The sequence below is a fragment of the Spongiibacter taiwanensis genome (genome assembly GCF_023702635.1).
Lineage (GTDB): Bacteria > Pseudomonadota > Gammaproteobacteria > Pseudomonadales > Spongiibacteraceae > Spongiibacter > Spongiibacter taiwanensis.
The window spans coordinates 2,525,931-2,583,601 of sequence record NZ_CP098455.1 but is presented as its reverse complement, the minus strand read 5'-3'; the positions used below and the strand labels follow the sequence as shown (position 1 = coordinate 2,583,601).

Annotated in this window: 47 protein-coding genes (2 of these 47 cut by a window edge); 25 read left to right on the top strand and 22 right to left on the bottom strand. The window is 58.1% G+C overall.

Going from position 1 to position 57,671, the window contains the following annotated elements; translation table 11 throughout:
• The 4 genes from NCG89_RS11870 to NCG89_RS11855 all read left to right on the top strand — a co-directional run.
• Positions 1–375: the 3' portion of a MerR family transcriptional regulator gene (locus tag NCG89_RS11870; RefSeq protein WP_251086754.1), read on the top strand. Its footprint begins 315 nt before the window's first position; 375 of the gene's 690 nt are visible here — the last part of the coding sequence; its start codon lies beyond the left edge, outside the window; its stop codon occupies positions 373–375.
• A 139-nt stretch (positions 376–514) separates the two neighbouring features.
• Positions 515–1,315, top strand: a complete 801-nt coding sequence (locus NCG89_RS11865) for a CbbQ/NirQ/NorQ/GpvN family protein (protein WP_251086753.1) — start codon at positions 515–517, stop codon at positions 1,313–1,315.
• Between the two features lie 10 nt (positions 1,316–1,325).
• Positions 1,326–3,041: a nitric oxide reductase activation protein NorD gene (locus tag NCG89_RS11860; protein ID WP_251086752.1), complete on the top strand. Its 1,716-nt coding sequence runs from the start codon at positions 1,326–1,328 to the stop codon at positions 3,039–3,041.
• 151 nt (positions 3,042–3,192) lie between these two features.
• Positions 3,193–4,326 (top strand): spirocyclase AveC family protein, encoded by a 1,134-nt coding sequence (locus tag NCG89_RS11855; RefSeq protein WP_251086751.1) that lies wholly within the window; start codon positions 3,193–3,195, stop codon positions 4,324–4,326.
• Positions 4,327–4,401: 75 nt separating this feature from the next.
• Here the strand turns inward: NCG89_RS11855 and rloA3 are convergent, their stop codons facing one another.
• From rloA3 to NCG89_RS11830, 5 genes are all read right to left on the bottom strand, one after another.
• Entirely contained in the window at positions 4,402–4,971 is a 570-nt protein-coding gene (rloA3, locus tag NCG89_RS11850; protein WP_251086750.1) for a retropepsin-like aspartic peptidase RloA3, read from the bottom strand.
• A gap of 112 nt (positions 4,972–5,083) precedes the next feature.
• On the bottom strand, positions 5,084–6,481 hold the full coding sequence (locus NCG89_RS11845) for a GGDEF domain-containing protein (RefSeq protein WP_251086749.1): 1,398 nt from the start codon (positions 6,479–6,481) through the stop codon (positions 5,084–5,086).
• A 209-nt stretch (positions 6,482–6,690) separates the two neighbouring features.
• The gene (locus NCG89_RS11840) at positions 6,691–7,467 is read right to left on the bottom strand and encodes a hypothetical protein (protein WP_251086748.1); all 777 of its coding nucleotides are present in this window, start codon (positions 7,465–7,467) and stop codon (positions 6,691–6,693) included.
• A gap of 235 nt (positions 7,468–7,702) precedes the next feature.
• Entirely contained in the window at positions 7,703–8,197 is a 495-nt protein-coding gene (locus NCG89_RS11835) for a hypothetical protein (protein WP_251086747.1), read from the bottom strand.
• A gap of 340 nt (positions 8,198–8,537) precedes the next feature.
• Positions 8,538–9,305, bottom strand: a complete 768-nt coding sequence (locus NCG89_RS11830) for a hypothetical protein (protein ID WP_251086746.1) — start codon at positions 9,303–9,305, stop codon at positions 8,538–8,540.
• A 560-nt stretch (positions 9,306–9,865) separates the two neighbouring features.
• Here NCG89_RS11830 and NCG89_RS11825 point away from each other — a divergent pair.
• The gene (locus NCG89_RS11825; protein WP_251086745.1) at positions 9,866–10,735 is read left to right on the top strand and encodes an EAL domain-containing protein; all 870 of its coding nucleotides are present in this window, start codon (positions 9,866–9,868) and stop codon (positions 10,733–10,735) included.
• Positions 10,736–10,789: 54 nt separating this feature from the next.
• Here the strand turns inward: NCG89_RS11825 and NCG89_RS11820 are convergent, their stop codons facing one another.
• Both NCG89_RS11820 and NCG89_RS11815 read right to left on the bottom strand, forming a co-directional pair.
• Entirely contained in the window at positions 10,790–11,116 is a 327-nt protein-coding gene (locus NCG89_RS11820; protein WP_251086744.1) for a hypothetical protein, read from the bottom strand.
• A complete protein-coding gene (locus NCG89_RS11815; RefSeq protein ID WP_251086743.1) occupies positions 11,116–12,375 on the bottom strand; it encodes an MFS transporter in 1,260 nt (419 codons plus the stop codon). The genes NCG89_RS11820 and NCG89_RS11815 overlap by 1 nt, the downstream gene beginning before the upstream one ends.
• Before the next feature lie 147 nt (positions 12,376–12,522).
• On the opposite strand from NCG89_RS11815, the gene NCG89_RS11810 reads away from it, so the two are divergent.
• A complete protein-coding gene (locus tag NCG89_RS11810) occupies positions 12,523–12,942 on the top strand; it encodes a PaaI family thioesterase (protein ID WP_251086742.1) in 420 nt (139 codons plus the stop codon).
• Between the two features lie 2 nt (positions 12,943–12,944).
• Here NCG89_RS11810 and NCG89_RS11805 read toward each other — a convergent pair whose 3' ends face one another.
• Positions 12,945–13,391 (bottom strand): SRPBCC family protein, encoded by a 447-nt coding sequence (locus tag NCG89_RS11805; protein WP_251086741.1) that lies wholly within the window; start codon positions 13,389–13,391, stop codon positions 12,945–12,947.
• A gap of 372 nt (positions 13,392–13,763) precedes the next feature.
• Between NCG89_RS11805 and NCG89_RS11800 the strand changes: the two genes are divergently transcribed.
• Positions 13,764–15,866 carry a TonB-dependent receptor gene (locus tag NCG89_RS11800; protein ID WP_251086740.1) on the top strand — a complete coding sequence of 701 codons (2,103 nt, stop codon included), beginning with the start codon at positions 13,764–13,766 and terminating at the stop codon, positions 15,864–15,866.
• Between the two features lie 197 nt (positions 15,867–16,063).
• Complete coding sequence (locus tag NCG89_RS11795) at positions 16,064–17,134, top strand: PepSY-associated TM helix domain-containing protein (RefSeq protein ID WP_251086739.1); 1,071 nt, start codon at positions 16,064–16,066, stop codon at positions 17,132–17,134.
• A gap of 336 nt (positions 17,135–17,470) precedes the next feature.
• Here the strand turns inward: NCG89_RS11795 and NCG89_RS11790 are convergent, their stop codons facing one another.
• On the bottom strand, positions 17,471–18,868 hold the full coding sequence (locus NCG89_RS11790) for a wax ester/triacylglycerol synthase family O-acyltransferase (RefSeq protein ID WP_251086738.1): 1,398 nt from the start codon (positions 18,866–18,868) through the stop codon (positions 17,471–17,473).
• Between the two features lie 135 nt (positions 18,869–19,003).
• Positions 19,004–20,452, bottom strand: a complete 1,449-nt coding sequence (locus NCG89_RS11785; RefSeq protein ID WP_251086737.1) for an HAD-IB family hydrolase — start codon at positions 20,450–20,452, stop codon at positions 19,004–19,006.
• Between the two features lie 113 nt (positions 20,453–20,565).
• Between NCG89_RS11785 and NCG89_RS11780 the strand changes: the two genes are divergently transcribed.
• From NCG89_RS11780 to NCG89_RS11765, 4 genes are all read left to right on the top strand, one after another.
• Positions 20,566–21,456, top strand: a complete 891-nt coding sequence (locus NCG89_RS11780; protein WP_251086736.1) for a LysR family transcriptional regulator — start codon at positions 20,566–20,568, stop codon at positions 21,454–21,456.
• Between the two features lie 146 nt (positions 21,457–21,602).
• Entirely contained in the window at positions 21,603–22,292 is a 690-nt protein-coding gene (locus NCG89_RS11775; protein ID WP_251086735.1) for a hypothetical protein, read from the top strand.
• Positions 22,293–22,564: 272 nt separating this feature from the next.
• Positions 22,565–24,805 carry a TonB-dependent receptor gene (locus NCG89_RS11770; RefSeq protein WP_251086734.1) on the top strand — a complete coding sequence of 747 codons (2,241 nt, stop codon included), beginning with the start codon at positions 22,565–22,567 and terminating at the stop codon, positions 24,803–24,805.
• Complete coding sequence (locus NCG89_RS11765; protein ID WP_251086733.1) at positions 24,802–25,554, top strand: START domain-containing protein; 753 nt, start codon at positions 24,802–24,804, stop codon at positions 25,552–25,554. The genes NCG89_RS11770 and NCG89_RS11765 overlap by 4 nt, the downstream gene beginning before the upstream one ends.
• A gap of 400 nt (positions 25,555–25,954) precedes the next feature.
• Here the strand turns inward: NCG89_RS11765 and NCG89_RS11760 are convergent, their stop codons facing one another.
• The gene (locus NCG89_RS11760) at positions 25,955–26,407 is read right to left on the bottom strand and encodes a YaiI/YqxD family protein (RefSeq protein WP_251086732.1); all 453 of its coding nucleotides are present in this window, start codon (positions 26,405–26,407) and stop codon (positions 25,955–25,957) included.
• Positions 26,408–26,560: 153 nt separating this feature from the next.
• On the opposite strand from NCG89_RS11760, the gene NCG89_RS11755 reads away from it, so the two are divergent.
• From NCG89_RS11755 to NCG89_RS11745, 3 genes are all read left to right on the top strand, one after another.
• Positions 26,561–27,286 (top strand): SDR family NAD(P)-dependent oxidoreductase, encoded by a 726-nt coding sequence (locus NCG89_RS11755; protein ID WP_251086731.1) that lies wholly within the window; start codon positions 26,561–26,563, stop codon positions 27,284–27,286.
• Positions 27,287–27,609: 323 nt separating this feature from the next.
• Positions 27,610–31,305 (top strand): ATP-binding protein, encoded by a 3,696-nt coding sequence (locus tag NCG89_RS11750; protein WP_251086730.1) that lies wholly within the window; start codon positions 27,610–27,612, stop codon positions 31,303–31,305.
• Between the two features lie 23 nt (positions 31,306–31,328).
• Complete coding sequence (locus tag NCG89_RS11745; protein ID WP_251086729.1) at positions 31,329–32,582, top strand: methyltransferase; 1,254 nt, start codon at positions 31,329–31,331, stop codon at positions 32,580–32,582.
• A gap of 3 nt (positions 32,583–32,585) precedes the next feature.
• Here the strand turns inward: NCG89_RS11745 and NCG89_RS11740 are convergent, their stop codons facing one another.
• The 3 genes from NCG89_RS11740 to NCG89_RS11730 all read right to left on the bottom strand — a co-directional run bounded on the left by NCG89_RS11740 (position 32,586) and on the right by NCG89_RS11730 (position 33,857).
• Complete coding sequence (locus tag NCG89_RS11740) at positions 32,586–32,981, bottom strand: putative signal transducing protein (RefSeq protein WP_251086728.1); 396 nt, start codon at positions 32,979–32,981, stop codon at positions 32,586–32,588.
• A gap of 116 nt (positions 32,982–33,097) precedes the next feature.
• Positions 33,098–33,385: an encapsulin-associated ferritin-like protein gene (locus tag NCG89_RS11735; RefSeq protein WP_251086727.1), complete on the bottom strand. Its 288-nt coding sequence runs from the start codon at positions 33,383–33,385 to the stop codon at positions 33,098–33,100.
• Between the two features lie 79 nt (positions 33,386–33,464).
• On the bottom strand, positions 33,465–33,857 hold the full coding sequence (locus tag NCG89_RS11730) for a carboxymuconolactone decarboxylase family protein (protein ID WP_251086726.1): 393 nt from the start codon (positions 33,855–33,857) through the stop codon (positions 33,465–33,467).
• Between the two features lie 342 nt (positions 33,858–34,199).
• Here NCG89_RS11730 and NCG89_RS11725 point away from each other — a divergent pair, with 342 nt between their 5' ends.
• Positions 34,200–34,976, top strand: coding sequence for a tetratricopeptide repeat protein (locus tag NCG89_RS11725; RefSeq protein WP_251086725.1), 777 nt, complete (start codon positions 34,200–34,202; stop codon positions 34,974–34,976).
• A 247-nt stretch (positions 34,977–35,223) separates the two neighbouring features.
• Here NCG89_RS11725 and NCG89_RS11720 read toward each other — a convergent pair whose 3' ends face one another.
• The 5 genes from NCG89_RS11720 to NCG89_RS11700 form a co-directional block, all read right to left on the bottom strand.
• Positions 35,224–35,898, bottom strand: a complete 675-nt coding sequence (locus NCG89_RS11720; RefSeq protein ID WP_251086724.1) for a hypothetical protein — start codon at positions 35,896–35,898, stop codon at positions 35,224–35,226.
• A 469-nt stretch (positions 35,899–36,367) separates the two neighbouring features.
• Complete coding sequence (locus tag NCG89_RS11715) at positions 36,368–38,527, bottom strand: hypothetical protein (protein WP_251086723.1); 2,160 nt, start codon at positions 38,525–38,527, stop codon at positions 36,368–36,370.
• Positions 38,524–39,033: a hypothetical protein gene (locus NCG89_RS11710; protein WP_251086722.1), complete on the bottom strand. Its 510-nt coding sequence runs from the start codon at positions 39,031–39,033 to the stop codon at positions 38,524–38,526. Before NCG89_RS11710 ends, NCG89_RS11715 begins: the two co-directional genes overlap by 4 nt.
• 9 nt (positions 39,034–39,042) lie before the next feature.
• A complete protein-coding gene (locus NCG89_RS11705) occupies positions 39,043–42,786 on the bottom strand; it encodes a hypothetical protein (RefSeq protein ID WP_251086721.1) in 3,744 nt (1,247 codons plus the stop codon).
• Positions 42,783–44,102 carry a hypothetical protein gene (locus tag NCG89_RS11700; protein WP_251086720.1) on the bottom strand — a complete coding sequence of 440 codons (1,320 nt, stop codon included), beginning with the start codon at positions 44,100–44,102 and terminating at the stop codon, positions 42,783–42,785. Before NCG89_RS11700 ends, NCG89_RS11705 begins: the two co-directional genes overlap by 4 nt.
• A gap of 461 nt (positions 44,103–44,563) precedes the next feature.
• Between NCG89_RS11700 and NCG89_RS11695 the strand changes: the two genes are divergently transcribed.
• Positions 44,564–45,754 carry a class I SAM-dependent rRNA methyltransferase gene (locus NCG89_RS11695; protein ID WP_251086719.1) on the top strand — a complete coding sequence of 397 codons (1,191 nt, stop codon included), beginning with the start codon at positions 44,564–44,566 and terminating at the stop codon, positions 45,752–45,754.
• Positions 45,755–45,791: 37 nt separating this feature from the next.
• On the opposite strand, the gene NCG89_RS11690 is transcribed toward NCG89_RS11695, so the two are convergent.
• Entirely contained in the window at positions 45,792–47,039 is a 1,248-nt protein-coding gene (locus NCG89_RS11690; protein ID WP_251086718.1) for a PepSY-associated TM helix domain-containing protein, read from the bottom strand.
• Positions 47,040–47,278: 239 nt separating this feature from the next.
• Here NCG89_RS11690 and NCG89_RS11685 point away from each other — a divergent pair, with 239 nt between their 5' ends.
• Positions 47,279–49,396: a TonB-dependent receptor gene (locus NCG89_RS11685; RefSeq protein ID WP_251086717.1), complete on the top strand. Its 2,118-nt coding sequence runs from the start codon at positions 47,279–47,281 to the stop codon at positions 49,394–49,396.
• A 56-nt stretch (positions 49,397–49,452) separates the two neighbouring features.
• Here NCG89_RS11685 and NCG89_RS11680 read toward each other — a convergent pair whose 3' ends face one another.
• Positions 49,453–50,487, bottom strand: a complete 1,035-nt coding sequence (locus tag NCG89_RS11680; protein WP_251086716.1) for an NADP(H)-dependent aldo-keto reductase — start codon at positions 50,485–50,487, stop codon at positions 49,453–49,455.
• A gap of 163 nt (positions 50,488–50,650) precedes the next feature.
• Between NCG89_RS11680 and NCG89_RS11675 the strand changes: the two genes are divergently transcribed.
• The 5 genes from NCG89_RS11675 to arsH all read left to right on the top strand — a co-directional run bounded on the left by NCG89_RS11675 (position 50,651) and on the right by arsH (position 54,866).
• Positions 50,651–51,112 (top strand): hypothetical protein, encoded by a 462-nt coding sequence (locus NCG89_RS11675; protein WP_251086715.1) that lies wholly within the window; start codon positions 50,651–50,653, stop codon positions 51,110–51,112.
• A gap of 665 nt (positions 51,113–51,777) precedes the next feature.
• Positions 51,778–52,113 (top strand): metalloregulator ArsR/SmtB family transcription factor, encoded by a 336-nt coding sequence (locus tag NCG89_RS11670; RefSeq protein WP_285236401.1) that lies wholly within the window; start codon positions 51,778–51,780, stop codon positions 52,111–52,113.
• Between the two features lie 9 nt (positions 52,114–52,122).
• Positions 52,123–52,629 carry an arsenate reductase ArsC gene (locus NCG89_RS11665; protein ID WP_251086713.1) on the top strand — a complete coding sequence of 169 codons (507 nt, stop codon included), beginning with the start codon at positions 52,123–52,125 and terminating at the stop codon, positions 52,627–52,629.
• On the top strand, positions 52,629–53,657 hold the full coding sequence (gene arsB, locus NCG89_RS11660; protein WP_251086712.1) for an ACR3 family arsenite efflux transporter: 1,029 nt from the start codon (positions 52,629–52,631) through the stop codon (positions 53,655–53,657). Before NCG89_RS11665 ends, arsB begins: the two co-directional genes overlap by 1 nt.
• Before the next feature lie 489 nt (positions 53,658–54,146).
• Positions 54,147–54,866, top strand: a complete 720-nt coding sequence (gene arsH / locus NCG89_RS11655; protein ID WP_251086711.1) for an arsenical resistance protein ArsH — start codon at positions 54,147–54,149, stop codon at positions 54,864–54,866.
• Between the two features lie 98 nt (positions 54,867–54,964).
• On the opposite strand, the gene thpD is transcribed toward arsH, so the two are convergent.
• Positions 54,965–55,912: an ectoine hydroxylase gene (thpD, locus tag NCG89_RS11650; protein WP_251086710.1), complete on the bottom strand. Its 948-nt coding sequence runs from the start codon at positions 55,910–55,912 to the stop codon at positions 54,965–54,967.
• A gap of 250 nt (positions 55,913–56,162) precedes the next feature.
• Here thpD and purE point away from each other — a divergent pair, with 250 nt between their 5' ends.
• The gene (gene purE / locus NCG89_RS11645; protein WP_251086709.1) at positions 56,163–56,657 is read left to right on the top strand and encodes a 5-(carboxyamino)imidazole ribonucleotide mutase; all 495 of its coding nucleotides are present in this window, start codon (positions 56,163–56,165) and stop codon (positions 56,655–56,657) included.
• Positions 56,654–57,671: the 5' portion of a 5-(carboxyamino)imidazole ribonucleotide synthase gene (gene purK / locus NCG89_RS11640; protein WP_251086708.1), read on the top strand. It continues 56 nt past the right edge of the window; 1,018 of the gene's 1,074 nt are visible here — the first part of the coding sequence; it begins with the start codon at positions 56,654–56,656; its stop codon lies beyond the right edge, outside the window. The genes purE and purK overlap by 4 nt, the downstream gene beginning before the upstream one ends.

Sequence of the window (57,671 nt, the reverse complement as noted above, 5' to 3'; positions counted from 1 at the left end):
CGCAACCCCAAAGCGGAAAGCGACGCCAAGCTCTTCGAAGCAATGGGCGCCATTGAGCTGCTTAAGCGCAAGGGCAAGACCTACCTCAGCCATGTCGACGCCGAAATTGTCGGCGCCTGGGGCGATATGCGCGCCGCCGGTGCCACAGAGGAGATCGGTATTGAGCCTACGCTGCTGAAACTTCATGTCGAGTTAGCCGAGCGCCTCGCCAACGGCGAAGTAAACTATTTTCTTGACCGCGTCCCGCCTTCTCTCAGTACCGAGAGGAAAGCAGAGATCGCCCACAAAGGCGCAAAAGTTATTCTCGAACTATTCAGCGTACTGCGGATGAAAGCTGCCATAAAAGCCTTCGCCGTGGTCAACGAGGGCAGCTAAAAAATTCGCGCAGCCACAGAGACAAGCAAAAACAGTTCGCAAACGAACATTGACCCAACAGACATTATTGCCCAGCATACGCGAACTGGCGTCGCCACCACGGCAACAATCAAAACACTTTGAGGTATCCCAACTAATCATGAGCGATTCACCAGAACAAACCAGCGCCCCCTTTTATCTGCCGACCAGCAACGAAGTGGAACTGTTCACCGCCGCTTACCGGCAACGCCTGCCAGTAATGCTCAAGGGGCCCACCGGTTGCGGTAAAACACGCTTCGTTGAACACATGGCCCATCGCCTCGGGCTTCCGCTGTTCAGCGTCGCCTGTCACGAAGACATCACGGCAGCAGATCTGGTTGGCCGCTACCTACTCACCGGCGGCGAAACCGTCTGGGTAGACGGCCCGTTAACCCGGGCGGTGCGCCAGGGCGGCATGTGCTACCTCGACGAAATCGTAGAGGCCAGGGCCGACTCCACCGTGGTCATGCACCCGCTGGCAGACCACCGCCGCGAACTCAATATCGAGCGCCTTGGTGAAAGCCTGCGCGCTCCCGACAACTTCATGCTGGTGGTGTCCTACAACCCCGGTTATCAAAGCGTACTCAAGGACCTCAAGCCCTCTACCCGCCAGCGCATGGTCGCCATAGAAATGGAATACCCCGCCTTTGAACAGGAGCTGAGCATTGTGGTTAAAGAGTCCGGTGTCGACGAAGCCAGCGCCGCCAATCTAATCAAGCTGGCCAATGCTGTGCGCAAGCTCGATAGCGGCACCCTGCCCGAGGCCTCCTCAACCCGCACCCTGGTCGCTACCGGCCGCTTGATGCGTGAGGGCTTGAGCGCCCGGGAGGCAGCCAAGGCCGCCATGATCCTACCCCTGACCGATGATGCCGATATTCAACGCGGCCTCGCCGAAGTCATTCACTCCTACCTGCCAGGTTGAGCGGCGCGCCATGATTAACCAGGTAGACCACGCCGACCATCCTCTACGCCTGCTCGCCGAGTCAGTGCTGGGCCGCCAGGTAGCAATCAACTATCTGGTTCAGAACGGTAAGCGCAGCTACTGCGATGGCGAACGCCTCTACCTACCCGCCCACGAAGACCTCGACATCCGCCGCACCGAACTCATTATTCAGTGTGCTCTGCTGGAAGGCGATGCCTTTGACACCGGCAGAATGCAACGTCTGCTCGGCCGCAAAGACCTGGCCGAGCGCTACCTGGTGCTGGAAGTTCAGCGCTGTTGCGACGCCCTGGCCCACCGCCTTCCCAGCACACTGCTCAATGCCATTGCGGCCTATCGCAGCAGCCACCAGCCCGCTGATGGCAATGCCTCTCTCGAATTGGCACTGAGCAACAAATCACTGCCCTCACCGCCAAGCTGGTATGGCGCGATCAAACCCTGGCGGGTGTTGCGCCGCCGCCTGCAAGGCGGCAGCCAACCCCTCACCTCCCAGAAGCTGGCCGAACTCGAACAGAAATTGATGATGATTGCCGAGGACGATGAGGAGGATGACGACAATCTGCAAAAAGCCTCCTTCTGGAAGTGGTTCACCTCGCCGCTGGGCAAAGAATCCCTGTTCTCCAAAATTATGAAAGACATTCTCGACATGCGCTCCTCCCCCGGCCGGGATGGCAGCGATGACGAGGGTAGCGGTTCCAGCCAAATGATCGCCGGTCGCATGGCCAAGAGCCTCAAGGACCTGGCCATGGCGATCCGCTCCGAACTCGATGTCAGCTTGCCCAGCGCCTTCGCCCACAACGAAGCCGGCGCCTATTGCTACCACGAGTGGGACAGCGACAAGCAACGCTTTCGCCCCGATTGGGTCATCGTGGAAGAAACTCAGCCCCACGCCCTGGAAGCCAATTTCGCCGAGGGCACCTTAAGCGGCAGTAACCTCCCCTTTCAACGGGCGCTGGCCGGGCTCTATCTGGGCTTTCAAAACCACCGCGGCCAACCTCAGGGCGAAGACCTAACCCTGGACAAAATGGTCCGTCTCGCCATTGACCTTCAAACCGGCCACAGCGGCGACGAGCGCATTTACTCGGCCAACCTGCGCACCCGCAGAGACCTGGGTGTGCTGGTGCTGCTTGATGCCTCAAGCTCCACCCTTGAGCACAGTGCCAACGGCCAGCGAGTATTTGATCTGCAGGCCAGAGCGGCTTGGCAACTGGGCAGGGCCTTCGCCACGCTGGGCGACCGGGTCGCAATGTATGGCTTCAATTCCTGGGGCCGCAGCCTGGTGCGCTTTCAAACCCTGAAAACATTCGACGAAGCCGCCGGCGCCGGTCTGGAGCAGCGCTTGCGCCATTTGGCCATTGCCGGGTACACCCGTTGCGGCGGCGCGATTCGCCACGCCAGCCATCTGATCGACACCCATGCCGGCACACCCTACAAGTTGCTGGTGTTGATTTCCGATGGCTACCCCTACGACGACCAGTACGAGGGCGAATATGCCGGCGAGGATACCCGCAAGGCCATTGAGGAAGCTGGCGAAAAAGGCATCGCTTGCGTTTGCCTCAGCGTGGGCAGCGACGCCGGCGAAAAGCGCCTGCAGCGCATTTACGGCGCCAGTAATTTTCTGGCGATGAACACCAGCGAACAGCTCGCCCCCCGACTGCACCGATTAGTGGAGTCAGCCATCGCATCGGTGGCCAAAAAAGCAGCATAGATAGCAAGTTAGACCAAACATTGGCCACTTTGTGCGCCAGCGTCAGCCTCTGATCCGGTGAACACAGGCTGGATTAAAAACCAAGGGAGACCGCGAGGGTGTCTCTGCCGATTCACCGGGTTAACCACAACAATCTACATGGGAGAACAAAATGGAGAACGCAACGAACAACAACCCGGGACTCCGGGACGTTGCCGGTTCCGACCCGGCTGCGCCGGTGAAAACCTGGGCCTGCATTGGCGCAGTGTTCCTCGCCTTTATATTCTGGGTCATTTACAACTGGGTCACCGCCCCCTACTTCGGCCCGACCGAGTTGGCACCCGGCGTTGAGGTACCCATCAATTTCAAGATTGGTGTCTGGGCCGTCACCATCGGCATGGGCCTGGTGTGGCTCTACCTGATCTGGTCTCAGATCATCCAGCCGATTCGCAAAACCGGTCAGCCCAATACCCTGGGCCTGCTCGGCATCGCGTTCTTTGTCGCCATCTTCTGGGACCCATCAATGAACTGGATCCAGGTGGGCTGCGTCTACAACCCCTACGCCCCCAACCTGGGCTTCCTGTCGGCTGAAATTCCCGGCTGGCTTAGCCCCAATGGCCACCTCTTGCCCGAGCCCCTGCTCACCTGGGCTGGCGGCTACCCCGGCTTTTTGCTGTGGATGACCTTTGGCGGCCTGGCCACCATGCGCTTTATGAAGGCCCGCTTCCCCGGCATCTCGAACGTTGCCCTGTCCGCCTGCGGCATCTTCGCCGCCATGGTAGTCGACCTGGTCTTGGAAAGCCTGCTGATCCGCTTCTCCGGAATCTACGCTTACCCCGGCTCGATTCGAGCGCTGAGCCTCTGGGGCGGTCACTGGTATCAATTCCCCATCTACGAGTGCCTGTTCGGCGCATGGGTTGGCTGTACCTCGGTACTGGTTTACTTCAAAGACGACAAAGGCCGCACCTGGGTTGAGCGCGGTGTCGAAAAGCTGGAAATGTGCAAAAACTCCAACTTCCGTCAGTCGATCGTGCGCCTGGTTGCCGTTATTGGCTTCTGTAGCGTGGTCGAAGTCATCCTGTACGTATTGCCAATGCCCTTGTTCACCGCCAATGCCGACCCCTTCCCAGACGACTTACCCACCTTCTTTACTACTGGCGCGGGCATGTGTGGCGAAGGTACGGGCATTGCCTGTGCACGCCCAGACCTGCCAGTCATGCGTCGCAACGATCTGGAGAAGTTTTCAGGCTCGCCCCATGTCAGCGAAGAAAACGCCGTTAACGGTGTGACCATCGAGCCAAAATAAGCGACCCCGCTGCACAAAAAAGCCGCCCATATTGGGCGGCTTTTTCATTTCGGCGATGGGATACCCGCGCTACGCTCAGATACCGATGTCTTCATCGTATTCCTTTTTGGCGTATTCAATCACCTCGGAATCCTTATCACACCGGGGCTTGTGCAAAAAGTTGGTGGACACATCAATCAATCCCAGGCTCTGAATCGTGCGACGACCCAGCAGCACCGGATAATTCATTTTCTCCCGGTTACGCAGGCTGAATTGTTCCTCATACACCGTGTCACCCAGGCAGACCTTCATCAACACCACTGGCCGGTGATCCACTCCGCCCGCACCGCGCAATTTCAGATTGCGCTTTATCGGCATCTCAAAGGTTTTAGACACTTCCTTGTCTTTGTATTCATCTTCGACATCGACCGTGAAGCGAACCCACTCTTCGCCATCCTTGATAAATTCCTCGATATTTTCCGCATGCATTGACGAGGTCAGTGCGCCGCTATCGAGCTTGGCCTTCACCGCAACGCCCCAGGGCTCAATGGTGGCCATCTCCAGCCAGCCATAAACCCGCTGTTCTCCGGCCGTCGCCGCGCCAGCACTCAACGCAGCGGCCATTGCCGCCGCCCATCGCCATTGCTTGATCCCGTTGTTCAGCATGGTGTCACTCCCTTCAGACGATTAAATCCACACGCCTATTCTGGACAAGCGTGGTCACGGCAGGTTCAAGGGAATATTCACAGCCGAGGGATTTCAGTGGCGCACCCCCGCATCAGACTGTGACCGTGCCGGTATCCATCGCCTGGCGCCGGGCGCGCTTTCTCGCCTGCTTTTGTTCATACATCAGCTCATCTGCTTCTCTGACCAGCTGCTGAAATGTAGTCTTTGAACCCACCTGATATTCAGCGACCCCAACACTGTAACTCAGTGCATAGGGCCGGCCAGACTGAGAATTGAGCTGCTCGCAGGCCCGCTCAAGACGCTGCAATATGCCGCGACTGCTGGCGAGCGAGCAGGGCATTGCCACCACATATTCGTCACCACCAATCCGGGCGACGATGTCATTGGCCCGGCAGACCCGCTCAAGCAGTGAGGCCATGTCCTTGAGCAGACTGTTGCCAACGTCGTGCCCTAGCGAGTCATTGGTCACTTTCAGGTTATCTAAGTCAAAAAACAGCACTGACACCTGACCCGCCATACGGCGCGCATCGCGCAATGCCTGCTCACCGAGCAGATAGAAACCGCGCCGATTGTACAAGCCCGTCAACTCATCGCTCAGAGACATATCCCGCAGTTCTTTTTCCAGATCATTGATGCGCCACGCCATGACAATGACCAGCCAAAAGAAAAACAGGGCGATAAAGGCCGTGGTCATGGCCGCCGCATAGGCTTGGCTCACCCACTGCGCCGACGCGGCGATTTTAAAAATGTAAGACAAGCCGATGGGCAACGACAGCGCAACTGGTGCCGCCACCCGGGAAATGCGACTACCAATACCCACCCCGATCAGAACGGAGAAGATGCCGTACTCCGCCCGGCGCGATACCACCACAAAGGTCAGCAGCAGCATGCATAGCAGGGTGTGGGGAGAGGTGACGGTATCGGCCGACTGTCCGTAGAGACCGGCTGCGCCGAAGCAATAGCCTGAAAACACAATGATAGCGGCAATAATCAGCGCCATGCTCAAGGCATCGGCCAATCTTGACCAGAGACTCTTGCGCGCTCGCCCTAACAACAACGGAAAACCCAGTAAGAACAGAAAAGACGCCGATTGGGCCGACATCAGCCCCGGCCGGGACGAGCCGACATCAGGCACCACCAGCGACTCAATCCCCAGTCCGGCACCCAGGCTGTGTTCCAGTAACGCCGATCCGGCGATCACCAGTACCCCCATTGCTGATAACGCGCCCGCCCGCAAGGCCCGCGCACTTCGTCGCTCCTGGGTCAAGCTCAGGCTCAACGCAGCCAGCAGCAGCGCCAGAGCCGTATTGAACTTCATCAGCGCCCAACCCGAGGGAAGCGTCGCGCTGGCCATATCCGGCAAACACCAGCCGAACATCACTACCGCCCCTACCGCAACCACCAGCATCAGCGCCCAACGCTGAAAGCGGTGCAGCCGCGCCAGAATATCCAGGTCCGGCTGGCTTGAAGATAACGATTCAGGCTTCATGGGCAAGGTTCCTTATTTCGTCGACATCACAAACATAACCACTACATCGGCCAAACCCAAGCACGAGAAATAAGCGGAAGCATTATTTGTGACACATGCCGCCCTTGAAATGGGCTCACACCCTTGATGGAAACGGGCAAAAAAAGGGGCTGGCTGTGAGCATCGAATCACAGACCAGCCCAAGGGGGATATTGACGTTAGCTCACCACTTAGAAGTTGGCAGCAACGCTGGTATTCGCCCGTGCAGACCCAGAGAAGGAGAACGTCGGGCTAGCCGGCTCGCGCTCCATTGCCTCAGGTTCGGCTTCTTCGCTGGACTCGTCAGCGGCGGGCTCGTCAGCAGGTTCATCTGCAGCCTGCTCCGCAGGAACAGCGCTGGCGAGATTAGCGGCACCGGTCACAGCAGCCGTCAGCGAGCTGACAATGCCAAGGCCGGCGTCACCACCGAGGCTGCCAGTCAAAGTGGCAACCAGATCCGCGGCAACAGAGGCGTCAGCGGTTGGCAACAGACCCGTTAACGAGGGCAAAGCAGGCAGGGCCGGCACACCGCTGGCAGTCAGGCTGCCCACCACCGATGTCGCAGCAGACACATCAGCCACTGAAGTCAGACCGCTCAGGCCAGACAGGGCAGAGGCGTCGGCAGAGCCCATTGCACTAGCAACAATGTCAGTGGCGGCAGACAAGCCACCCAGTGCGCCCAGCGCAGAACCGGCAGAGGCCAGGCTGGCAGCACCGCTGGCATTACCCACTACGCTGCTGGCAATAGAGCCAATACCGGCATCACCCATCACGTTGGCAGAGGCCAGAACGTCGGCAGACAGTGCGCTGTCCAGCGCCAGGCCACCGAGACCAGAGGTAACAGAAGTCACTGCATTGGCAGACAGCGCACCGGTCAGATTCAGAGGAATCTGAGCATGGGCAGCAGCGCCAGCCATCAACATGGCAGTGAAAAGACAAGTACGATTAATTTGAGTTGAGCGTTTCATAGTAGCGTTCTCCTGATGCATTAAGTGCTGATCTTTGTCAGCGGTTTTAAGAAAGATCTAAAAGGCTCCTCAACCTTTTATTTCTTCCGAATATTGCGGGCCGGCCATCAAAAGACTTACCTAACCCGCAAATTCAGTTAAACAATATGATCTTATTAATTCCACACTTCTTTTAATAAAACATTAATCATTTTGATAAATTGCAAAATCAAAAAATGAATTAATAAGATAAAAATTAAAACGAATATTCAAAAACAAATCCCAAACCTATTTCACCACCAACACTTCCGGTCAGATTATTTAAAGCATCAATCACCGGCGTAGCGTCCGAAGTAGGAACCAGCCCCGGAAAATATGGCAGCGTTCGATAATTGGAATCAGGACCCACGACAGACTGATACACTCCTTCAATCGTCAACTCAGTCGGAGAATCAAGCCGACTCTCAATTCCACTGAGAATGGCGGAATCGACCTGCAACAAAGCATTCACCGCATTTTCATCTGCAGCCTCCAGGTCGGAGACCAACTCTAGCAATACACGCTGACCCGCCAGCTCCTCAGCATCTCCGCCAACGCGAAAGCCGAAGTTTTGTAAGCCGACAGACAAGGACTGAACACTGCCAGGCAAAACCGTCACCGATTGCAAAAAGCCCTGCGCCAGGACCTCGCTCTCTGGAAGAGTGAGGACCCAAACAAAAAACCCTTGAGTTAATAGCGCCGACAACTTCACGACCCCACCTCATAACAGAGCAATGCGATACATATCCGAAATTTAACCCCAACAACAAACCATTAAACATTAGGAAAAATAAGCCGGACATGATCTAAAAAAACGACTTCAAAATTCATCGCCATCCAATAAATACATATACCTGAAACAAGCTTTAACATTTCCATTGCAGCCTCCCGACGCCCAGAACAGGTCAGGCATTCAAGGTCTTTAAAGCGATCGCACCCGACTGCATCCCGCCTGCGGCAATACCGCCGCAAGGGGAGCAGGTTAAGGTAAGAAAAATGTCTGACCGGGCACACTACGCCGATCAGACGAGGGGCGAGCTTACATCCCCAACTTAGAAACCAGCGCTCATGCTAGCGTTTGCGCTAGCAGACCCTGAAAACGCAAGGGTTGGGCTGGAAGGTTCAGTTGGCTCAGTTTCGCTCTCCTGGGTGGAGTCTTCAGGTTCTTCAGCAACGGGCTCTTCCGCAGGCTCATCCGCAGGAGCGGCACTGGCGAGATTAGCAGCACCGGTCACAGCAGCAGTCAGCGAGCTAACAATGCCCAGGCCGGTGTCACCACCGAGGCTGCCAGTCAATGTGGCAACCAGATCGGCGGCAACAGAGGCGTCAGCGGTTGGCAACAGACCCGTTAACGAGGGCAAAGCAGGCAGGGCCGGCACACCGCTGGCAGTCAGGCTGCCCACCACCGACGTCGCAGCAGACACGTCAGCCATTGAGGTCAGACCGCTCAGGCCAGACAGGGCAGAGGCGTCGGCAGAGCCCATTGCACTGGCAACAATGTCAGTGGCAGCAGACAAGCCACCCAGTGCGCCCAGCGCAGAACCGGCAGAAGCCAGGCTGGCAGCGCCGCTGGCATTACCCACTACGCTGCTGGCGATAGAGCCAATACCGGCATCACCCATCACGTTGGCAGAGGCCAGAACGTCGGCAGACAGTGCGCTGTCCAGCGCCAGGCCACCGAGACCAGAGGTAACAGAGGTCACTGCATTGGCAGACAGCGCACCGGTCAGATTCAGGGGAATCTGAGCATGGGCAGCAGCGCCGACCATCAACATGGCAGTGAAAAGACAAGTACGATTAATTTGAGTTGAGCGTTTCATAGTAGCGTTCTCCTGATGCATTAAGTGCTGATCTTTGTCAGCGGTTTTGGGAAAGATAAAGTCGGCTCCTCAACCATCTTCACCTTCCAGCTTTTTGCCCAGCACTGTTACTCGTTTCCGAAATAACGTCGCCTTGCAAATGTAGTTATACACTTGCCATAGGTAATATCCACTACCCAATCAACCTAAAAACAGATCATTTGATAATTCGCAAATTACTAATTTTATCGCTCTAACAAATATCAAAATTTTATTTTTGCTTTAAATCAAAATCTGAATTTAACACTTATATAAAAGCATATTTAGACAAACAACTGAGCCTAAATAGACACTCTAACTTTACAAAAATATTATTTTGATTTTTATCATAACAACCCAATTGGTAATTTTGATTTTTATCATAAAGCGCAAGCCACTATGGATACGCGGCGCGCCATAACCATTCAATTTGAGAAAGATCAAAATACCCATTGGATAAAACAACGAGAAATAGACGGGATCTTTTTTAGGCTCTAGCTTTAGCCTCAACACAGCGAGAGATTCGCAGGAGGCACACCAACATGACCACTTATAATCTGGATCAACCCAGCCAGCGCTCGGGCGAAAACTCAGAGACCGCGTTATTGTCTGCCTTCCACAAACGCGAGCTTCAGCTTTGCCTTCAACCCATTGTCGATTTGCAAAGTGGCATCTGCCACCGGTTGGAGGCCCACAGCTTTTGGCGTCCTGTAGGAAGTGCAGGAAGGTATGTAGACAGCGACATGCTTCGACTGCAGGACGCCACTTCTATTCAGCAGTTTGTGTATCGCAACGTTCAGTCAGTGTTTGCCATCCAATGGTCACTTACAGCGCAACAGATCGAACTGCCTATCTCACTAAAGATAAGGGCTGAACACCTTTCAGCTGGCATTCTCGACCTTCTACTGGCCAGCGCCCGGGAATACAACACCTCACTGAGCCGTATCGGCCTGGATATTGTCGATCACCCAGACCAGTTTCTAAGCGAGGCCCTGATGGGGCGCGTTAGCATTCTCAGACACAAGGGAGTGAAGATCGCCATGGACAGCTATCTTCCCACCAGCCACGCAGAGCGGCATTTACATCAATTGCCCTACGACATTATCAAGCTGGAAAAACGCTTGCTGGACTCTCCCAGAGAGGCCACCGTGCTCAGCACAGCAGAGATGGTTAACTATTGGCGCAAGCGCGGCCAAACCATTGTGTTTACTGGTGTCGATCGCTTCGAGGACTGGGTCCGCATCCGCCGACTAACCGGAATCTCGGCCCAGGGGCACATTGTAGCTCGGCCCATGAGCCCCGGCATGCTGGAAGGATGGCTTCGGAATTGGCGTCGCGCGAGCAAGTTATTGTGTGCCCAGTTTGGCCCCGGTCGCGTTGCTCGCACCGGTATGAGTCTGAGAATTCGCTAACCCTGGCATGGAGCTCTCTCTGCTATTGCCACCATTTCACCGGCGCCAGCCTAACTACGGCGCCTGAGTAAGCGCCAACATCGCAAGCAAGCGGCGCTCGTTACTCAGGCAGGCAAAGAGCGTCAAGACAAGCACTCCCAATAACAACAGAACCACCGGCAACATCGCCGCCATTAATATCATCTGGGATTCGGGCAGCGCGTCTGCATTGATTTGATCAAAGACAAACCAAGGGTTAACCAGTTGAGGCACCCGCCAAAATAGAACTGCCGCCAAAGCGATCAATCCCAACAGACAGGCACTACCGACCCACGGCCAGGCGCTTACCAGCGCGCCGCGGCGACGAAGAAAACGCAACTCGGCCTCACTCATTCTGCTCACTAACCACGGCTCCTCTGACCTCGGTGGCTGCCGACAAGATCCTCGTCCGACACCGGGGCAGCTTCAACATCGGCATCGCTCAATCGATCCAAACATTGCAACTTAGGCGACACCTTCCAGCCTACCAGCGTTACGATTACGGCGCATCCAGCCCCGACAACTGCCGCCGGCACCGCTCCCACGGCAGCGGCTACCGCACCTGCGCGAAAATCCCCCAGATCATTGGAGGTTGCAATGAATAGGGAATTCACCGCCCCTACCCGACCGCGCAAACTGTCTGGGGTGGCCAGTTGAATCAGCGTAGAGCGCAAATTCACGCTCACCATATCCGAGGCGCCGTACACAAAAAGGGCCGCCAGACTCAGCCACAATGATGTCGACAGGGCGAATATCAAAATGGAAACAGCAAACACCAGCAAGGCAACAAACAGGCGGCGGCCTACCCGTCGGCCATCCGGCAATCGCGCCATGACCGCCCCGGCAGCCACTGCACCGAGGGCCGGCATTGCCCGCAACAAGCCCAGCGCCTCCGGCCCCAGCCCCAACACATCCGCCGCGAATACCGGCAGTAAGGCCACCACACTGCCGAGCAGCACAATAAACATATCCAACGAGATACTCGGCAGCACATAGGGGTTGCCCAATACAAAGCGCACGCCCTGCAACAGCTCCCGGCTGCCGCGCTGACTGGATTGTTCAACCCGCAACTCAGGCAAGGGTAATAGTAAGGTCAGCGACACCACGGCCAGTCCAACCAACACCCAGTAACTGGCAAAATCCAGTTGCGCCAACAAGAGGCCGCCAACAAAGGGGCCGGCAGTCATCGCACCGTTCCAGACCGTACTAGTGAGTGCGACGGCCCGGGACAAATGTTCCCGGTGCACGATGTTCGGCAGCACCGCCTGCAGCGCGGGACCAAAAAAGGCGCGAGCACAGCCGTTGAGAAACAGCAGGCCGAAAATCACCACCCGATCCACCTCGCCACCTGTCAGGGACACCGCGAGGCCCAGAAATACCAGCAACTGCAAACTCGCACAGGCCAGCAGCACCCATTTCCGCGGAAAGTGGTCCACGACCCAGCCCGTAATAATAAACAGCAGCATGATGGGCAGAATCTGCATTAATCCCACCAGGGCGAGATCGAAGGGATCACCAGTCGCCTGGTACAAATGCCAGCCGATAGCAACCGAGAGCACTGAGGCCGCCAGGCTGAAGGCCACCCGGGCGCCCAAAAAGCAGACAAAAGATTGAGAAAACAACGAGACCGACTCCTGAGTTCCCGCAGCGCGGATGGGGAAGTGAAATGCGGTGGCGACAAGCCCACTGGCATTTTATCTTTCCAGGAAGTTATAATTGTGGGCGCTTTTGCCGCAACACGCCAGTGACTTCACACTCAGGATAAAAAAATGGCAGCCTCCAATCTCCCCGATGACAACAACAGACCGCCCTGTTACGTGTGGCTCGGCCTAGAATCGATTCACCGCTACCCGGACGAAAACCGAGTGCTGCTCAACTTTGCCGCCAATCCCGACCACCTCAACCCCAGCGGGGCCATTATGGGCGGCGCCATCAGCGCAATGATGGACTCCGCCCTGGGCGAAGCGGTGGTCAACGCCCTGGCCAGCGATGAATCGCCGGTAACCCTGGAGCTAAAAACGTCCTATTTGGCCCGGGCCACCCCCGGCAAAATTTTTGCCGAAGGACGCCTGTTGCGCCGTGGCAAGAAGATCGCCTTTAGCGAGGCCACGCTGCGAGACGAAACCGGCGAAATTGTTGCCGCCGGCAGCGGTACCTTCAGCATCTTGCAGATCAAAGACCAAGCCTAGACTCACTCGTCCGGAATATTCGGCTCCACCAATTTCGCCAGAAACTGCAGGGATTCCTGCCAACCCAGATAGCACATGGGTTCGGGAATCATTTCCGGAATACCTTTTTGCTCAATGTGAATTGACGTGCCGCACACCACCTCCGCCAGCACTACCGTGGTCACCATCTCGCCAGGCAGGCCCGGATCGTCAAACACATCGGTATAGACCAGTCGCCGGCCGGGCTCCACTTCAATATATTGCCCGCCAAAATGGTGGGCATTGCCGGTGGTGAAATTACAGAACGACATCCGAAAACGGCCACCCACGCGCACGTCCAATTCTTCAACCCGGGCGGTAAAGCCCTCCGGCGGCAACCATCGGGCCAGAGCATCCGGATCGGTAAAAGCCCGAAAGACCTTGTCCGGGCTTGCTCGCAATACCCGATGTAACGTCACTGTTCCTGTCATTTTCTGTTCTCCACAATTAAGCGTTGGCTCATTCCACCCTGCCGGGGCAGCCCAGGTCATCTGAGCACAGAGTAGTCGAAGGCCAATGCAAGAAATCGACAAGGTCAGACTTTATTTTTCGACCCGCTCAGGCAATTTTTTGCCTCCCGGCAAGGCGTGGCTGCAGTGTGAAAATAACGGCTGGCTCCCGCGCACCTCACCCGCAGGCCGGAACTGGCAGCCAGCTCAAAAGCAGCACCGATACAGAATCAGCAAATGCAATTGAGAACGCTTTTTGTTTAGGTTATTATCCGCGCTCTAAAGCCCTGTTCGGGGTATCGCCCCTTTCAAACAGCACATCACACTTTCATTTCAATTCAGAAGGTCAACTTCATGCGCTCCAGCACACCTCGCCAGCTCCTGGCGCTGTCTTGCACGGCTCTCATTGCTCACCCCGCATTGGCGGAACCGAAACGCGAGGAGATGATCGTTACCGCTAACCGGATCGAACGCCCCCTAAGCACCATTCCCAATACGGTGACCGTAATCAACAAGGCGGATCTTGATCAGCAATTGGCCATTAGCAACGACCTGTCCACCGTGCTCGGCAATCTCATCCCCAGCTTTTCCCCCAGCCGGCAGAAGATGACCAACGCTGGCGAGAGCTTGCGCGGCCGCAAACCGCTGTACATGATTGATGGCGTGCCCCAATCCAACCCCCTGCGTAACGGCGGCCGGGACGGACGCACCATCGACCCGGTGGTGATTGAGCGAGTGGAAGTGCTGCACGGCGCCAATGCCATTCACGGTTTGGGCGCGGCCGGCGGTATCATCAACCTGATTACCCGGCGCCCTGGCGACGAACTGGAACAGAGCATCCGTTTCGATACCGCCTTTCAAACCGAGGATCTGGGCGAAAGCGCCGACTACGGTGTGACCTACAGCGTTGCCAACCGCATTGGCCAGGCCGACGTGCTGGCCAGCCTCACTTACCGCGAGAGCGGCATCCTCTATGATGCCAATGGCGAGGTAATCGGCGCCGACAACACCCAGGGTGACACCATGGATTCGCGCACCCTGAACGGCTTTTTTAAGGGCGGCTACAGCTGGGGCGAACAGCGGGTCGAGCTGACCGTGAACCGCTTTGATATCAAGGGCAACAACGAATGGGTATCCGTCGCCGGTGACGTGAGCGAGGATATTCCGAGCAGCGCAGAAAAAGGCACGTTACCGGGCGAAGGCGCACGCAACCGGGTGACCACACTCAGCCTGGCTTACAGTCACGATGATTTCTTTAGCCAGCACCTGCGCGTTCAGGCCTTCGACCAGGACTTCGAAGCCACCTACGGCGCCGAAGCCACCCCACTGGCCACCTTCCAGGATCCGGCCTACGGCCCGGACCTGCTGGACCAATCCCAAAACAACTCTGAAAAACGCGGGGTCAAAGTCACCCTGTCCAAAGACGAGGTTGCTGGCCTGCCGGTGAACCTGGTGTATGGCATCGACCTGCTTCGTGACGAGACCTGGCAGGCGCTGATCCAGACCGGTCGCAGCTGGGTACCCGAATCCGAGTACGAAAATATTGCCCCTTACCTGCAGGCCGAGTACACCGGCATCGACAAAGTGGTATTGACCAGTGGCGTGCGCCACGAGCGCTCAACTTTAAGCGTGGATGACTTCACTACCCTGGCCTCCTACGGCAGCCAGTTTGTGGAGGGTGGCGAGCCCGACTTCAGCGAAACCCTGTACAACCTGGGCGGCACCTATCAGGCCACTGAGCAATGGCGGGTCTTTGCCAACTACGCCGAAGCCTTCTCCATGCCCGATGTGGGTCGGGTACTGCGCGGGATCAACACCCCCGATGAGAGCGTTGAAGACTTTCTCGACCTGAAACCCATCCTGACCGAAAACAGCGAGATCGGGGTGGAGTTTCAGAACGAGCAGCTCAGTGCTCAGCTGACCTATTTCACCTCAGACTCCGACTTCGGCCAGCGCCTGCAGCGCGGCGCCGACGGGGTCTACACCGTCAAGCGCGAAAAAACGGAGGTCGATGGCATCGAGTTCCGCCTGGATTGGCAGGCCTCCAACACCGACAGCTTTGGCCTGCGTTACGCCAACACCAAGGGCAAATACGACTCGGACGGCGACAACAAAGTGGATTCAGACCTGGACGGTACCAATATCGCGCCCGACCGTCTCAACCTGAGCTGGAGCCACCAGTGGTCCTACGGCATCCAATCCCGCTTGCAGATCAACCGCCTGTTGGATCGTGAAGTGCGCGACGAAAACAAGCAAGTGACCAACCGCTTCAACGGCTACACCACGATGGATCTCAGCTTGAGTTTGCCGGCCTTTGGCGGCACCATCAGCGCCGGTATTCAGAACCTCACGGACAAGGACTATTACACCTACTATTCCCAGTCCAGCCCGAATGACCTGCGCAACTTTAAGGGCATTGGCCGCAGTTACACACTGTCGTATCAGCGCAGTTTCTAACCGGCCAGATTCTGCACGGACGGCTTGGCCTTTCCTGTTGCGCAACCTGCACGGGAAAGGCCCAAACTAACGCAGCAGCATGACGCCAAGAGCCGTTTGTTCTTCGTTCTGCGTTCTGCGTTCTGCGTTCTGCGTTCTGCGTTCTGCGTTCTGCGTTCTGCGTTCAGTATCAAACCATTAACACCAGGAAGCGCCACTTGAGTCAAACCCGCAACAACCCACCCTTCCCCATCCTGCGCTCACTGCACCGCTGGTGCGGCCTGATTGTTGGCGTGATCCTGCTGGTGGCGGCGCTCAGCGGCAGCGCACTGGCCTTCAAAAAACCGCTGATTCACAGCCTGGTGTGCCCCGACGCCAGCCTGCCTGCGGATTACAGCCCGGCGCACATGCTGGCGCAACTGGAAGCCATTCGCCAGCATGGGGCCTATCAACCTACCACCCTGATCAAGGCGCCAAACGAGAAAGAACCCTTCTGGACCTTGATGGATAGCGGCAACACCGTGTTGCTCCACATCGACACGCTGGAGCCCTACCGCAACAACCTTTGGATCATCGAGACCCTCGCCTTCCTGCACAAACTTCACGTCACCCTGATGGCCGGACTCACGGGAGAAATCCTGTTATTAGTAGCTGGCATTGGCGGCATCGGCCTGTGCGTCACCGGTCTGGTTATCTGGTGGCCGGGGCGCCGGGGATTTCGCTGGCGCTGGGTGTTTCCCAAGTCGATTAAGTCCCCTCTGCTACTGCAATACCATCGCCACAGCGGCGCTGCCAGCGCCCTGCTGACTGTCGTGTTACTACTCACCGGCAGTCTGATGATGTGGCAGATTGTGGTCTCCCCCCTGCTGCCAAAAGACCCACCCACTCGGGTAGCTGCCGCCGTCCCCGCCCGCGATCACGATGCTACCAATGTGCAAGCCATGTTCGCTCAGGCAGTCGCCGAGATGCCCGATGGCTGGCCCACCTACATTCGCTTTGGCGCCAACGAGCGGCCTGACTTCTCTGTGCGCTTTCGCCTGCCTGACGAATGGCACCCCAATGGTCGAACATCGGTGATCATCGAACGGGACAGTGGCGATATGTTGGTTAGCCCTCGCTCCGATGAGGCCAGTACTGCCCGCTGGTTAGTTAACCAGCTCTACCCACTGCACTCGGGTTTCGGCATGGGCACGCTTTATAGCGTTGCGGTGTTCGCGGGTGGACTGTTTATGGCATGGCTGGCGATCTCAGGCGGCTGGGCATATCTGCGGCGCAGGCGCTTGCACTGAAGACGCTAGACGCTAGACGCTAGACGCTAGACGCTAGACGCTAGACGCTAGACGCTAGACGCTAGACGCTAGTATTGTGGTGTTGCGATTTGCGGTCGTCCACCGCTTAACGACAGCACTGCTTCCCTGTCATTCTCGGCGCACTGTTTGTTTCGCCTGTCATTCCGGGCGCACTGTTTGTTTCCCTGTCATTCCCGTCGCGCCGCTTGCTTCTCCGTCATCCGGACGCGCTGTTTGTTTCTCCGTCATTCCGGACGTGCTATTTGTTTCTCTGTCATTCCGGGCGCGCTGTTCAGCGAGCCGGAATCCAGTCAGCTCACACCAAAAACCCGCAGCTTAGGCCTCGAGCAATTCGTCAACTGCCGCCGCCAGACAGGCTTTAAAGTCTTCGATGTCCGGCATGATCTCTTCGGTGGTAATAATATTGAATGACAGTTTGCCATTGTAGCTAGGGGTCGCAATAAACAAGCCCATGCCGTCGGCCAGCGGCGTCATGCCATTGACGTTAACAATCGGATGACCGCACAGATACAAGGGCTGGGTCGGACCCGGCACATTGGACACAAACAGATTGCAGGATTTGGCCACCACCCCCGACGTCACAATTAATTTGCTCATCAGATACTGCTCAGTGGCCGGTAGATGTTTCATCACCGAGGTCATCAGCCGGGACGACAGCCCCAGCTCACCTCGCTTGGCCATTTGCGTTGCCTCGTGAATGGCTGCCAGCCGCTTCAGCGGCTCATGCGTGTCAGTGTAAATGGGCACGCTCATCGCCGAAATATTATTACCGCCTCTGGACTGATTTTCGCCGCCAGCGCTTCGGGCATTCACCGGAATCCAGGCGCTAAGGGGCAGCACCGGTAAATCCTCATGGCTCTCCAGATAACGGCGTAAAGCACCGGCGCAGACCGCCAGCACCACATCATTCAGGGTGGCACCCTCCACCTTGCGGCGAATCTGGCTGAGCAGGGCGATGGGAAAATCGATGGCGTCAAAGACTTTGTTCTCGCTAACCCGTCGGTTAAAACGCGACGGCGGCACCGTAGGCAAAGTATTGCCGCCCTGCCAGCGATCCTTAATGGCCGCCACAATGCTCTTGGATTCCTGGCTGATGCTCTTGGTCAACTGCAACGGCGCCCGCCAGCGATTAACCAGTGCCGTACGGCCTAATTGCCAAATCCCTTTGCGCCCGGTGTCAACCGCCACCTGGGGTGGCAATTCCCCCACCGCCGGTGTCCCGTCGGCATCGATATCGGTCAGCAAACCAATCAGCTGCATTAGCGCTGCACCATCAACCGCAGCGTGGTGCACCCGGCAAATCACCGACACTCCCTTGCCCACCGGGCCATTACAGTTCACATCGGTAAGCACCGTCACATCCCATATTGGCCGGGACATATCCATTGGCGCGGCATGTAGCTGGGCAATCGCCCGCCGCAATTCTGACCAGTCACCGGGGGCAGGCAGGCTCGCCTGATCAAAGTGATATTCGGGCAAGAACTCTGCGTCCTCCACCCAATAGGGAAAGTCCAATTCGGCAGGCAGACGCTTTATTTTCTTGCCGTAAAAGGGCAGCAGCCGGAAGCGGCTCTTGAAGTGTTCAACAATATCCTGATACGCAAGGGGGTCCTTGTCACTGCCATCCAGATGGATCGCCAGGGTGACATGGGAGGGATTACGCGCGGTTTGCATGTAAAGAAATTGGGCATCCTGAGCTTGAAGCTGCTCCATGTTTGTCTCACTGTAGCCATTTAATTGTGATTGTTATTACGCGGGAGACTCGGCCTCCCAGTCCTTGTGATGTTCGTCTGTCCCCTTTGTCTGTGGGGTATACCCGACCACGGGAGCACTTTCGCTCGTAGAAAGTTAGCTGGCCCGGGCGCTGCCGTGGTTGTTATCTAACGTGTTCTGAAACAGCTGTCGTACCGCTTCAATATGCTCCGCCATATTGGCGCGGGTCCACTGACTCACATCGATGGGTGGCAATACGTCCACCTCGACGGTGCCGGGCCGGTAGACAAAATCTCCCTTGGGCGCGACATCCAGAGCGTTGTGAATCACAATGGGCACCATCGGCACTCCCGCCTGCATGGCCAAATGAAAGGGGCCTTTTTTAAAGGGGGCCAGGGTTTTACTCACTGTGCGGGTGCCTTCGGGCGCCACCGCAACCGACAGCCCCTCGTGTTTCATCTTCTCTACCAACGGCGCCATGGTGGCAATGGCACTGGCCGCGTTCTTGCGGTCAATCAACACCACACCGGCCATCTCCATGGCTTTGCCAACCAGGGGCATCTTGCGAATTTCCGCCTTGCCAATGCCGGCAAAATTGCGCCGCAACAGCCGCGCGGTAATCATCACGTCGGCTTTGCTTTGGTGATTAATCAAAAATACCGCCGGTCTCAGCGCCCACAGATTTTCCTCACCGCGCACCACCAGTTTCAGTCCGGTTAAGGCACTGGCTGTATCGGCAAAGAGTGACATGGAAAAGTTGCGCGCCTCCTGGCGGTCGCCAGTCAAGGCCCACACTGGCAGACCCGACATTACCGAGGTCACCACGCTGCCTGTGGCCGCCGCGCTGCGGGCGTAGTCCATCAATGAGGGGCGGCCGCGACTGCTAAAGCGGCGAATTGGCCAGGCCCGACGCTCTGCCACTTCCCGCAGTCGGCGGCTAGGGTTTACAGCCCGTGGCTGTCCCACCCGCTCCAGCAATTCAATGTCGTCATAACTGTCAGAGTAAAAGTAACTTTTGCGCAGGTCGCAGCCCTGGGCTTTGGCCAACTCCTCGGCGGCCTGCACTTTACCGGCCCCAAAGCAAATGCGCTCACCCAGGTTGCCAGTGAAGGCGCCGTTTTCCAGCTCGAGCTCCGAGCACATCACATGTTCAATACCGAGCGCCCGAGCACAGGGCATCACCTGATAAGGGCTTGCTGAAGACACAATGGCCACGGTGTGACCCAGTTCCTGATGGGCCTCGATCAGCGCGCGCATTTCTGGAAACACCCGCCGGGCCAGCTCCTGCTCATAAATCTTTTCAGCCAGATCCCAGTAATCCGATTCCAGCTGCCCGGCCATGGCCTCGGCGCTGATTTTCAACAGGGCGTCAAAGGCCAGCTTGCCCGCGCCGAACTGGGTCAGCGCCTTGCTGATCGCCAGCATCTCCCGGGCGCCAATATGGCGCCGGCGGGCCTGCTCTTTGAGCAGCGAAAACGCCGAATACCCAGCGATAATGGTGCCGTCAAAGTCAAACAACGCGGCAACCTTGGGGCCCGTTGGTGCCCTGGCCAACTCTGCCGTTACCTCGGAATACAGTGCCACGCTAATGCCCTCCCATCGCGACCGGATGTGACTGGTGAGTTAGGCATTTGACCACTTTGCCGCTATTCGGTCTAATGCCATTTCATGCCAAGGTATGCACAAAGCGAATACCAATGAATACCACCAAACTGCGCTATGCCATTGCCATTGATCACTACGGATCAATGAGCGCCGCCGCCCGTCAAGTGCATATCTCCCAGTCCAGCCTGACCAAGAGCATTGCCGAGCTGGAGCAGGAGCTGGGCTTCCCCCTGTTTGTCCGTCACTCCCGGGGCGTAACCGCCACCCCCGAGGGCCGACAGTTTATTGATCGGGCCAGCCGGATCGTGGCCGACTTTGACCGACTGCGCAGCGATGCCAAAGCCCGGCGCAACATTAAGGAATCGCTGTTACGAATTGTGGTTTGTCCGCCGCCGATGGTGACCCTGCTCAACCCAGCCCTCCCGGACACGTTGGCAAAGAACCCCGACGTGGAGGTGGAAGTGCTATCGGCGTCAACCGCCCGCGCGATCACCATGCTCCGGGCCGGCGATGTGGATTTGCTGGTCGGTCCCGAGCGCCCCATTGTTGGCGAGGGCGAATTCAAGGTCATTCCTTTGCCGCCCTTCTCGTCCTTTTTCTTCGCATCCCGCAGCCACCCCCTCAGTCGCAAGCGGCGCATCACTGCCGCTGACTTTAAGCCGTTCCCGCTGGTTCTGGTTGAGCGACAAGGCGCCAGCATCGAATTTGTGGACCGGCTGTTCGGCGGCCACCGTCTGCCACCCGATCAGAAGGTCCACACCGTTGGCCACTTTCCCCTCACCTGCGAGATCGTCGCCAAAACACCAGCCATTGGCCTGGCCGGCGAGGCTTATCGCACCAATAAGGAATTTCTGAAACGCTTTGCGGTGCTGCCCATCTCATTGGGACAGCCCTCCCGTGTTTGCGCCTGCTATCGACAGGGTGACGACCTCTCCGCCGTTGCCCGGGCGCTGATAAAGACAATGGGCGGCGCGCACAGTTAGTCAACACGGAAACAGCGCGAACTGCAGATTGAGGCAATCCACCGATATTAACATCAAGGTAAACCCGCCCAACGACCGGCGCCGTTATACTCACTGACTCATTACTCTGCTGTTGCGCCACCAGCACTCAATAACAGGCCACCTTCATGCGCGTACTTGCGATTGCTTTCACTCTGCTCAGTCTGTCCACACCCGGACTGGCTGACATCAATTTGGGCGCCAGCGTCTCCACCGCGGGTGTCGGCCTGGAACTGGGCTACCGCCATAGCGCTCTGTTCAACACCCGTGTTGGCGGTCTGTTCGGCAAAGTGCAGTTTGACACCGAAGGCGATAATACCAACGGTGTCGACGGCGACGAGCTGGAATATGAAAACGACATCAAATTGAAAAACGCTTATCTCATTGGAGATTGGTATCCCCGGGGTGATCGCTTCCGCCTCAGCATCGGCGCCTTTCTCAACAACAGCGACGCCCGTATCGTAACCCGATGCCGGGCCCTGAGTTTGATCTCCGGCTTTGAGACCTGCGAATTTGGCGACTCGGTATTTCTTCCCCTGGTGCTGGGAGAAATTCGCACCACGGTGGACTTCCAGCCAGTTTCACCCTATCTCGGTGTTGGCTGGGGGACCCGTCCCGAGAAAGGCATCAACTTCACCGCCGACCTGGGTGTGCTCTATCTCGGCGAAGCCGACGTCACCATGCGCTCCACCGGCATTTGCCAGAGTACCGATTTCTGCCGCGCAGAACTGAAAAAAGAAGAGCGGGAAATTCAGAAAGAGCTGGAAGAGTATCGCTTTCTGCCCATTCTGCGTCTTGGGGTCAATTATCAGTTCTGATCACGAGTGCGGCCTGATCAGTAACTTTCCACCGCAGAGGGCGGGCACCCATAAACACAGGAAAAAGCGCGGGGGAAAGCTCGCCCGCGCCGCCAGAATATAACCTCTGAAGTCATATAATGCGGAAGGCCTTGTCTGAAATGTAAGCCCTGATTACTCTCGACCGTGGGGTGGAGTCCACAAATTGAAAACTAACACTTAAGATCAGCCACGAAACTACGCTGGCTAGCGACTCCCAAAAATAAAAACAATCACCGACCTGGAGGGTTCTCATGGTGAAGAAAGGGACTGTACTAGGTATTGCTCTGGCATTGGTAAATGCCGGCCACGCACAAGATCAAACACCAACAAATGAAGCAGCACCCAAAAAACGCAGCAGTATTGTTGAAGAGGTGCTGGTTACCGCCACCAAACGCGAGGCCGACCTGCGCGACATTCCTCTCAGTATCGATGCCTTTACCGGCGACGCTCTGCGGGATATCGGCGCTGACAGTGTAGAGTCCATTGCCCGCTTTTCCTCCGGGGTTTCGGTTAGCCCCGGTCTCGACCCGGAAGCCGCCCAGGTCATTATCAGGGGCGTGTCCACCGATACCTTTTTCACCTTCTTTACCCGAACCTTCGGGCTGTTTTACGAAGATGTTTCCCTCGTTAACCCGTCCATCCTCGGCCCCCAGCCGAACGTGGACCCCTTCGATATGCGCACCGTGGAAATTCTGAAAGGCCCCCAAGGCACCCTGTTTGGTGGCTCCGCCCTGGCCGGCGCCATTCGCTACGTGCCTAACAAGCCCGATATGGAAGACAGCTACGGCAAGATTGCTGCCCAGGTCGGTGATCACGCCCGCAGCGAAAGCCAATCACACCGCTATGACCTGATGTGGAACCAGCCCCTCACCGACAACCTCGGTGTGCGGGTGGTGGGCAGCAAATCTGACCGCCCCGGTTACGTGAAGGATTTGCGCTCGGGAGAGGACGACATCAACTCCAGCGATGCCTCCCAGTTTCGCGGTATTGTGACCTGGGACGCCAGTGACAGTCTGAGCTTTACCCTGAATTACTTCCGCCGGGACACCCACCAGGACGACGGCGCCTTTGCCAACAATGACCAACGCCCGGAGCACAGCGAACGCTACTTTCCCGATGTGGTCGACTCCACCACCGAGATTTTGGTGGCCAGCGCTGACTGGGCCCTGGAGCCCTTCAGCATCAAGGCAATTGTCAGCAATATGGACAAAGAGTATCCCCAGCGCCTGGACTACTCCCAGTTTATTGGCACCTCCACCGCCGGCCTCGGGCTGTACGGCGACACCTTTGTTGAGTCGTCCCAGCCCACTGCCGAACTGCGAGTGGTGTCCAACGCCCCAACCGAATCGGATTGGTGGATTTTCGACGAATGGAGCTATGTCGCCGGTTACTTTTACGTGTTCAGCGACCAATTCCTGGAGCTGAACCTGGGCACCGCCGAGACCGGCAATGTCTTGCAAATTCTGGGCGATGTCGAAGCCACAGAACACGCGCTGTTCTTTGACCTGACCCGAACCCTCGGCGAGCGCTGGGAATTTGGCTTTGGCGGGCGCTACTTTGAGCAGACCACAGAAGCGGTGATGGTTACCGGCATCACCGCGGTAGACTCCCTGGTCACCGGCTCGCCGCTGGATATTCTCGAACCGGTTTTGACCAGCCTGCCGGTGGGCACAGAAGTGGAGCTGAGCCGCCGGGATGGCAAGATCAGTGAAACCGTGTTCAATCCCAAGTTCACCCTGCAGTGGCGCTTCACCGATCAAGTGTCCTTTTTCACCTCAGCAGTGCGGGGCTTCCGCTACGCCGGCGCCAACCAGAACCCAACCCTCGACCCCAACGTGCCGCTGTTCTTTGAATCGGACGATATCTGGAACTACGAGATCGGCACCCGCACAGAGTGGTTTGAGGGCGCTCTGCAGCTGGACCTGACGGCCTTTCTGTTGAAGTGGAAAGACTTGCAGGTGCAACAGCGGGACTACACCGGAGCCTTTGCCTACACCGATAACGTCGGCGGCGCAGAAAACAAGGGGCTGGAGTTCGCGATGAACATGCTGCTGCCCGGCGGCTTTGCGACCAAGCTCAATCTGTCCTACGTGGATGCCCGCACCACCACCTTCTTTGACGACTTCCAGGGCCCCGCGCCGGAGGGCACCGAACTGCCCGGCACCTCGCCCTTCTCAGGTTCGCTGCTACTGTTGTGGATGGGCGAAACCGGCCCGGCCCAAACCACCGCCACCCTGTCTTACACCTACCAGAACCGTAACTACAACAACCTGCCCCACACCTACGAGCACCCCGCACTGGGGCTGCTGGGCGCCAGTGTGAACATGCGTTTTTACAAACTGCCGGGGGAACCGGCGGTCAGCCTGGTAGGCAACAACCTGACCAACGAGTTTGAACCCGGCGTGGTGTTCGATACCCCGAATACCGGAGGGATACTGACCATCTTTAACCCGCCCCGGTCGGTAACCCTGGGTATCGAATTCTCGCTATGAAGCGCGTAGTGAAACCCAGTCGGAAATCACTTCCGCTGTTATACCTACGCTTGGGCGGCGGTTTTTCACCACTGACTACGCGGATCAGACGGGCCTTTTCCGTCGGTGTATTTTCCCTCGCGCTCGCTTCAATCATTACAGCAACACCCGCCTACAGCGCTGACTGGGAGCTGCGCCACGAAGACGACAACGTGCGGGTTTATCGTCGGGATGTGGCCGACACCAACATCGACGCCATCAAGATCGAAAGCCATTTTGATGCCGACATGGCCGCCGTCGCCGACCTGCTCAGCAACCCCGCTCGCCGCCAAAGCTGGGACGAGCTGTGCAAGGTCGCCCGCTGGGTAGTGCCGCCTGCCCAGCAAGGGCCACAACAGGACCTGCTGGGAACGCTCTATCTCTACTACGATATGCCCTGGCCAGTGAAGGACCGGGACATGGTCATGCAAACCCGCATCCAGCGCAGCGCCGAGCAGATTGTGATCCGCGGCGATGCGGTGACATTAGATGCCGAGGCCCCCAAGACCGTGTCCACAGGTGATGCCAAGCGCCTGAAAAACGCCTGGTACGAATGGCGCATCCAGGCCACTGAATCTGGCGGCAGCCAGGTCACCGCCACCATGTTTATGGACCCGGACGGCCCCATCCCCGCCTGGCTACTCAATCATTTATCAGTGACCCAGCCCAGCAAGAATATTGAAACCATGAAAGCGCTGTTAGATGCTTCGAAAAAAGCCCCTGATCAGTGATCAATTAACACTGATTGGATTGCACCTGCTCGCTGGCATTATTGCCCTCAGCCAGTGGACCCTTCCCTAACGGTCAGGGAACGACAAAGTCGATACAAGAGGTCCCCAGTTGGTCTCTGAGCGCAGCGAAGAGCCCACAAACAAAAGCACCGCACTCGATGCCGTACCGGTACCAATAGCGCAGTGCTCCCCGAACGCTGGTACCACCGACAGTGGCCCCTTCCCTGACGGTCAGGGAACGACAAAATGGAACCGTGCCGAGCCACATATACATCGCTGTTCTGCGTTCTGCGTTCTGCGTTCTGCGTTCTGCGTTCTGCGTTCTGCGTTCTGCGTTCTGCGTCTAGCGTCTAGCGTCTAGCGTCTAGCGTCTAGCGTCTAGCGTCCGACCCAAAAACCCTCACCCCTTCGGCAACCGCGCCAAATAACGATCCAGCTGATTGGCAAAAGCCTGCTTCTCGCGCTGGCCGTAGGCGGCGCTGCCGCCAGTGTGAACACCGCTGCTGCGCATGGTGTCCATAAAGTCGCGGATATTCAGTTTACTGCGCACGGTGTCGGCGGTGTAGAGCTCGCCCCGGGGGTTCAGGGCCAGAGCGCCCTTGGCAATCACCTCGGCGGCCAGGGGGATATCACTGGTAATGACCAGGTCGCCCTTTTCGGTGCGCCTGACAATTTCGTTGTCGGCCACATCAAAGCCCGAGCTGACCTGCAGGCTGCGAATATTGGCCACCGGCGGTACACGAACCATCTGGTTGGCCACGAAGGTGAGCGATACCCCGGTACGCTGGGCCGCCTTGAACAGAATCTCCCTTACCACCACCGGACAGGCATCGGCGTCCACCCAAATCTGCATCAACTCACTCTCCATAACACTGCCGCGCCAGCGCAACAGTCATCGTTTCTGGTGTTGGCGACGTACACCGCCGAGGCGGCAAAGTGTAACGCCTTTTAGGCATGGCTTCCCCTTTGCCGACTCCATGACCGCGGTTTCAACAGGAGACAAGCGATGCCTCACCCGCCAACAAATCTGGTTATCGGCGCCAGCGGCGCGATCGGCTCGGCCGTGGCCGCCGCGCTGGCTGCAACCTCACACCCGCTGATCACTGTCAGCCGCCAGCCAACGCTGGCCATACAGTTCGACGGCCCCCATCGGCACCTGCAATGCGATTACAGCAGCGAAGCGATTGCCCGCTGCGCTGCAAGTCTGAATCAGGCGGCACTGAGCCGGGTGGTGATCTGCAACGGTCGCCTGCACGACAACCCTATCTGGCCAGAGAAGCGCCTGGAGGAGCTCACCAGCGAAGCCATGCAAGCGCTGTTCACCAGTAATGCCGTGGTGCCCCTGCAGTGGTTGCAAGCTTTGCTGCCCGCCGCCAAAGGGAAACAGCCCTGTGTGATCGCGGCGCTCAGCGCCCGAATCGGCAGCATCGGCGACAATGGCCTGGGCGGCTGGTACAGCTACCGGATGTCCAAAGCCGCGCTCAATATGGGGTTGCAAACGGCAGCCATCGAATATGGTCGGCGGGCAAAGAATGCCCGACTGCTGGCCTTTCACCCCGGCACCACCGACAGCGCACTCTCTGCCCCCTTCCAGGCCTCGGTGCCTCCGGAGAAATTGTTCAGCCCCGACTTTGTCGCGCAGCAATTACTCCGCGCCATGACCGAGACCGAATCCCAGCCCCCCGGCGCGGCCCGCTTTGTAGACTGGCAGGGCAAAACCATTCCCTGGTGAGCGCGCCACGTGAGGGAGAACGGGTGAAGGCACGGCCACTCCATTCACCGCCCCCATAAAACCCCACCCCGGCGACAAGGCCTGCTTGCTACCTCACAACTCTCATTGCACGGGCAATGCCGATCTACGCCAAACGACGCAGGATCGATTAGGGACTATTACTGATAGTTTCAATAAGGGCCAAAATTTAGTCTGACGGAGCGGCTCCCCTTAAGTGGGCGGCCCCGTTGTGGCACCCACTTCTTGAGTTTCACCGGTTTGCGCCGCCAACCCCAATTTTCTAGAGGAACCCGAATGATCACCCCAAGGCCGTTGCCGACGCCATGAGCAAAGCGAGCAGAATCCACCACAATTTGCACGGTGAGGCCTGTCAACGGCTGGCCAATATCAACCGGGCAGAGAGAGTGGTTCTAGGATTAATTCTGTTTGCGGTGATTGCCGGCAGTATTTTTATCGATCACCTCGTGCGCCAGGACCACGTCAAACAACTTCGGCTCAGTGTCGCCAACGAAGTCAGTGTGCTGCGAGCCCAACTCGCGGGCAACATCCAAAGTAACGTGCATCTGCTGTGGGGCATGATTGGCGCCATCCAGCACGACCCCAACCTGGACCAGGAAGCCTTCGCCAAGCTGGCCGCTCCCCTGTTTACCAGCGAGAACCAACTGCGCAGCATCGGCGGCTCTCGAGATTTGATCCTGCGCTACATTTATCCGGTAAAGGGTAACGAGCGCGCCCTCGGGCTGAATTTTCGCGACAAGCCAGAGCAGCTCGTTGATGTCATGCGCGCCCACCAATCCGGCAGAATTTCCATTTCTCCCCCGCTTAAGTTGGTGCAAGGCGGCACCGGCATGATCGCCCGCATTCCGGTCTATATTAGCGATGACAACGGCAGCACTCTTTGGGGAACACTGTCTGCGGTGCTGGATATCGACAAACTATTTAGCGCCAGCGGCCTGCAGCCCCGGCAATCCGACCTGCAAGTCGCAATACAACGCATCACCGACGAAGGCGACAGCGTGGTCTTTTACGGTGATGCTGCGCTTTTCGATAGCGAGCGCGCGGCCGTCATCGACCAGGTCCGGCTGAGCCATGAAACCTGGAAACTGGCCGCCGTACCCAATGGCGGATGGCACTACGACCCCGCTGCGGTATGGGCCATCCGCCTCACCCTGCTCGCCGCCAGCCTGCTAATTGTGGTTCCGGTAGTGATGGTCGCCAGGCTGACCCGCCGGCAACGGGAAGAAGACCTGCTGCACAAAGGCTTGTTTGAAAACGCGCCCATCGGCATCGTATTGACCAAACTGGAGACGGGCAAGCCCTACCGCTGGAACAAGTCGGCGGAGGCCATGACCGGCTACAGCACCGAGGAGCTGGCCAGTCTCACCACCGATGACCTCATTCCCCGCGACCGCGTTGCCGAAATTGCCACCATCAACCGGATGATAAAAGATGCCGGGCATTTCGGCCCAATCGAGTATGAGCTGCTGCGTAAGGGCGGCAAGCACCTACCCATTGTGGTCAGCGGCGTACTCGTTCAAGACAACCAGGGCAGCTTGTACTCCTGCTCGATGATAGAGGACATCAGCGCCCGCAAAGCAGCAGAAAAGGCCCTGCTCGATCAGCAAAACATGCTGGAGGCCATGAGCGAGCAGGCCCGTATCGGTGCCTGGGAATATACCCCGGCCACCGACACCCTGTATTGGTCGAGCATGGCCAGAAAAATCTTTGACGAAGCGCCATCGGTAATGCCTTCCCTCGAGGTGGGCTTTAGCCATTTTCAGCACCTGGAGGACCGGCAAAAAATTCAGGCAATGTTGGAGCGCTCCATCGAAAACGGCACCCCCTTTCATGCCGAGGCGTTAATCCGGACCGCTCAGGGACGTGATCTCTGGGTGAAAGTCACCGGCCGGGCAGAGTTCGTTGACGGCACTTGCCGACGGGTTTATGGCTCACTCCAAGACATCGACGCCCGCAAACGCAGCGACCGTGAGCTGCTCTGGGCCAAGGAACAGGCCGAGGCGGCCACCCGCGCCAAAGGCGACTTCCTGGCGACCATGAGTCATGAAATCCGTACCCCCATGAACGGCCTGCTGGGGATGCTCGGCATGCTGGAAAAAGCCCCCCTGCGCCAGGAGCATGCCCACCAACTCAAAATCGCCAAATCGAGTGCCAACAGCCTGCTCAGCCTGATCAACGACATTTTGGATTTCTCCCGGGTGGATGCTGGCAAGCTGGAGCTGGAGCAACGCGACTTTGACTTGCGCCGGGCACTGGATGAGCGCTGTGAGGCAATGGCGATCATGGCCCAGGACAAGGGCCTGGACCTGGTCACCGACTTTCACGCCATCGATGTCGACCTGGTACACGGCGACGTCAATCGGGTACTACAAGTGGTGAGCAACCTGCTGACCAATGCCATCAAATTCACCCACGAAGGCGAAATTCTTATTCAGGGAAGCCTGGTAGACGACAGCAAACACCATATTTTTACCTGCTCGGTTACCGACTCCGGCCCCGGCGTCCCCGCCGATAAAATCAGCCAACTCTTCCAGCCCTTTACCCAGGTGGACGCCAGCACCACCCGTCGTTACGGCGGCACGGGCCTCGGCCTGGCCATCTGCAAAAACCTGTGCCGGGTGATGGGCGGCGATATTCGCGCCAATAGCGTGGTCGGCAAGGGCAGCTGTTTCAGCTTCCACCTGCGCCTGCAAAAATCGGAGAAAGCCCAGCCTCTGATGCCCACCCTGGCCGGGCCACCCCTGAGCGTGGTGATGGCCTGTCGCGGCCAGGCCCAGCACATCGCCGCCAAACACCAGCTGCACGATTGGGGTGTCGATTTTCAGGCAATGGAGCTGCGCGAACTGGAGTTTCGCCTGCGCGAATTACAACGAGACAAATCCGCGCCCGCCTGCCACCTGTTGATCATGGATTTTGTCGGCGAAAATCAGCAGCGCAACATCGCCGATATTCGCCACACCGGTGCCCTGCGCAATATACCCATTGTTGCCCTGACCGATATCCGCAGTAATGCGCGGGCGTCGTGCATGAATACCGGCTTTGACCTGGTGATGTCGCGCCCGCTGACCGGTGACAACTGGAGCACACTGCTCGCACTGGCCGAAGAATTTGCCAACGATCCCAACCAGCGCTGCTCATTGCCCAGCCAGGAGCTGCGCGCGCTGGAGCAGCCCACCGACGTCACCGTCTGGCCAAGTCACGCCCGGGTGCTGGTTGCCGAAGACAACGCCGTCAACCAGGAAGTCATGACCTGCTTACTGCAGGACATGGGGCTGGCCGTAGATATTGTCAGCGATGGCCGCCAGGCAATTCGGGCTCTGGAGAAGGCATCTAACGAGCAACCTTACTCGCTAATTCTGATGGATTGCCAAATGCCAGTGATGGACGGTTACCGGGCCAGTGCGGCCATTCGACACGGCTTGGCCGGCGAGCGTTATCGGGATATTCCCATCATCGCGGTTACCGCCAATGCCATGCAGAGTGACCCCGAGAAATGCGTTCAGGCGGGTATGACCGATTACATCAGCAAGCCCGTCGACCCCAAGGAATTGCGCAGCCGTCTGCAGCAATGGCTGACCCATGAGACCGAAGAGCAGGAGCCCAGCCAACGCCCGGCCGCCGAGGATGGCATTAACACCGTGTGGAAACGCGATGTGGCCCTGGAGAATGTGCTCGGCCAGGAAGCCACCCTGCGCAAACTGGTAGACCTGCTGCTCCAGCGGCTGCCAGACCTGGAGGATAAACTGATGCAGGCCTTTGCCGATGGCGACCGGGAACAGGTTCAGTTTTTTGCCCACTCTATCAAGGGCAGCGCGGGGCAGTTGCACTGCCCCAAACTCTTCGAGGCCGCTGCCGATATCGAACAAATGGCCGGAAAAAACAAACTCGATGCCGCCGCCGACCTGCAGGACTATCTGAGCGATTGCTGCCATGAACTGCTCGAGGTGTTACGCAAGGAAGTGGCCAGCGGCAACGCCGAGAGCGACAGCAAAACCGGGTGAGCCCGTCAGGCGCCCGCGCTACAATGCCGCATCGTCAGCGCCTTGCCATCGAGCCAATGCCCTCAATCACCCCCGCCCAAGCTCATCAGATCGACACGTTGCTGCTGCGGCATCAGGCGCTGTGGCGCAGCCATAGCTACGGCATTCACTGCCCGGACTGGTTGCCGGATCACCCAGAACTTACCCATCGGCTCCTGTCCCTGTCAGATCAGGTGGTACAGCAACTGCAAGCCGATGACAGCGCGCTGCTCGCCACCGCGGCCGATTGCTTCGCAGATGCCCAGCAGATCCAGGACATCATTCAGCCCTTTCAATGGCGGGATGCCCCGCTGCCCTCAGAAGAGCCGCCCAGCGGTATTCCCGGCAGAAAATGGCAACAGATTCGGCATTTCCTTGGTCGCGCAAGGTACCTCGAAAAAAACACGGAGCAGAAGTCTAACACCATTATAGAGTGGTGCAGTGGCAAGGCCCATTTGGGGCGCGCCGCGCACTCGCTCACCGGCCAGCCCGTGCTCGGGCTCGAAATCGACCCCGACTTAGTCGCCGCAGCAAACCGGCACTATGAGGGCACTGGCATCACCGTCGCCCAGTGCGATGTTCTCAGCGACGCGGTCCGGCAATACCTGACACCGCCGCCCACCACCATCCTGGCATTACATGCCTGCGGCGGCCTCCACCAACGGCTGCTGACCAGCACCAGCGAGCAGCAATGCCCCCACATTGTCCTTGCGCCTTGTTGTTATCACCGCTTCAACGCCGGTTACCGCGCTTTATCCTGCCCCTTGCGTGACAGCAATCTTCAACTAGAAAACCACGACCTGCGCAGCGCCGTGCGCCAAAGCTGCACTGCCCGGGCGGGCGAAATCCATCAACGACGTGAACTGCAAGCCGGCCAGCTGGCGTTCAGAGTCTTATTACAAGACAACGGCCTTGATCCCGCCATGCCCCTTCCCAGCCTCAAACACCCAGGCCGCTCAAAAGTGCAGGAAGGTGACGATCTGGCAGGGCTGTTTGACACCTACGCGCAGCGCAAAGACATCACCCCCCGTCTGCGGCGCGCCCAGGAAGACTACCGGGCGCTCGGGCAATCGTTACTGGCCCGGGCCGAACGCCTGGAGCTGGCCAGAATGCTGTTTAGACGACTACTGGAATTGCGCTGCGTGTTCGATAGCGCCTTGTATTTGCAGGAGAGGGGTTATCAATGCGCGGTAGAGGCCTTTTGCCCACCCGGTCTCAGCCCCCGAAATTTGCTTATCAGCGCAACAAAAAGCCCTTAACCGCTAGGGCGACTCCAGGTGACCACAGTCGCTGCACTTGCGCGTGTTCTTCACCGGAAACAGCGGAAAATCCAACCCCAGAAATACTAAAAAAGCCCAGCGTCGCCCCCGCTGAAACGGCGCCACATTCTCACTGCCACAGCGGGCACAACGTGCCGGCGCTGTTCCCTGCTCCGCATCCACCTCCGCCGACAAGTCCTCCGCGAGAACCTCGCGGGCCCGGGCTTCATAAGCCGAGGGCACCTGAAGCCGAACCCCGCCCAGCGCATTGGAAAACAGCCACTGCATATTGATGGTCTGTTCATCGGCCACAAACGCGGGAATGCCCTCCGCATCCAGACGCGCCCGGGCGATCTGGGCTTCATAGGGAAATGAAAATCTTGCGACTGTCGTCAACATACCCGCCTCGCCCAACATCACCCAACATCGCCCGGCAGCCCCAACGGCTCCCGGCGCAATACGGCCCGCCCACTTATGGGCGGCAACTGCCGCCCATCACACCGGTTTAGACCGGTTCAATCGTGGGCAATTTTCTTATCGGTAAACAGGTAATCTTTCAGCTCGTCGTTCAAGGTCGGGTCGCGGCGACGAATCCATTCCAGCACCATGGCGGCGTGCTCTTTTTCCTCATCCCGGTTGTGTTTCAGAATCGCTTTCAGCTCTTCATCCTTGCAGGCATCCATGCGCTGGTTGTACCAATCTACCGCTTCTAATTCTTCCATCAGCGACGTAATGGCACGGTGCATATCCCGCGTTTCATCAGTCAACTCGTCAATCGGCTCGTGATAACCCTCGTTTGCCATAATTGCCTCTCCTGTTTTTGTCAGACAGTTTCCTCAGACTACCCCTGCCGCCGAAAGTTTGCACGCCAAGCACTTCAGCCTAGCCCTGTTCTGCCTGCCACTCTTCAATGGCCTCCTTGGCAGAGCGAAAGGCCTCGATCCCCGACGGCATGCCGCAATACACCGTAGAGTGCAGCAGCACCTCCTGAATCTCCTCCACCGAGCAGCCATTGCGCAGCGCGCCGCGCACATGGCCTTTTAACTCCGTTGACGCTTTCAACGCCGCCAGGGTGGCAATGGTGATCAGACTGCGGGTCTGCCGCGACAAGCCATCCCTCACCCAGGTCTCGCCCCAGGCATTGGCCGTCACCATTTCTTGCAAAGGCATGGTGAAATCCGTGGCCGCGTTCAGCGCCTTGTCCACAAAGGCATCGCCCATTACCTCTCGGCGAACTGCCAAACCTTGCTGGTACTTCTGATTGTTACTGCTCATGGTGCCTCCAATTATCGATTACGGTTTATAGGCCCACCGCGCACTAAGCCCGGTGTGCATTTTCCAATGACCTCCGCAAGCACGCCAGCAAGCAGGCTTACCCGGGTCCGACGCGACCTCAGCAGCCAACGCCGATAGCTGAACGCAATTCGCGAATCCATCTGACAAGAGTTGCTTTTATGGTGACCATTCCCAATCATAGCGACGACAATAAAAGGAGAAAAAGGTATGGACACCCCGGCAGGGCATAACATCAGCGCAGGGTTTATGCGCAGATCGAATCGTCGTCAAAGCGTCACAGCACTATGTCTTTTAATCTTGCCTTTGCTGTTGGCGCTACTATTGCCAACGCGGGGACATGCTCAGGAGCCCACCCCGGAGCAGCTTCGGCAAGCCGTTCAATTCCACATGGAGGCGGCCAAGCAAGGCGATGCCAACGCCCAGCTGATGGTCTCCCAGGCTTACTGGAACGGCTGGGGTGTGTCCCAGCACCATGACATTGCCATTCGCTGGCTCAAGAAATCCGCTGACCAAAACTATCCCCCTGCCCTGACCGACTATGGCCATCGCTTACTCACCGGAACCGGGGTCACTACCAATATCAATGAAGGGCTCGCCCTGCTCGACAAAGCCTCGGCTGCCGGTTTCGCTCATGCCAAAGTGGTGCTGGGGGCCTACTACCTCAACCTCACCCTTGACCACCAAGTCGTCGATGCCAGCAAAGGCGAACAATACCTGCGCGAGGCCGTCGCCTTGGGCGACTCCAACGCCATGATGTACCTCGGCGTAATGTACCTGTTGGGGGTAGAGCCGGGCGCCAACCTAAACGCCCCGGTCCAGACGGATAAAGCCCTGCACTGGCTGACCAAATCCGCCGAAGCCCTGAACCTCAATGCCATGCTCACCCTTGGCCGCTTCTACCAGGAACCCGGCTTTCAGCAGCAGAACGCCGAGCGTGCCTACTTCTGGTTTTATCTGGTCAAACAGATTACGGGCAGCGTGGCCGATGGCCTGGTCAGAGCCGAGCTCAGCTTGAGTAAGGCAAAGCGGGCTAAAGTGCTGGATGAGGTTGAGGCTTGGCTTAAGGTGCGGGAGAGTCTGGTTCAGGCGGGTGAATAGGGTCTAAATAACACTAACGTCAGAAATTTCGCGCAAATTGTCATTCCCGCGAAAGCGGGAATCTAGGTTTGTCGGATTTTATCGTTGCTGGATCCCCGCCTTCGCGGGGATGACCCTTTTTGGGCGAGAGCCTGATTTAAGCAAAATATGCTGGATTTTAAGGGAAAATCTACAGCCTCAACGCAGCCAGCAGGGGCCGAAAAACCAGAGCGAAGCGGCGGTTTTTTGGTCCCTCTGGCTGGCTTTGTTATGAGTGCAGGTTAAGAACAATTTTTTTGCACTCGTTAAATAGTGGTTTTGCTTTATCCGGTATTTCTAAGAATGGGCTAAATTTACTGTCCAACGTCCTTATAGGATTGTGCATTTGTCCAACGAGAAAATCCATCTCCATGCACATTAGATATAGAGCGCGTAGCGAATTTTCGAAGTCAGCTTTAAACGCTACATCTCTTTTCTCGAGGCTCTCTGCCAACTTCGGATCTGACGGGCTAAACTCTTTTGACTTATTATGAACCAACTTATTGCGTGCTGAAATAAGCTTCTTAAGAGAGCCAAACGCTGGGCCAGATTTATCAATTGTTTGTCCACATACAAGTTTTGGAATAACCACCCACTTGGAAATCACATCCATACTATGAAGATGCTTCTCGCTATAGCTGTCGCCCAATTGAATTCCAGAGTAATTGTTAATTGCAGCCTCTACACAAAGAGCAGAGAAGATAATTGCTTTAACGGCGTGCTCTGTTGCCTTATAAGACAACTCTGCCTTTTCGCCTTCGTGCATGCCAGAATCATCAATGGCTTCAACTTCTAGGCATTTGACATATTCATCTTGAGCAATATCAAAGTAAACAAAATGCAATCCGCCAATCCTCGAGTGAGAATCCCTCGGATGCTCAACATATATATGTTCACCTTTCAATTGGCACTCCTTTACTCATAACATTCGAATAACAAGCGCGCTCGCTTTCTCGGCGAGCAAACCGTTAGAAATCTGCCTAACACTTTGCTGTTCATAGAATTATTGCTACCACGCAGCTTAGCCGCGTTTCGACAAATCGTGCATGCACGATTTGTGAGATAACGAGATCTCCATATTTATTTCGTCACTGTCCCATGTGATTGATAACGCGGCACTTTGGCACAGTTGCTTTCAGCAAACCGGGCATGCCTGACCGACAAACCGAGCATAGATCGTCAGCCGAAATAAATATACCGCAAAACGAGAGTCACGATGGGGACGAGGCGCCGAGCAAACCGAAGGCCTCGCAAAGTACGGCGGGATGCTCGAAGAGGCTTAGGATAACGGAGGTTGCGCCCGCCACTCGCCCGAATTGAATACACATTTTTACGCGCAAGCTCCGGTCTCGGCGGGCAACCAACCCAAGGCGCTAGCGCAGCGCCTCAAGACTCCACAGGGTATCCTGCACCGGGCCAAAATTTTGCTGCCGCTGCAGTTCCATGCGCACTTGGCCATCGAGGCGGCGGGGAATGCCGAAGCGCAGAGTGCCGGCATCGGTATACCACTCGTCGATGCGGATCAGTTTTTCCTGATTGATATCCGTGATGAAGCTGTTGTCGAAGCGGCCTTCTTCGTAGGTCATATCCGGCTTGCCGTAGCGGCGAATCAGCCGGTCGCGCACTTTATCGTAGCTGCGCCGCGCGCTGTCGGTATTGCCGATATCGTCAAATTCAATCACCAGGGTTGAGCCCAGCAGAGAGTTGCCCTGCTCGTTAAGGGCTAACCGCTGACGCAGGTCGATGCTGTCCAGCCAGCGCAATTCAAACACCCGGAGATTGCCTTGTTTGATGCCGCTTTCCGGCTTGATGCCACTGTTGGTCAGGGCCCGGTAGGCATTGCCCAAAGGCGCCCAGGCTTCCAGGCCAAACACGTCGCTGCGCACCGGACCGGTGGCCACGGCACTGGCGTACTGGGGTTTGCCCGGCAGGCTGTCCTGATCAAAGGAGAATGTCCAGAAAGCCACCACCCGGCTGGCCCGGGTGTCGTCGGCCATAGAAACATTGCGCTCATACCACTGGGCCTCAATGCCAAAGGTGTTGCGGCCGTAACGGTAGCGGTAATCGATGGAGAGGTTTTCTACCACGTTGTCGGCAGCACCCACCACATCAAAATCCTGGCGTTGGTAGCCGTAGTAAAACCCCAGTTCATGAGCCATATTGCGGGCCCGCAATGACAGCGTCGGTCGCCATTGATCACCTTCGTTGACGCCGTTGCTGGTGAGATAACGAACACCGGGGCTGATATAGATCTGCGTGTTTCGCCAGCGCAGGCTGCGGTCGGCGCTGATCTGGTACTGGGAGTCAATCACATCGGCGTCAGCGGCGGTCTGATCGTCGCTGTGGCGATAGAACCACTCCACCCGCCCAAACCACACTGGATTCATCGCACCACTCAGCCTGGCAGTGACAATCTGGTTTTCCAGATCGGTGAGGCCACCATCGACTTCGACGGTTTGCTGATAGGCGTCCACATAGGTGTTGAGTGCTTTGCCCTTCCATTTAAGCGGCCCACTGAGGGTAAGCCCCTGGGTGTTGGTCTCAGTGGTGGTGGCGGAGTCGTAGCCATCCTCATAACGTTGCACCCGGCCCCGCAGCCCGAGGCCGTTACTGAACCGCCACCCCAGATAGCTTTCTGTGCTGCGCTGGTCGCCCGGCACCACGGCGCCGCTGGGCAAATAATCCTTGTCGTATTGCTGGCCCCGGAGGCTGTAGGTCAAGGGCATGGCGGCCAGCTCGCCCAAGACCTCAACAAAGACCCCCATCCCGCTTTTGTTGGTTTCTGGCGCGCTGGTGAAGGAGCCGCTGTGGTCGCCCTCCAGCCAGCCAATTTCGGAGTTCAGGGTCAGGGCTTGGCCCGGCAGGGCAAAGCGACGCTCGGCACTGACCGACAGCACATCCTGACTGATACCGGGGATGCCGGTGGCGGTGTCGGTATCCCGCGTGTTGTGCACATAGTTGACCAGATAGCGGCCACCCTCGCCCAGATCACTCGCCCAGGACACCCCGGTGAAATAGTCTTCACCCAGGCTTAAATCCCGCCAGTTAAATTCGTATTCGCCCGCCAGCATCACCAGCGAGTGCAATGCACCCGGATCATCAAAGCGCGGTTGCAACTCAACCTGCACACCCTTGAGGGAACGCTGCAGCGTCAGGTAGCTGAAGTGAGCCAGAAAATCACCGCCCTGCACCCGGAAGGGAATATCGGCATCGCCCTTGTCGTGGCGCAGATTCATTCGTTCGGGGATAAACCCCTGATCAGCAGCGCGATAGGCCGAGTCATTGGCCACACCGTAAAACTGAAAGCGGGTTTGCTCGTAGGTCGAATGGCGATACTGACCGTGGGCGTTCAGTTGGTAGTACTGCTGATCCCCCTCAATGGGATAGGGACTGGCTGCGGCGGCGCCATCGGTATCGTAGCTTTCCAGAAACACACCGCTGCTGCCTTGATATTGCCATTCACCGGCAACAGCGAGAACCGGGAACGCGGCGAATGCTACCGAGCGTGGCAGCCAGATTCGTTGATTTTTCATGGCGCCAGCTCTTCTGAAATTTCCAGCACAAATTCATTCACCCCGGGCAGGCGGATAAAACCTGACGGGCTCTGGTATTCGAGTTGGGTAGACACCGTGGCCGACACAATACTGACCCGACGGGCGGGCTCGCCGTTTTCGGCCGGGCGCTTGAATTGCTTGAGGGTTTGCACGCCCTGCACCGACAGCAGTCGCAGGGTGGCATCCCGGGGCACCACCACATCCATGCTTTCCATCAACCGCTGACCATCGCGAAAGGACTCCGCCAGATCTTGCTGCATCTCTGGTGTATTCCAGCGAGACAGCAGTCCTTCCACCTGCTGGGTCACCAGCGCGACGGGAACAGGCTGGTAGTCAGGCCCCGAGGCGTGGTCGTGGCCATGGTCGTGATGGTGCACATGGGGTCCGATAATGGCCTCTACCTCGCGGCTGCCGTGCCCTGCATAGGCAGCTGAAGAGGAAAGTACCAGCGCGGCTAAAATCACCTTGAAGGCGTCGTTATTCATGATGGCCTCCTATTGGGCTGACGGGCATTGACTGGCAGGCACATTGAACTCCACACCCACCTCACCAAAGCCGCACTCCGAGGGCCTGGGGTCGAACACCAGCACGTTCTGACAGCTGAACGCGCCGCTGAAGGCATGGTAGTGGTCGCCGGGGCAGGCATCGGGCGGCGAGACCACCAGGCGACTGACCGGAATCAGCTCGCTGCCCAAGCGGACTACCGAGATCATCGGCCCGCCACCACCGGAACCGCCACCGGTCGAGGGCGGCTGGGTAGGGCCCGGCGTAAAGAATCGACTTTGGTTATTGCTGTCGGGTATCAGCGGGTCCCGGGTATTCCAGCCGTTGTTGCCGGTCTGGGGCAGTACAATCAGAATTTTGGTGGTCACTCCACCCTCGCCCGGGGGTAATGAAATGAAGGGGCCGTCGCCAGTTTCTGGGCGGCTGTCCGGCGGCGCCAGGGTAATGAACATGCCGGGCACCGACGGCGGGAAGGGGCCGCCAATACCGATGGCGTATTCGGTGTCTCCCGAGCCGTCTTCACCCGGCGCCATGCCCACACTACCACCCGTTACCGGGCGCCTCGGTCCCGGTGGTAGCCCGGTGGCCGGATCAATGCCTTCGCCAAAGAAATTCAGCGGCGAGGGGCTCTCCAGCCCCGCTGGCGTGGCGCCATTGTTAAAGGCTGCCAGGGCACCTCGCAGCCATTGTTCGGCTGCCTCATCACCGAGTTTTTCCCGGATCATTTCCATAATCCGCAGAAACTTGTAATCCCAGAACAGCATATTCCAGGGCATGTACCCGCCGGGACCATAGATTTCTTTCAGGCCATCCAGCGCATCGGCGTATTCTTGCAATTCATCCAACCGGGCCCGGTTAATACCGCGCTCGGGGCTTAGTACAATGGGGCCATCTCCGCCGGTGACGGGGCGCTTTAATTCAGGTACATCAATAGGCGTAGTGGGCCGGGCAACGCCGGGCACCTCAATGCCGTTCATGGGGTTAAAGGGGAAGGCCGTAGCGCGCTCTGCGTCGGTGGCAGAGCCTCCCAACAAATTCAGGGTCTGATAATTCTTGAGCTTGTCGGGGTCGGTCACACCCTGGTTGAGGATGCGGTTGAGTTCATCCCAATCCACCAGGTCATCGAACAATTCAGCCAGGTTGCCGTGATGCACGCCGCGGCTATGCATGTTGTTGCCGCCCCAGGATTCGGGCGTAAATTTTGACGGTAAGCCCATTTCGTCAGCCAGCCGCTGGGGGTCATCAATCGCGTTTTGCATGCGCCGGGCCGCGTCGGCGTCCATGCCTTTCATGGGCACAATGCCACCTGGGTCAACCACCACCAGGCGCAGGCTGCCATCGGGATTTTCGGCAAAGGTGTAGTTGTCGGCTTTGTTGTCGAGCCAGACATAACCCTTGGAATTCAGCGCTTCCATGCCCTTGTGGTAGGCATCGAGCTGGGCCGGTGTCATGCCGCCATCGGGACCGTGTAACTCGGGGCTGTCCCGATAGGAACGGGGCGCTTCATCTACCACCCGCACTCCGCCGCCTTTCAGGTCTTCAAATTTAGGGTCAGCGGCATCGCCAAAGTTATAGACAGTGTCGCTGTTGATGGTCTGGCGGCTGTGCAGGCTCGGCACTTCAATCACTTTGCCGTCGGGGTCGATATTGCGAATGACGTCATAACCGAAATCGTCCAGCGCACCCTCGCCACCCTTGGTGACTTTCAGCACCCGGCCATCGGGCAGTTTGTAGGCGGCGGAGCTGGAGCCGGCGCCCAGCTTATTGTCGAGCACTGTGGTATTGCCGTTGGCATCAACCAGCGTTAACTGGGAGCCGTCAGCATTACTGCGCACCGACACCGGCGTCCCAAAGTCTGGCGCCATATTGTCGAGCTGGGTCGGTGCAAACCCTGGCGTCGCGGCGCCACCGGGTACCACGGAGCTGCCCGGTGGCAGGTCGAGAAACTCATCCCAGCCCCGGGACATGCCGGGATTCAGGTCATCGAGCCGGTTAATGGCCTGGGCCAGTTCATCGCCCTTCAGAAAATCCTTGGCAAAGCCAAATACCCCGCCCAGCAATTTATCGGTGGGGTCGAGAATGGTAATGGCGCCGTAGCCGGTGTACTCCATGGCGCGGTTGTTGTCGCCCCGGCCTGCTAACTTCTCGGCGCCCCGCTCGAGCTGTCCTGCTGCGGTATTGATGCCCGTCAGCAGCTTGTCGGCCATGGCCACCGTGCCGATGCCCTCATCAAAATAAATGGCATCGGCGACGGCCAGGCCTTCGTGCAGTGCATCAACACGACTGGTGCCGAGCACGGTGGGTTTGGTGGCAGTCCAATATCCGGTCGCGAGCTGGGTGGCTTCAGCCAGCGTGATGCCCGCTTCCTTGGCAAACACCGCCAGGTCGACCACCGCATCTTTGCCGCCGCGCGCCACCCCTTTCAGGTAGGAGCCAAACCGGGTGACCATTGCCTGGCGGTCTGCCAGCGCAGAGAAGTCCCCCGTGGTTATGCCGGTGTAGAAATCCCGGGCATTACCGGCAATATCGGTGGCCTTGGCGATATCCTGGGCATTACCCACCACTACATCGGTGCCAAACTCGAGGTAGGCCGAACCGCTGAGGGGGTCGGTAAAGATGCTCACGTGCTGGGTGTTGTTGCCGGCACCGGCCGCCACCGCATCCGCCGATTGGGCTGCACTGCTGACCGCCGCCTGATCGACGTAACTGACTTGATCCGGATCGCGACCTTCGCTGCGCGCCCGACGACGTAGATCAAACTCCAGATCGTAGGTGCTGGTGGGGCCAATGCCATCCTGGCGATTCTGCTCGTACACCCGCTCCAGATCGCGGCGATAGCCACCGAGCTCGGTCTCCATGCCCCGCTTCCACATATTGTGGGTTTCCAGCAGCTGGGTCTGCTGGCCTTCGAGCAGGTCGACCAGATCACTGTTGCCCTGCTGTTCGGCGGTCTGAATCTGCTGGGTCAGGTCAGCATTGGCCTGGCGAAACTTGGCCTGACCGGCATTGAACTGGGCCTGCTGGGTTTCATACTGCTGATACACCGGCGTAAGGGCGTCCAGACGCTGGCCTTCGGCGGCCTCCAGACGCTCTGGCGTGACCTTGGCAATCTGCACCTGCAGGGCGTGGGCGTTGCCTTCTGCCGAAGCGATGCTGGTGGTCAGGGCGGTGCGACTGGCATCAAAATTAGTTCTGGCCTGGGCAAGCTGCCGTTCGGCGGCGGCGATCTCCGCCTCTTTCACTGTTTCGAGATTGGATTGAACAAAAAACCGCTCCACCGGGTTGCGGCTGGCGTTGTAGGTTTCCAGGTCTTTCTTGGCCCGCTCCAACCGGGCAGCGGCATTCTGTACTGCCTGCTGATTGGTTTGCAGTTGGGCGGAATAGGTTTCCACCTGCGTCTTATAGAACTCGTTGGACTCTCGCAGGCGGCCGATCAGCGCCCGGGTTTCACTGTCGACGCGCTGTTGCTCTGCTGCTCGCTCGGCAGCAACCCGCTGAGCCCTTGCACTGGGCTGACGCGCCGGCTCTGGTGCAGGCCGGGGAATGGCTAATTCGGGTGGCGCCCGGTCTGGCACGCCAACGGGTTTATCGCTAAGAGCGGCACGGGACGCCGCCTCTAATTCGGCCTGAGTAAGCTGTGCCTGCGCGGGTAGCGCCAGGGCAATTAGGCCAATACCAAACAACCAGGGTGAGACGCAAGCCAACGGCTTGCGGGCGACACGATGCAGGATCATTTGGCAGCCCTCCCCTTGAGCTCATCCACTTGGCGTTTGATCATCAACAGCTCATTGCTGCCCATGGACTGGATTGTTTCTTTGGAGGGCATCCAGCTCAGCGCCTTCGGGTGGGTCGCTACCAGTGGGGCGATCTCTTCGCGCCATTGGCCGGCGGTTTGTTGAATAGCCTGCCGACAGCCCGTGGCCATGTCTTTTTCCAAAAAGGTGGGCTTCTGCCAAGCGCGGCCACAATCGCCCCCAGCCGGGGGCGGGGGCACCGGTGCACTGCGAGCGGCGAGCTGGCCGCGCAGCGCGTCTTTGCGCTGCGCCAGTTCTGGGCCTGTCAGACGGCGAATCTGCGCGGCAGCCTGCTCATCCTCACCGGCCTGGCGAGCCAGTGACAATGTCGCCTCCCGCAGGGGCTCAACGCAGGCTGGCGTCGGGCCGGCCAGACCTGCACTACCCTCCCAGAAGGCGGCGCAGGGATTGGCCGCAGGCGTGTGACTTTCCCAGCGCGCGGCGTATTCACCGCTTGTGTTGTCGCCGGAGCCGGGGTTGCCCGTCTGGGCGCTGGCCCGGGCCTTCATCAGCAAAAGCTGGTCAATCGACGCCGAGGGAATATCAATCGCCGAGAGCCACAGCCAGCCTTGGGGATCGTTCTGGGTGTAGGGGGCGAGAATTCGCTTCACAAACTCGTCGGCGTAACCGCGCATTTTCAAAGTGCAATCTTCATCCCCCAGATTGGCGGGAGGCTCGCCAATGTTCCAATACACCCGGCAGACATCGGTCCGGTGAATTTCTTCGGGCCCGCTGTCCGGTTCGGGGGGGCGAAAGTGCATATGACCGCTGGCCACATACTCAACCCGGCTGGCCGAGCAGGTTTCGTGGCCCGCAAAGGTCAACACCACTGAACCGCTCACCGAGCCGAAATTGGGCTGGTGAATGGTGGGCGGAGGCATCTGCCCCGGCGGTACAAAAAAGGGCGGCACCGGCACATGCCCCCAACCGGGCTCCCCGGGCAATCCGGTCATCAGCGGCGGTGGCGGCTCAGGCGGCAACTGCACCATCCCGCTGACCAGAACCTTGTCTTCCGCCGGGACATTAACGCTGTTCTGAATGGTCAGGTAAGGCAGGTCGACGACCTGGATCTGGATGGTTTCTGCGCTTTTGCAGGTGTTGTGGGCTTCGAGATAGACCGGGAATTTCGCCCCGTAGAATTGTTCGCCCCAGGGCCAGGGATCCGCGACGACGACTGCCGCCGACGAGCTAATCCCTAAGCCAAAGATCAGGCGCGGCAAAATGCGACGCCAAGGGCGGAGTGCTCCCCCTTGCATGCTGATACCCTCGTACGGTCCGTGGTCAGCGCCCAGGCGACGCCGTTTCAACAAATCCTGTGATTTGTTTATTACTCAGTTTTGCTGGTAATACCGCGTCCAACAGTGCCGCTATTCTGCGGTCTTTTTATGCAAGGCACCTCTGATTGATTCGGCGATAGCTCAGGCGTCGTACCGCTCATCAAGGAGAGTCACCCTTGACCTTCGCGCTGCTCCTTGCCAGTGCGCGCCAAAGGCTCCGCTGAACCATTGCCGAATCAATCAGAGGTGCCTTAATACAAGTTAATTAAACACCACTAAATCACAGTGTCAAACCAAAAGCCGACTGCCAAGCCGCCGCCATTCCCAGCAAACCACGCCGAGACTGAGCAACCACGCGGGCTGGCTCCCAGTAGATTTGCCCCGGCCAAATCGCGGATAATGCCGCCCTCACTCCCCCCGCGATAGTTCTGGACTCCACTATGTCACTCCCCATTCTCCGGCTGGCCAAAAATGAAGAACGGCGCTTGCGCAGCGGCCACCTGTGGATCTACAGCAATGAGGTCGACAAACAGGCCTCGCCGCTCAAATCCTTTACCCCGGGCGAGCAGGTACTGGTGGAATCCAGCCAGGGCAAAACCATGGGGGTGGCCTATGTAAACCCCCAGTCGCTCATCTGCGCTCGCCTGTTATCGTCGGGCAGTGCCGAGTTTGACCGGCCCCAGCTGATTGCTCGTATCCGCAATGCACTGGCGCTGCGCGAACAGTTGTTTGCCCACCCCTGCTATCGATTGATCTACGGTGAAAGCGATCTGCTGCCCGGGCTGGTGGTAGACCGCTTTGGCGATCATCTTTCGGTGCAGCTCAACACGGCGGGCATGGAGGCCATGAAAGACAGGGTGATTGAGGCGCTCATCAAAGTGCTGTCCCCCAAGTCTATTTTGCTGCGCAATGATGCTGGAGTTCGCCAGCTGGAGGGCTTGCCCTCGGAGGTGCTCAACGCCTATGGCGAGGTGCCCGAGACCGTTGAGCTGATTGAGAACGGCGTGCGCTTTCTCGCCCCGCTGGCCAGCGGTCAGAAAACGGGTTGGTTTTATGACCAGCGCCCCAATCGGGAATGGCTGCGGCCCTTAGTGCCCGGCAAGCGGGTGCTGGACGTGTTCAGTTATGTCGGCAGCTTTGGTGTGCAGGCGGCCAGCTTCGGCGCCGCCGATGTGGTGTGCAGCGATATCTCCGCCAAGGCCCTGGATATGGTCCACGAAAACGCCACCCTCAACGGCGTTGCCGACAAGGTCAGCAGCATTGAAGGGGATGCCTTCACCGCGATGAAATCATTGAAAGAAGCCGACGAGCGCTTTGATGTGATCATTGTTGACCCACCCGCCTTTATAAAACGCAAAAAAGATCAGAAAGAAGGCATCCTCGCCTACCGGCGCATTTACGAACTGGCAATGCGTTTGCTGAACAACGGCGGGTATTTGATTTCAGGCTCGTGCTCCATGCATATGCCCCGGGAGGAGCTGCTGGAAGTAATTCGCGCCGGCTCCCGACACATTGATCGCCACGCCCAGATTCTGGCCGAGGGCATGCAGGGGGCCGATCACCCGGTGCACCCCGCCATTCCCGAGACCCGCTACCTCAAGGCCGTGCTGAGTCGCATCAGCCACAGCTAGCCATTGCCAGTCGTTTGGCGCGGTGAGCACCCTGCGGTCAGGTTGATGAACGGAATCGCCTGGCCAGCCAAACACCCAATGCAACCGCCAAAAAACTGATGCAAAACAGCGGCATGGCCACCGCCAACAGCAGCAGGCTAGCGTAAAAAAACCAGCCCAGTCGCGGCACTTCGCGCAGTCGGGGCAAGCCCAGCTCACCGGGGCGACGCCGCAGCCACCACATGCCAATACCACTGCCCACCAGACCGGCGAGCCCAAGGGCGACAAGCATGGCCAACACCTGCGTCGGCCACCCCAGTATCAAGCCCGTATGCAGGGGGAAGAACAGCAGCAAGGCCTTTGCCCCCGGCGCCAGGCCGTCCCACTTTAGCTCCGCCAAACGCTCGCCGGAGTAGTGGTTGTAATAAACAATGCGGGTGTTCCAGGGCAGCGCTTCTCGAACGCTAATCACGGTTGGATCGCCAGGCTCATGGGGAAAGCTGATAAACCAGTCCGCCGCCGGAGCGTCCTCGAGAAAGTCTGTCGTCAGATCATCGATGCCAAGCGGCGTTTGGTCGGGCTGGGCCTCCACCTTAGGGGGCGACATAAACGCGTCGGGAATCTGCCCCGCCAACGCCATTTCCGCCAGCAGGGCCTTGCCTGCCACCGGTGAAAACAGCAATCCGGTATAGACAATCACCAGCGCCACCGGAAGGAGGTAAAAGCCGCCGACGGCATGCAGGTCCCGCCAAAATCGGCGCCCCTGGCTGCGGACTCGGGGCACCCAGCCGCCGGCCTTTTTAGCCCGCCGGGGCCACCACAGCAGCAAGCCCATCAACAGGGTGACAAAGACCCAGCTGGTCGCCAGCTCGATCAACCAACGGCCCGGCTCCCCGGCCAGCAAGCGGGTATGCAGATGAAACACCGTGGCAAAAAACCCGCTGGTTTCCAGACGGCTGCCCAGTACCTCAAGCGTATAAGGATTCACCCACACCATGCGATGCTCGTCGCTGGCGGCATCTTTCAGAAACACGACGGCACTGCGGGAAGGGTCTCGGTAGCGCCCGTAGTGCTCTAGCTCCAGACCAGGATATTGGGCCTGGGCCGCAGCAATCTGCGCAGATACCGCGCTGGCCTGACAATCAGCACAAGGCGCGAGGCGTTGCCACTCGGCTTCCAGCACTGGCTCAAGCTGGGACTGAAAAGCATACAGTGCGCCAGTAATACTGAGGGTCAGCAAAAACGGCGCGCACAGCAAACCCACAACAAAGTGCCAGCGCCAGAGAAGAGGATAAAGGCGTTCCATTGATTACGGCATTCCTAGATTTCAGCGTTCCTGGATATCAGTGTTCCTGGATTTCAGCGTTCTTTTGGGGGAGGCGGTAGACGGGCATCCAACAGGTGCGGCCGTTGGCCCCCAGCCAAAATAATTGCGACTCAATCTCATTTGCATTATAGCTGGCGACTGCTTAACATTCGAACACTATCGCGCCCACCACCAATTAACCCGCGCTGCAGACCAGCGCATACACCGGTAACCCTGTGATGTTTTTGCCACCCCGCCCCTTTGCCACCGCACTTGCTACCCTGCTACCCCCCCTTGCCAGCACTGTGGTCTATGCCAATGAGCCTCCTCACAAGATCGAAGAAGTCGTCGTTACCGGCGATTTGCTGCAGCGTCAAACGCTGGAGACCGTCTCCAGCATCAGCGTGGTTAGCGAGCAACAAATTGCCGCCCGCAATATTCGGGATCTCTATGACCTGCTGCTGCGCACGCCAAACGTCAATGCCGCCAAAGAGGACAAGTTCTCGGTGAGAGGCATATCCAACGAAGGTATTGGTCCCGGCGGCACCGGCCGCCCCACGGTGAGCGTGTTTATCGATGGCGCCCGGCAACCAGGACGAGGCGTCGGCAACACCTGGGATATTGAGCAGGTCGCGTTTTATCGTGGCCCTCAATCCACCGCGTTTGGCCCCGGCTCACTGGCCGGGGCCATCGTACTGAAGTCCAAGGACCCGTCCCACGAGGAGTACAGCGGCCACCTAAAAGTTGGGGCCGCCAATGACTACGGGCGGGAGGTTGGCGTCGCGGTGGGCGGCCCCTTGGTCGGCGGCTTTGCCTTCCGCTATGCCGCGGAAACCAATCAGACCGATGGCGAAGTCACTAACACCACCCTCAATGATGACCAATGGCAGGCCAGAGACCGGTATTTGCAGCGTGCCAAACTGGCCTGGGAGGGCGTCGAATGGTACAGCGCCATGCTCACCTACCAGCAGACCAAGCTGCGGGAGGGCAACGAGTACCTGCCACCCGAGCGCGCTGAAAGCCGCCAATCCACTGACAATGTGGATGGCTTTTACAACGACAACAGTGAGTTGCTGCTGTTGAAGCAAAATATTCGCTTCAGCGACCAGCTCGATCTGGAAATACTGACGAGCCGCAGCGAATCCGATAATGCCCGTAAGGGCGACTATGACATCTCCGAGGAAGACCGCGGTCAATTTGTCAATGTCACCAAAATCGAAAATCGCACATTGGAAATGCGGCTGCATATGAGGCCGGATTGGGGGCGTGGCGTGCTGGGCGCTTATTTTAGTGAAGATGAGCTGACAGGCAGTTCGGTCAATACCGGCGTGCCCTACAGCCTCAGTGGCGCCGAAGTCAAAGCCGATGCAGACCTGCTGGCGGCCCGCAGTGCCGACACTAAAGCCCTGTACGGCGAAGCAGACATTGACCTGACCCAACGCCTGACGCTCACTGTAGGCGCTCGCCACGAGCAAAACGACGCCAGCAACCGGAGCGCGTTCATTGTCACCGGGGCGCAACTTATTGACCCGGTTACTGGCAGCCCGGTGCCCGGCGACGTCAGCCCACTCCTAAAACCACTGCTCGACAGCGACGCCACCGCGCCCAGCGATGACACGGTATTTCTGCCCAAACTGGCCCTGAGCTATCAATTCACCGACTCGCTAAGCAGCTTTATCACTGCCGTTCGCGGCTACCGAGCCGGTTCAGTGGATTTTGTCAGCGATGGCGAATCCCCCACCTACGGCCCGGAATACACCACCAACATCGACCTCGGCGTAAAAATGGCCTGGCAAACCTGGTATGCCCAGGCAAGCCTGTTTCGAGTCGATTACGACGACATGCAAGTCGGCACCAGAGTGGATGCCTCCACCTTCAGAACCGACAACGCGGGCGAAGCGCGGGCGCAAGGTGTTGAACTGGAGTTTTCCGGGGAGCTGGGCGCAGGCTTCAGCCTCTTTGGCGGCATTGGCTACACCGACACCAAGTTTGTTGACTACCAGGATGACGACGTCGACTTTAGTGGCAACGAATTTCCGAATGCGCCACAGCTTACCGCCAATCTCACCCTGCAATATCAGCATCATCTTGGCTGGTTCGCCGATCTCAGCTGGGCCCGCACCGATGGCAGTTTCACTGACAGGGAGAACACCCCCTTCATGATGGCCGACGCCCGGGATCTGCTGGGTGCGCGATTTGGCTGGGAAGGGGAACACGTGACCCTGGAAGTTTACGGCCAAAACCTGACCGATGAGTTCTACATTACCGACCGTTTTGCCAGCAGCTCGCTGGGCATTAACGCCGTCTTTGTCGGTGACCCCAAAGAATACGGCGCGCGCCTGCGCTACCGATTCTAACGATGCGGATCAGATCAGCGCATCTGCGACGGAAACACTGATCTGACACCGTACTGTTAGGGCGCGGGGTTTGGCTGGGCTTGATGAATCGTATTGATTTCCGCTAACACTTCATCGCTTAGCACCAGGTCGGCACTATCAATGTTGGCTTTCAGCTGGTCCATGGTGGTGGCACCGATAATATTGCTGGTCACAAAGGGCTGACGGGTGACAAAGGCCAAGGCCAGTTGCGCCGGGTCTAACTGGTGGCGCTCCGCCAACTGGCAGTATTGCTCGGTGGCCGCCACCGCCTCCGGCTTGGCATAGCGCTGAAACCGCTCGAACAGAGTAATGCGGCCATCGGCCGGGCGCTGCCCATGCCGGTACTTGCCGCTGAGCACACCAAAGGCCATGGGCGAATAGGCAAGCAGGCCCACTTTTTCGCGAATCGCCATTTCTGCCAGACCGATTTCAAAGGTCCGATTCAACAGGTTGTAAGGATTTTGAATGCTGGCGACCCGGGGCAGATCATACTGGGCGGCAAGTCGCAGATAGGTCATCAGGCCCCAGGGCGTCTCGTTGCTGATGCCCACTTGGTTAACCACACCCTGGGCAACCAGCTCGGCCAGGGCGCCGAGAATGTCGTGAAGCTCTGCCTCCGCATCGCCTCCATCTGCGTGGGTATATCCCAGCTGACCAAAAAAATTGGCGCTGCGATTGGGCCAGTGAATTTGATACAGGTCGATATGATCGGTTTGCAGACGCGCCAGATTCCCCTCAATGGCGCGCAGTACCGCGTCTCGGTTCAGCCCTTTGCCATCGCGAATATGGGCGTGACCGGGACCCGCAGCCTTGGTCGCCAACACCACATCAGCGCGCCGGCCGCACTGGCGAAACCACTCGCCCAATATGATTTCAGTCTGCCCCTGGGTGCTGGCCTTAGGAGGAACAGGATACATTTCTGCCGTATCAATAAAGTTAATCCCCCGAGACAGGGCATAATCCAGCTGCTCGAAGGCCTGCTCCTGGGTGTTCTGTTCGCCCCAGGTCATGGTACCCAGACACAGCTCGCTGACACTGATCTGGCTCGTTCCCAATGTTCGGTACTTCATTCACTTTCTCTCCGACATGATTGCTACCGCAGTGGCCCATTCTGGCCAAGGGCATCGACACAGACAAGGAATGCACACCGCTGAGCTGACAGGAATGCAACGAAGATGGGATACTCTGCTGCGCCGGGGAGTCAGCCGTCTCCCGCTCTAGATTGGAACGTCCATGCGATTCAGCGCCAAGCACCCCCTCATTATCGCCGCCATCTGCCTCGCTGCCGCTGCCGCCCTGTATCTGATCGGGCGGGAAATCTGGATTTATCGCAGCGCCGTTGGGCAGATCGAGACGGAGCTATTAGCCAGAGCCAATACCGCGACGGCATCGGCCACCGACCCCACCCTGCGCGACGACTTTCTAGAGGAACTGGCCGACTGCACCGACCAGGGCATGCGCGGCACCATGCAGGAAGTTGGCCGCTATCTGGGCGGCGTCAACCGCGCCGTGAAAACCGGCAATGATCAAGTCTTGATGGAAGTGGCCACCGTGCTGCTATACAAGTGTATTCAGAACTACGTGTTGACTGCCGAAACCGTGGCAGACATGGCCGCACGCAATGCCCTGTTTGGGGATCAGGCCGTGTTCCCGGTGGATTCCCAGCAATGGGCGAAGGATTGGATGGCGAGGTAAGGGACGCTAGACGCTAGACGCTAGACGCTAGACGCTAGACGCTAGACGCTAGACGCTAGACGCTAGACGCTAGACGCTAGACGCTAGACGCTAGACGCTAGACGCTAGACGCTAGACGCTAGAAAAGCATGATTTGGCACCGGCGCACGTCAAGCATTTATCGCGCTCTTTTACTTCAATACCAATCACTATTCAGCGTCGCCCCGGCCTCCGAGCCGGGGCCCAGTTACGCCCGTGTTCAAACCCCACTGGATTCCGGATCGCAAACAGCGCGTCCGGAATGACAGATGCTCGGAATCCTCCGGAGGCACCGCGTCAGACGTCCGACGTCAGTCCCACTCAGCGTTTCGTCGCCCCGGCCCCCGAGCCGGGGCCCAGTTGCTCCCATGCTCAAAACTCCTGGATTCCGGATCGCAAAAACGCGTCCGGAATGACGGATACTTGGAACCCTCCGAAGGCGCCGCGTCAGACGTCCGACGTCAGACCCACTTCGCGCTTCGTCGCCCCGGCGCCCGGCCATTCCCCCCCAATCTACCCAGCCCGCCTCTTTCCTCTCCCGTCTCCCGTCTCCCGTCTCCCGTCTCCCGTCAAACAAACATATGCATATACATATATACAAACTTCCGATAAACTCCACCTGTCACTCATCACCAGCACAACCCATGATCAGTTCAACTCAGTTTTTTAAATGCCTCTCCGACGAGACGCGGCTGCTGTCCACCCTCCTTATTTTTCAGCAGGGCGAGCTTTGCGTTTGCGAGTTGATGGAGGCCCTTGAGGAAAGTCAGCCGAAAATCTCCCGGCACCTGGCGCAGCTGCGCAGTTGCGGGATTCTCTCTGACCGCCGTGACAAGCAATGGGTGTATTACGCCTTGAGCCCGAGCCTGCCGGAGTGGACCCAGCAAGTGCTGGGCGCTGCTGTCGATGCCAACCAGACCCAGCTGAAGGCCTGCAGTGATCGGCTCCACCGCATGTCCTGCCGCCCACAACGTTGCCCATAGGGACCACCGATGAAAATTCTCTTTATCTGCACCCATAACCGCTGCCGCAGTATTCTCAGCGAAGCCATCTGCAATCATGTGGGCGGCGCCGAACTGCAAGGGGTCAGCGCCGGCAGCCAACCTGTGGGGGAGGTGCACCCCCTGTCCCTCAAGTTCCTGGCGGAGCGCGGTGTCAGCACCGCGGGGCTGCGCAGCAAATCCTGGCAGGATTTTGCCGACGACCAACCCGATCTGGCCATCACCGTGTGTGACAGCGCTGCCGGCGAGAGCTGCCCTCTGTGGATGGGCAACTGCCCGAAAGTACATTGGGGGCTGCCAGACCCGTCGAGGCTGGAAGGGGATGAAAACACCTTGCGCGAGGCGTTCTTTGCAGTCATGGATTGCATTGAGGCGCGCCTTAAGGCGCTGCTGGCCACCGACCTTAGCAACGGGGATGCAGCCTCAATCAAGGCCGTGATGGCCAGCATTGCCGAGCAAATTCCCGCGCCCCAATTCACCACCGGAGAATCGCACTGATGGGACTTTTTGAACGTTATCTTAGTGTCTGGGTCGGGCTGTGTATTCTGGCTGGCCTGTTGCTGGGGCAACTCTTCCCCGGGCTGTTTCAGCTGATTGCCTCACTGGAAGTAGCCCATGTGAACCTGCCCGTGGCGCTGTTTATCTGGGTGATGATTTTCCCGATGATGGTGCAGGTGGATTTCTCCGCCATCAAAGACATTGGTGCCAAACCCAAGGGCCTGCTGCTGACATTGGTGATTAACTGGCTGATCAAGCCCTTTACTATGGCGGCATTGGGCTGGCTGTTCTTTCGGGTGTTGTTTGCCGACCTGGTCGACCCCGCCACCGCCAGCGAATACATTGCCGGCATGATCCTGCTCGGTGTGGCGCCCTGCACGGCAATGGTGTTTGTCTGGAGCCAACTTACCAAAGGTGATCCCAATTACACCCTGGTACAAGTGTCGGTAAACGACATAATTATGATCTTTGCCTTTGCACCCATTGCGGCCTTTTTGCTCGGTGTCAGCGATGTCAGTGTGCCCTGGGATACCCTGCTGTTATCGGTTGTGCTGTATGTGGTGATACCACTGGTGGCCGGGGTATTAACTCGCCGGGCGCTGGACAGCGCCAATGACCACCAGCGCCTGAACCGATTTTTGGCCACAGTAAAACCCGTATCCATTTCAGGCCTGCTGGCCACAGTGGTGCTGCTGTTTGGCTTTCAGGCAGAGACGATTATCAGCAAGCCGGTGGCCATTGTCTTGATTGCCATCCCCCTGCTGATTCAGAGCTACGGCATTTTTGCCATCGCCTACCTCGGCGCAAAAAGTCTGAAGCTACCCCACAATATCGCCGCCCCCGCTTGCATGATTGGCACCTCTAACTTTTTTGAGCTGGCGGTGGCGGTGGCCATTTCGCTGTTCGGCCTCAATTCCGGCGCCGCACTCGCAACAGTAGTGGGTGTGTTAGTAGAGGTGCCAGTCATGTTGTCACTGGTCGCCCTGGCCAACCGGACCCGGCATTGGTTTGACGAGCCGGGGCGTTGAACGGGGTGCCGGGGGCGAGACTTGATTTAGCAATGTCTGAATGCACGACCAGCCAGAGGGCTTGCCGAAATTTCGTCGTACCCGCGAACGCGCGGTATCCAGTTATTGCTAACGTAGCTGGGTTTTCTGGATGCCCGCATTCGCTAGCATGACGACAGAAAAATAATTCCGGACAGCAGTACACCTGGGTGGGAAAGACGATGAACTCACCGAGCAAAGGCCGGGAGAAGCCGCATTTCGCATCATGATCAATCGAGATGAAAACCAAGGCGGTACGCCGTCGACCCGGACCAGGGTGATGAATCACCACTCAAAGGGGAGGTTCGGAAGGACAGACTGCGCAGCGCACATATCCGCTATGCCCGCGCAAGCGGGAATCCAGAAAATGACCACTTGGGCGACCAGCATCGCAGCGACACACAACAGACATGTTCAGATTTATTTTTCTCGAACTGTTTTGAATAAAGTAAGCGGCAACCGGAAATCACAATGACCGACCTAACCAACACTGATCTACCAAACATAGACACCCACCTGATCCACCCTGTCGACACGGGCAAGTTGTATCGGCCCCTCTCTCATCCGCCACGCATTCTGCTGCTCTACGGCTCACTGCGCCAACGCTCCTTCAGCCGGCTGGCCAGCGAGGAAGCCGCCCGCATTCTGCAATTTTTCGGCGCGGAGACCAAAACCTTCAATCCCTCTGGACTGCCGCTGCCCGACGACAGCGACCCGGACCACCCCAAGGTCAAAGAGCTGCGCGAACTGGCGGCCTGGGCCGAAGGCATGGTGTGGTGCTCACCCGAGCGGCACGGCGCAATGACCGGCATTATGAAATCACAGATCGACTGGATTCCCTTGAACATGGGCGGTGTGCGCCCCACCCAGGGCAAGACGCTGGCGGTGATGCAGGTCTGCGGCGGCTCCCAGAGTTTTAATGCCGTCAACCAGATGCGGGTACTGGGCCGCTGGATGCGGATGGTGACCATCCCTAATCAGTCGTCGGTGGCCAAGGCCTGGTTGGAATTTGACGACAACGATCGCATGAAACCGTCGTCATACTACGACCGCATTGTCGACGTCATGGAGGAACTGGTGAAATTCACCCTGCTCACCCGGGGCAGCAAAGACTATTTTGTCGATCGCTATTCCGAGCGCAAAGAAAGCCAGGAAGCCTTCAACGCAAGGATCAACCAGCGCAGCCTATGATCGGCAAGCCCGCTCCCCCGTCCATTTTGCGACGGGGAAGCGCTACGGGATGAAACAGAGAGTGGCAGGAAATAAATGCCACTAACACCAACGCGCAATTAATGTCCCGACCAACTCCCGTCAGCCCGATGGGCCAAGAACTCCGGCCGGGGCCGACTGGCCGCGAAGGGCTGAACGCAGGCGTTATCCCGGCGATTGTAGACAAAAAAGATATTGGAGCGCGGGTCCGGCGACATATTGGCATTGGAGCCGTGCAAGGTATTGCAGTCAAATAGAATCAGCCCGCCAGCACGACCGGTCGGCGCCTGAATTCCCCGGCGCCGAACCAATTCGGTTAATACCGCCTCGGGCGGCGTACCAATGCGCTGGGATTTAAGCGACTGTTTGTAATTGTCCTCAGGGGTCGGCCCCACGCAGGGCAAGAACTGCTGATGGGACCCGGGAATCAGCATTAGCGGCCCGTTAAAGGTGTGATTCTCGGTGAGGATGATGGATGCGCTCACGGCGCGCATGCCGGGCATGCCATCTTCCGCGTGCCAGGTTTCAAAGTCCGAGTGCCAGTTAAAGCCTTTGCCGGCAAATCCGGGTTTGTAATTGATCCGCGATTGATGGACATAGGTCTGGCCACCCAGCAGCTGCTCCACCCGGGCCAGCAAGGCTGGCGACTGTGCCAGCCGGCCAAAAACATCAGACAGAAAGTGCACCGCAAACAGCGAGCGAATGGCGTCACTGTCGGGTTCGGTCACCGCGTAGTCGGCCTGGTGAAATTCGGAAGACTCCAGCAAACCGCGCAGCTCGCGCTGTAGACTGGCCACGTCGGCATCGTTTAAAAAATCCGGCTCGTACAGAAAACCGTCGCGGGCAAAGTTCGCCACTTGCTGGGCATTGAGCGGCCCGTCATCGGTCGCCTCCTCTGCGGGAGGCTCCAAGCGGGGTAGCATCGTATTTGTTGGGCTGGCAGCCAGCCGGGTTGGATAGGGATCTGTGGCCTGCGGCCCCAGATTTAGGCTGTGATCGCGATAACGCAGCGACGCCTCTAGATACATCGTTTCCTCCTGTTACTGTTTGTTAAGCTCCTCAATGAAGTGAAATATGATCAAAATGTGTGGACCCACCAGGGCAATTTCAAGAGCGCTCGGGCCGCCAAAAATGCGGCGCGAGTATAGGCAGACACCCCGTTGGTGAAAAATTCACTCCGATTTCACTCGAAACCGGCGATTTGACGCCATAAGGACTCGGCCCGAGGCGGATAATTCCTTTATAATTGGCGGTTTTTCATCCGCTGAGGCAGCGACAATGACTGGAAAAGTGGCCCTGATCATGGGCTCCAAAAGTGACTGGGATACCATGCGCCCCGCCACCGAGATCATGACCGAGCTGGGTGTAGCCCATCACGTAGAAGTGGTGTCCGCCCACCGCACCCCGGACAAGCTGATGAGTTTTGCCGCATCGGCTGCCGACCAGGGCTTTGAAGTCATCATTGCCGGGGCTGGTGGCGCCGCCCACTTGCCCGGCATGGTCGCCGCCAAAACCCGCCTGCCCGTGTTGGGTGTGCCGGTTCAGAGCAAAGCCCTGAACGGCCTGGACAGCCTGCTGTCTATCGTCCAGATGCCGAAAGGAATCGCCGTCGGCACCCTGGCCATTGGCGTGGCGGGCGCATTTAACGCCGGTTTGCTGGCCTGCCAGATTCTGGCACTGCATGACGGCGACCTGGCAAAACGCCTGGAGGCCTTCCGGGCCAAGCAGACCCAGGATGTATTGGACAATCCCGATCCGAGGAACGCGGGATGACCAAGGTGTGGGTTCTCGGCGCCGGCCAATTGGGCGCCATGTTGCAACAGGCGGCTTATCCGCTGGCGCTGGATGTGCACCCGCTGGCACCGGAAGATGAAACCCTCCCCGAGATCAGCGCCGCCGACATTGTTACCGTCGAGCGGGAACAGTGGCCTGACACCGCCCTTACCCGTCACCTCAGCAGCCAACCCGGCTTTATCAATGCCGCCATATTTGGCCGGATTGCCGATCGGCTCTACCAGAAAACCATGCTCGACGAACTGGAAATTAACACCGCGCCCTGGCTACCGGTGACCGCCAGCAGCCACGCCGAAGCCCTCCATGCTGAAATTGGCGAGGATATTCTGCTTAAGCGCCGCACCGGCGGGTACGACGGCAAAGGCCAGTTCTGGCTTTACCAGGACCAAGGCGATGAGATTCCCAGCGATTGGCTCGACGCCGCCATTGCCGAACAGAAAATCCCCTTTGAGGAAGAGTTGTCCCTGGTGGGCGCCCGGGATGCCGACGGCAACAAGGTGTTCTACCCCCTGACGCTGAACCTGCACAGCAACGGTATTTTGATGGCCTCCGTTGCCCCCCTGGAGCGGGTCAAGCACCTGCAAAGCCAGGCCGAAGCCATGCTCGGGAAAATCATGGATTCTGCCAACTATATTGGCGTAATGGCCATGGAGTGCTTCCGGGTGAAGGATAAGCTGATCGTTAACGAGCTGGCTCCCCGGGTACACAACAGCGGCCACTGGACCCAGGCCGGCGCCTGCGTCAGCCAGTTTGAGATGCATTTGCGCGCAGTCAGTGGGCTGCCGATTAAGGCACCTGAAGTGCGCGGTCAAAGCGTCATGATCAACCTGATCGGTGTGGCGCGAAACATTGATTGGCTCAACATTCCGTCCAGCCAGTGCTACTGGTATGGCAAGGACGTGCGGCCGGGACGTAAGGTGGGTCATATCAACATTAACCACCCGAACAAAAAGGCCGTTCAAACGGCGCTGGTGAAGTTGCGACCGCTACTGC

Excerpts from the sequence above, each read along its gene's own strand:
- NCG89_RS11865 (WP_251086753.1), top strand. The coding sequence starts at position 515 with ATGAGCGATTCACCAGAACAAACCAGCGCCCCCTTTTATCTGCCGACC.
- NCG89_RS11860 (WP_251086752.1), top strand. The coding sequence starts at position 1,326 with ATGATTAACCAGGTAGACCACGCCGACCATCCTCTACGCCTGCTCGCC.
- NCG89_RS11855 (WP_251086751.1), top strand. The coding sequence starts at position 3,193 with ATGGAGAACGCAACGAACAACAACCCGGGACTCCGGGACGTTGCCGGT.
- rloA3 (WP_251086750.1), bottom strand. The coding sequence starts at position 4,971 with ATGCTGAACAACGGGATCAAGCAATGGCGATGGGCGGCGGCAATGGCC.
- NCG89_RS11845 (WP_251086749.1), bottom strand. The coding sequence starts at position 6,481 with ATGAAGCCTGAATCGTTATCTTCAAGCCAGCCGGACCTGGATATTCTG.
- NCG89_RS11840 (WP_251086748.1), bottom strand. The coding sequence starts at position 7,467 with ATGAAACGCTCAACTCAAATTAATCGTACTTGTCTTTTCACTGCCATG.
- NCG89_RS11830 (WP_251086746.1), bottom strand. The coding sequence starts at position 9,305 with ATGAAACGCTCAACTCAAATTAATCGTACTTGTCTTTTCACTGCCATG.
- NCG89_RS11825 (WP_251086745.1), top strand. The coding sequence starts at position 9,866 with ATGACCACTTATAATCTGGATCAACCCAGCCAGCGCTCGGGCGAAAAC.
- NCG89_RS11810 (WP_251086742.1), top strand. The coding sequence starts at position 12,523 with ATGGCAGCCTCCAATCTCCCCGATGACAACAACAGACCGCCCTGTTAC.
- NCG89_RS11805 (WP_251086741.1), bottom strand. The coding sequence starts at position 13,391 with ATGACAGGAACAGTGACGTTACATCGGGTATTGCGAGCAAGCCCGGAC.
- NCG89_RS11800 (WP_251086740.1), top strand. The coding sequence starts at position 13,764 with ATGCGCTCCAGCACACCTCGCCAGCTCCTGGCGCTGTCTTGCACGGCT.
- NCG89_RS11790 (WP_251086738.1), bottom strand. The coding sequence starts at position 18,868 with ATGGAGCAGCTTCAAGCTCAGGATGCCCAATTTCTTTACATGCAAACC.
- NCG89_RS11780 (WP_251086736.1), top strand. The coding sequence starts at position 20,566 with ATGAATACCACCAAACTGCGCTATGCCATTGCCATTGATCACTACGGA.
- NCG89_RS11775 (WP_251086735.1), top strand. The coding sequence starts at position 21,603 with ATGCGCGTACTTGCGATTGCTTTCACTCTGCTCAGTCTGTCCACACCC.
- NCG89_RS11770 (WP_251086734.1), top strand. The coding sequence starts at position 22,565 with ATGGTGAAGAAAGGGACTGTACTAGGTATTGCTCTGGCATTGGTAAAT.
- NCG89_RS11765 (WP_251086733.1), top strand. The coding sequence starts at position 24,802 with ATGAAGCGCGTAGTGAAACCCAGTCGGAAATCACTTCCGCTGTTATAC.
- NCG89_RS11760 (WP_251086732.1), bottom strand. The coding sequence starts at position 26,407 with ATGCAGATTTGGGTGGACGCCGATGCCTGTCCGGTGGTGGTAAGGGAG.
- NCG89_RS11755 (WP_251086731.1), top strand. The coding sequence starts at position 26,561 with ATGCCTCACCCGCCAACAAATCTGGTTATCGGCGCCAGCGGCGCGATC.
- NCG89_RS11750 (WP_251086730.1), top strand. The coding sequence starts at position 27,610 with ATGAGCAAAGCGAGCAGAATCCACCACAATTTGCACGGTGAGGCCTGT.
- NCG89_RS11745 (WP_251086729.1), top strand. The coding sequence starts at position 31,329 with ATGCCGCATCGTCAGCGCCTTGCCATCGAGCCAATGCCCTCAATCACC.
- NCG89_RS11740 (WP_251086728.1), bottom strand. The coding sequence starts at position 32,981 with ATGTTGACGACAGTCGCAAGATTTTCATTTCCCTATGAAGCCCAGATC.
- NCG89_RS11735 (WP_251086727.1), bottom strand. The coding sequence starts at position 33,385 with ATGGCAAACGAGGGTTATCACGAGCCGATTGACGAGTTGACTGATGAA.
- NCG89_RS11730 (WP_251086726.1), bottom strand. The coding sequence starts at position 33,857 with ATGAGCAGTAACAATCAGAAGTACCAGCAAGGTTTGGCAGTTCGCCGA.
- NCG89_RS11715 (WP_251086723.1), bottom strand. The coding sequence starts at position 38,527 with ATGAAAAATCAACGAATCTGGCTGCCACGCTCGGTAGCATTCGCCGCG.
- NCG89_RS11710 (WP_251086722.1), bottom strand. The coding sequence starts at position 39,033 with ATGAATAACGACGCCTTCAAGGTGATTTTAGCCGCGCTGGTACTTTCC.
- NCG89_RS11705 (WP_251086721.1), bottom strand. The coding sequence starts at position 42,786 with ATGATCCTGCATCGTGTCGCCCGCAAGCCGTTGGCTTGCGTCTCACCC.
- NCG89_RS11700 (WP_251086720.1), bottom strand. The coding sequence starts at position 44,102 with ATGCAAGGGGGAGCACTCCGCCCTTGGCGTCGCATTTTGCCGCGCCTG.
- NCG89_RS11695 (WP_251086719.1), top strand. The coding sequence starts at position 44,564 with ATGTCACTCCCCATTCTCCGGCTGGCCAAAAATGAAGAACGGCGCTTG.
- NCG89_RS11690 (WP_251086718.1), bottom strand. The coding sequence starts at position 47,039 with ATGGAACGCCTTTATCCTCTTCTCTGGCGCTGGCACTTTGTTGTGGGT.
- NCG89_RS11685 (WP_251086717.1), top strand. The coding sequence starts at position 47,279 with ATGTTTTTGCCACCCCGCCCCTTTGCCACCGCACTTGCTACCCTGCTA.
- NCG89_RS11680 (WP_251086716.1), bottom strand. The coding sequence starts at position 50,487 with ATGAAGTACCGAACATTGGGAACGAGCCAGATCAGTGTCAGCGAGCTG.
- NCG89_RS11675 (WP_251086715.1), top strand. The coding sequence starts at position 50,651 with ATGCGATTCAGCGCCAAGCACCCCCTCATTATCGCCGCCATCTGCCTC.
- NCG89_RS11665 (WP_251086713.1), top strand. The coding sequence starts at position 52,123 with ATGAAAATTCTCTTTATCTGCACCCATAACCGCTGCCGCAGTATTCTC.
- arsB (WP_251086712.1), top strand. The coding sequence starts at position 52,629 with ATGGGACTTTTTGAACGTTATCTTAGTGTCTGGGTCGGGCTGTGTATT.
- arsH (WP_251086711.1), top strand. The coding sequence starts at position 54,147 with ATGACCGACCTAACCAACACTGATCTACCAAACATAGACACCCACCTG.
- thpD (WP_251086710.1), bottom strand. The coding sequence starts at position 55,912 with ATGTATCTAGAGGCGTCGCTGCGTTATCGCGATCACAGCCTAAATCTG.
- purE (WP_251086709.1), top strand. The coding sequence starts at position 56,163 with ATGACTGGAAAAGTGGCCCTGATCATGGGCTCCAAAAGTGACTGGGAT.